36 protein-coding genes and 1 pseudogene are annotated in these 48,900 nt (G+C 59.7%); 23 read left to right on the top strand and 14 right to left on the bottom strand.

All coding sequences use genetic code 11. The features are described from left to right. The first annotated feature begins 215 nt into the window (after positions 1–215). Positions 216–1,181 carry a M29 family metallopeptidase gene (locus tag V5E99_RS27645; RefSeq protein ID WP_499805508.1) on the top strand — a complete coding sequence of 322 codons (966 nt, stop codon included), beginning with the start codon at positions 216–218 and terminating at the stop codon, positions 1,179–1,181. Positions 1,182–1,384: 203 nt separating this feature from the next. On the opposite strand, the gene rluB is transcribed toward V5E99_RS27645, so the two are convergent. The 6 genes from rluB to V5E99_RS27615 form a co-directional block, all read right to left on the bottom strand. Further along, positions 1,385–2,677 (bottom strand): 23S rRNA pseudouridine(2605) synthase RluB, encoded by a 1,293-nt coding sequence (rluB, locus tag V5E99_RS27640; protein ID WP_499805506.1) that lies wholly within the window; start codon positions 2,675–2,677, stop codon positions 1,385–1,387. A 155-nt stretch (positions 2,678–2,832) separates the two neighbouring features. Beyond that, complete coding sequence (locus V5E99_RS27635) at positions 2,833–3,024, bottom strand: DUF1289 domain-containing protein (RefSeq protein ID WP_499805505.1); 192 nt, start codon at positions 3,022–3,024, stop codon at positions 2,833–2,835. A gap of 103 nt (positions 3,025–3,127) precedes the next feature. Further along, a complete protein-coding gene (scpB, locus tag V5E99_RS27630; RefSeq protein WP_499805504.1) occupies positions 3,128–4,108 on the bottom strand; it encodes an SMC-Scp complex subunit ScpB in 981 nt (326 codons plus the stop codon). An 11-nt stretch (positions 4,109–4,119) separates the two neighbouring features. Then, positions 4,120–4,938, bottom strand: a complete 819-nt coding sequence (locus V5E99_RS27625; RefSeq protein WP_499805503.1) for a segregation and condensation protein A — start codon at positions 4,936–4,938, stop codon at positions 4,120–4,122. Continuing rightward, complete coding sequence (locus tag V5E99_RS27620; RefSeq protein ID WP_499805502.1) at positions 4,939–5,568, bottom strand: L-threonylcarbamoyladenylate synthase; 630 nt, start codon at positions 5,566–5,568, stop codon at positions 4,939–4,941. A 13-nt stretch (positions 5,569–5,581) separates the two neighbouring features. Beyond that, positions 5,582–6,445, bottom strand: a complete 864-nt coding sequence (locus tag V5E99_RS27615) for a PHP domain-containing protein (RefSeq protein ID WP_499805501.1) — start codon at positions 6,443–6,445, stop codon at positions 5,582–5,584. Positions 6,446–6,532: 87 nt separating this feature from the next. Here V5E99_RS27615 and V5E99_RS27610 point away from each other — a divergent pair, with 87 nt between their 5' ends. The 6 genes from V5E99_RS27610 to V5E99_RS27585 all read left to right on the top strand — a co-directional run bounded on the left by V5E99_RS27610 (position 6,533) and on the right by V5E99_RS27585 (position 10,862). After that, a complete protein-coding gene (locus V5E99_RS27610; protein ID WP_123509093.1) occupies positions 6,533–7,129 on the top strand; it encodes a septation protein A in 597 nt (198 codons plus the stop codon). A gap of 1 nt (position 7,130) precedes the next feature. After that, the gene (locus tag V5E99_RS27605) at positions 7,131–7,430 is read left to right on the top strand and encodes a YciI family protein (RefSeq protein ID WP_499805500.1); all 300 of its coding nucleotides are present in this window, start codon (positions 7,131–7,133) and stop codon (positions 7,428–7,430) included. Between the two features lie 110 nt (positions 7,431–7,540). Next, positions 7,541–7,954, top strand: coding sequence for an SH3 domain-containing protein (locus V5E99_RS27600; protein WP_499805499.1), 414 nt, complete (start codon positions 7,541–7,543; stop codon positions 7,952–7,954). 7 nt (positions 7,955–7,961) lie between these two features. After that, complete coding sequence (locus V5E99_RS27595) at positions 7,962–8,639, top strand: response regulator transcription factor (RefSeq protein ID WP_123509090.1); 678 nt, start codon at positions 7,962–7,964, stop codon at positions 8,637–8,639. Between the two features lie 222 nt (positions 8,640–8,861). Next, positions 8,862–9,311, top strand: coding sequence for a Spy/CpxP family protein refolding chaperone (locus V5E99_RS27590; protein WP_499805498.1), 450 nt, complete (start codon positions 8,862–8,864; stop codon positions 9,309–9,311). A 210-nt stretch (positions 9,312–9,521) separates the two neighbouring features. Next, entirely contained in the window at positions 9,522–10,862 is a 1,341-nt protein-coding gene (locus tag V5E99_RS27585; RefSeq protein ID WP_499805497.1) for a sensor histidine kinase, read from the top strand. A 112-nt stretch (positions 10,863–10,974) separates the two neighbouring features. Here the strand turns inward: V5E99_RS27585 and V5E99_RS27580 are convergent, their stop codons facing one another. Beyond that, entirely contained in the window at positions 10,975–11,541 is a 567-nt protein-coding gene (locus V5E99_RS27580) for a nitroreductase family protein (protein ID WP_499805495.1), read from the bottom strand. Between the two features lie 121 nt (positions 11,542–11,662). On the opposite strand from V5E99_RS27580, the gene V5E99_RS27575 reads away from it, so the two are divergent. Beyond that, positions 11,663–13,117 carry a TrkH family potassium uptake protein gene (locus tag V5E99_RS27575; RefSeq protein WP_499805493.1) on the top strand — a complete coding sequence of 485 codons (1,455 nt, stop codon included), beginning with the start codon at positions 11,663–11,665 and terminating at the stop codon, positions 13,115–13,117. Here the strand turns inward: V5E99_RS27575 and V5E99_RS27570 are convergent. Further along, positions 13,074–14,135 carry an AraC family transcriptional regulator gene (locus tag V5E99_RS27570; protein WP_499805492.1) on the bottom strand — a complete coding sequence of 354 codons (1,062 nt, stop codon included), beginning with the start codon at positions 14,133–14,135 and terminating at the stop codon, positions 13,074–13,076. The two genes, V5E99_RS27575 and V5E99_RS27570, sit on opposite strands and share 44 nt — an antisense overlap. Positions 14,136–14,286: 151 nt before the next feature. Between V5E99_RS27570 and V5E99_RS27565 the strand changes: the two genes are divergently transcribed. Continuing rightward, a complete protein-coding gene (locus tag V5E99_RS27565; protein WP_499805509.1) occupies positions 14,287–14,607 on the top strand; it encodes an Mpo1-like protein in 321 nt (106 codons plus the stop codon). Positions 14,608–14,705: 98 nt separating this feature from the next. Continuing rightward, positions 14,706–15,296: an HD domain-containing protein gene (locus V5E99_RS27560; RefSeq protein WP_499805491.1), complete on the top strand. Its 591-nt coding sequence runs from the start codon at positions 14,706–14,708 to the stop codon at positions 15,294–15,296. A gap of 91 nt (positions 15,297–15,387) precedes the next feature. Here the strand turns inward: V5E99_RS27560 and V5E99_RS27555 are convergent, their stop codons facing one another. After that, positions 15,388–16,203, bottom strand: a complete 816-nt coding sequence (locus V5E99_RS27555; RefSeq protein ID WP_499805490.1) for a UDP-2,3-diacylglucosamine diphosphatase — start codon at positions 16,201–16,203, stop codon at positions 15,388–15,390. 127 nt (positions 16,204–16,330) lie between these two features. Between V5E99_RS27555 and V5E99_RS27550 the strand changes: the two genes are divergently transcribed. Beyond that, positions 16,331–17,095: a helix-turn-helix transcriptional regulator gene (locus V5E99_RS27550; protein ID WP_499805489.1), complete on the top strand. Its 765-nt coding sequence runs from the start codon at positions 16,331–16,333 to the stop codon at positions 17,093–17,095. Positions 17,096–17,269: 174 nt separating this feature from the next. Beyond that, positions 17,270–18,163 (top strand): DMT family transporter, encoded by an 894-nt coding sequence (locus tag V5E99_RS27545; RefSeq protein ID WP_499805488.1) that lies wholly within the window; start codon positions 17,270–17,272, stop codon positions 18,161–18,163. Here the strand turns inward: V5E99_RS27545 and V5E99_RS27540 are convergent. Continuing rightward, the gene (locus tag V5E99_RS27540; RefSeq protein WP_201195112.1) at positions 18,157–18,444 is read right to left on the bottom strand and encodes an Rdx family protein; all 288 of its coding nucleotides are present in this window, start codon (positions 18,442–18,444) and stop codon (positions 18,157–18,159) included. The genes V5E99_RS27545 and V5E99_RS27540 overlap by 7 nt on opposite strands. A gap of 72 nt (positions 18,445–18,516) precedes the next feature. On the opposite strand from V5E99_RS27540, the gene V5E99_RS27535 reads away from it, so the two are divergent. Beyond that, complete coding sequence (locus tag V5E99_RS27535; RefSeq protein WP_499805486.1) at positions 18,517–20,706, top strand: patatin-like phospholipase family protein; 2,190 nt, start codon at positions 18,517–18,519, stop codon at positions 20,704–20,706. Between the two features lie 84 nt (positions 20,707–20,790). Here the strand turns inward: V5E99_RS27535 and V5E99_RS27530 are convergent, their stop codons facing one another. The 3 genes and pseudogenes from V5E99_RS27530 to recQ all read right to left on the bottom strand — a co-directional run. Next, the gene (locus V5E99_RS27530) at positions 20,791–22,563 is read right to left on the bottom strand and encodes a motility hub landmark protein FimV (RefSeq protein ID WP_499805485.1); all 1,773 of its coding nucleotides are present in this window, start codon (positions 22,561–22,563) and stop codon (positions 20,791–20,793) included. 128 nt (positions 22,564–22,691) lie between these two features. Beyond that, positions 22,692–23,126: a MarR family transcriptional regulator gene (locus V5E99_RS27525; protein ID WP_499805483.1), complete on the bottom strand. Its 435-nt coding sequence runs from the start codon at positions 23,124–23,126 to the stop codon at positions 22,692–22,694. A gap of 461 nt (positions 23,127–23,587) precedes the next feature. After that, positions 23,588–25,372: pseudogene (gene recQ, locus V5E99_RS27520) on the bottom strand (DNA helicase RecQ); the annotation flags it as partial. Positions 25,373–25,767: 395 nt separating this feature from the next. On the opposite strand from recQ, the gene V5E99_RS27515 reads away from it, so the two are divergent. From V5E99_RS27515 to V5E99_RS27470, 10 genes are all read left to right on the top strand, one after another. After that, complete coding sequence (locus V5E99_RS27515) at positions 25,768–26,355, top strand: UPF0149 family protein (RefSeq protein ID WP_030130067.1); 588 nt, start codon at positions 25,768–25,770, stop codon at positions 26,353–26,355. Between the two features lie 10 nt (positions 26,356–26,365). Then, positions 26,366–26,761 (top strand): YbaN family protein, encoded by a 396-nt coding sequence (locus V5E99_RS27510; RefSeq protein WP_499805481.1) that lies wholly within the window; start codon positions 26,366–26,368, stop codon positions 26,759–26,761. A 144-nt stretch (positions 26,762–26,905) separates the two neighbouring features. Next, on the top strand, positions 26,906–30,904 hold the full coding sequence (locus tag V5E99_RS27505; RefSeq protein WP_499805480.1) for a hypothetical protein: 3,999 nt from the start codon (positions 26,906–26,908) through the stop codon (positions 30,902–30,904). 77 nt (positions 30,905–30,981) lie between these two features. After that, positions 30,982–31,890, top strand: a complete 909-nt coding sequence (locus V5E99_RS27500) for an immunoglobulin-like domain-containing protein (protein ID WP_499805479.1) — start codon at positions 30,982–30,984, stop codon at positions 31,888–31,890. Between the two features lie 31 nt (positions 31,891–31,921). Continuing rightward, positions 31,922–33,541 carry a hypothetical protein gene (locus V5E99_RS27495; protein WP_499805477.1) on the top strand — a complete coding sequence of 540 codons (1,620 nt, stop codon included), beginning with the start codon at positions 31,922–31,924 and terminating at the stop codon, positions 33,539–33,541. A 166-nt stretch (positions 33,542–33,707) separates the two neighbouring features. Further along, positions 33,708–36,086 carry a hypothetical protein gene (locus tag V5E99_RS27490; protein WP_499805475.1) on the top strand — a complete coding sequence of 793 codons (2,379 nt, stop codon included), beginning with the start codon at positions 33,708–33,710 and terminating at the stop codon, positions 36,084–36,086. A gap of 83 nt (positions 36,087–36,169) precedes the next feature. After that, on the top strand, positions 36,170–38,230 hold the full coding sequence (locus tag V5E99_RS27485; protein ID WP_499805474.1) for an immunoglobulin-like domain-containing protein: 2,061 nt from the start codon (positions 36,170–36,172) through the stop codon (positions 38,228–38,230). A 102-nt stretch (positions 38,231–38,332) separates the two neighbouring features. Beyond that, positions 38,333–40,216 carry a hypothetical protein gene (locus V5E99_RS27480; RefSeq protein WP_499805472.1) on the top strand — a complete coding sequence of 628 codons (1,884 nt, stop codon included), beginning with the start codon at positions 38,333–38,335 and terminating at the stop codon, positions 40,214–40,216. A 15-nt stretch (positions 40,217–40,231) separates the two neighbouring features. Beyond that, positions 40,232–42,547 carry a hypothetical protein gene (locus tag V5E99_RS27475; protein WP_499805471.1) on the top strand — a complete coding sequence of 772 codons (2,316 nt, stop codon included), beginning with the start codon at positions 40,232–40,234 and terminating at the stop codon, positions 42,545–42,547. Positions 42,548–42,763: 216 nt separating this feature from the next. Continuing rightward, positions 42,764–46,450 carry a hypothetical protein gene (locus V5E99_RS27470; protein ID WP_499805469.1) on the top strand — a complete coding sequence of 1,229 codons (3,687 nt, stop codon included), beginning with the start codon at positions 42,764–42,766 and terminating at the stop codon, positions 46,448–46,450. Between the two features lie 51 nt (positions 46,451–46,501). Here the strand turns inward: V5E99_RS27470 and V5E99_RS27465 are convergent, their stop codons facing one another. Continuing rightward, positions 46,502–48,541 (bottom strand): autotransporter outer membrane beta-barrel domain-containing protein, encoded by a 2,040-nt coding sequence (locus tag V5E99_RS27465; RefSeq protein ID WP_499805467.1) that lies wholly within the window; start codon positions 48,539–48,541, stop codon positions 46,502–46,504. Between the last annotated feature and the right edge of the window lie 359 nt (positions 48,542–48,900).

Below are 48,900 nucleotides of genomic sequence, written 5' to 3'. Positions count from 1 at the left end.
GATTCACAATGCAAGCACTTGAAAAAGACTTGGAAACTGAACTGCAACTGGACGATTGGTTTGCAGCACCCACCCATGAAGCCGCCGTAGAAATGATGCAAGCCGACGCGGTTGTACCGTTCGGCACGGCGATGTGGCCTCTGTAAGACATCCCGGCAGGGACGATCCGGCCGGTCGTGCCTGCCACTTTTTCTCGGTTTGTCAGGGAGGACTACATGGATAAGCAACGCGCCATCTCGCATTTCCTTTACTACCTCGAACAGCATCCCGCCCTTGTCGGCATCAACCCGGCGAAGGTCCTGCTCGGCCACACGGCGGATTACGAGGCGCTGACCGGCGCCATCGCCGAGAAGGCCGGAAACAATCACCCCTTCAGCTTCAGCGCCATGCGCCTGGACCTGGAACCCACGGATTTACTGGCCCAGGCGATTGCCGACAGCGATCTGTACATTTTCTTCTACGACTCATCCACCCTGCCCAACCCCCGCCCCGACGGCCCGGAATTTGTCCGCGCGCTGCAAGGGGTGATGGCGCAAAACTGGAAAAAATCGCTGCTGTTCAAGGATTACGGCGATTACTTCTACGACACGTTCAGTGTCACCCCGCAGCGCATTGCCGGGTTGAATAGCCATTTGATTCAGCGCATGTCCCACGCGACCACTCTGAGTTTCAAAGATGATCACGGCTCATGGTTTGAAACACCGTTAAGCAGTATCAAGAAGTGGACGGACATCAACGGCGTCGGCAACTTTGACCTAGCGCCCGGCGAGATAGCGACTCACAGCGAAGCGATTAACGGCCAGGTGAAATTCATGGGGACGTTCCTCAGCACTATTCCGTTTGCGCGCAAGTACGGGGTATTGGAGTCGCCGCTGGAGTTGTGGATCGAGAACTCGACCATCAGCAAAATCGCCACGGATGTGCCGGGGCTGGAGCATGATTTCAATAAATACCTGGATGCCAATCCGTCCAACCGGCGCATTGAGGAACTGGGCATCGGCACCAACGAAGGCGTGAAGGCGCTCTATGCGCGCAACGCCGGGTTCGAGGAGCGCCATTGCGGCTTGCACCTGGGGTTGGGCGGTGGGGCCAAGGGCAGCCATCACCTGGACCTGATCTTTTCCGGTGGCGTGTTGGCGCTGGATGATGAGCCGCTGTTTGATGGGCGGTTTGTGTTTTAGGCGTTAACCCGGTGGTGATGCGGCCGACGCCTTCGCGGGCAAGCCTCGCTCTTACAAGGGCGATGCAATACCAGTAGGAGCGAGGCTTGCCCGCGAAGAGGCCCGAAACTTCACCCTGTCACTAAAGCCAGGCCAAAAAAAAACGCCAACCCTAGGGTTGGCGTTTTTTACTTGCAGCTTGCAGCTTGAAACCTAGCGCTGCTTCACTCCGGCTTACGACGACCAAAGCCTGGACGCTGACCCGAACCGGCCGGCGCACCACGGCGTTTGCCCGATGGCGCGTCTTTGTTGACCAGCACGATGCCCGGGCGTTTCTTCGCCGGTGCCTTGGCCGGGCGCTTGGTGTCGGCCGGGCGATCCGCCACTGGCGTACCGCGACTCGCATCACCACGAGCCTCACCACGGGGAGCACCGCGATCGCTACGACCACCGCTTGGCGCACCACGGCCTTCGCCGCGCTCGGTGCGACCGTTGGCCGGACGTGGCGTGCGTGGACCGCGCTCGCCATCAGCGCGTGGCGCTACAGGTTTGCGGGCAGGACGTTCGCCTTCGATATGCGGTTCACGGGTATCACGCGGCGTAGCAGCGGTCTGGTTACCGATGGCTGGACGCAACGAACGCACGCGCTCGGTCTTGCCCATCGGACGCGACGATTTACGCTGCATGCGATCGAGCTTGTCTTTGCTCTTGGCGTTCATCTGCGGCATGGCCACAGGGGTCAGGCCCACTTCAGCACTCAGAATGTCAACTTCGTACTGGCTCATTTCGCGCCAGCGACCCATCGGCAGGTCGGAGTTGAGGAACACCGGACCGAAACGCACGCGCTTCAGACGGCTGACCACCAGGCCCTGGGATTCCCACAGACGACGAACTTCGCGGTTGCGACCTTCCATCACCACGCAGTGGTACCAGTGGTTGAAACCTTCGCCACCTGGGGCTTGCTTGATGTCGGTGAACTTCGCCGGGCCGTCTTCGAGGACGACGCCTGCTTTCAAGCGCTCGATCATCTCGTCATCAACTTCGCCACGTACACGTACCGCGTATTCACGATCCATTTCGTAGGAAGGGTGCATCAGGCGGTTGGCCAGTTCACCGTCGGTGGTGAACATCAGCAGACCGGTGGTGTTGATGTCCAGACGACCGATGTTGATCCAGCGACCTTCTTTTGGTTTCGGCATCTTGTCGAAAACGGTCGGACGACCTTCCGGATCAAGGCGGGTGCAGATTTCGCCGTCGGGCTTGTTGTACATGATCACGCGGCGTACCGACTCGGCGGCTTCTTCGCGCTTGATCACGCGGCCATCAATGGTGATGGCGTCGTGCATGTCGACGCGTTGACCGAGGGTCGCGTCTTTGCCATTGACCTTGATGCGGCCGTGGCTGATCCAGGCTTCTACGTCACGGCGCGAGCCGACGCCGATACGGGCGAGGACTTTCTGTAGTTTTTCGCCTGCTGGGCCGATTTCCTGGTCGTCTTTCTGGTCGTTGATACTCATCTGGGCACCTCCCGGTGTGGTCTGTTCAGGCAGCTCTGAAGCGAGGGGCCTGAAGCGTTGAAAGCAGGGTCTCGGGCGAAGGGATCGCCGGAGGGTCGCGAATCATACGCTCATGAAGGCGTTCGCGCATCAGAGACTAGCTGATGAATGCCGACTTACTTGGTTTTCCGCCGACCGGTGGCACCGAGCTTGATCAAACGCAGGGCCGCTTCGGCGAGCACTGCGCGTTTGTCGGACTTGTCGAGTTTCTTCCAGGCCTTGATCTCGCGCTTGCTGCGGCCACAGCCGAGGCAAATGTCGTCGGTGAACTTGCAGACGCTGATGCAGGGGTCTTTGGTTGAGCTCAATTGTTGCCTCCAGGATCAAAAGATCGCAGCCTTCGGCAGCTCCTACATGGGAAAGGAGTGCGCCCGTAGGAGCTGCCGAAGGCTGCGATCTTTTAACGGCCCCTCAGTCGTCGAATTCCCGGCGTTCTGCTTCGATCGCTTCAGCCAGGGCACAGGCTTCAGCTTCTTCGTCGCTGAGTTCGGGCTCGGGTTTGTGTTGCTCCAGGGCGGCGACGGCGGCCAGGAGTTTTTCACGGGCTTCAGCCACACCGAGCACATCGTCTTCCGGCTCTTCTTCGATTGTGGCTTCGGGCTCGACGTGAAGTTCAACTTCGATTTCCGGCTCAGGCGCTGGCAGATCAAGGCCTTCCTGGGTTTCAGTCACCGCCCCGTCGCGCAACAAATCGTCGAAATCGGTCTTGAGCCCCTGTTCCATGTCATCCAGTTCCAGCAACAGCGTATGGAAACTGGTTTCTTCCTTGGGTTCTTCCGGTTCTGCGCTGGCGTCGGCCAATTCCTGCAACCCGGCCGGGACTGGCGCGTCGTCGAAGTCGAGCACCGGGTCAGGCTCCATCTCGCGCAGCTCGGCCAACGGCGGCAGGTCGTCTAGATTTTTCAGGTTGAAGTGATCGAGAAACACCTTGGTGGTGGCGAACATCGCCGGTTTGCCCGGCACATCGCGGTAACCGACGATGCGAATCCACTCGCGCTCCAGCAAGGTCTTGACGATGTGGCTGTTGACCGCCACGCCGCGCACGTCTTCAATTTCGCCCCGAGTGATCGGCTGGCGATAGGCAATCAACGCCATGGTTTCGAGCATGGCCCGGGAGTAGCGTTGCGGACGTTCTTCCCACAAACGGCCAACCCACGGCGAAAACTTCTCGCGGATCTGCAAGCGATAGCCGGACGCGACTTCCTTCAGTTCGAAGGCCCGGCCATCGCAGGACTTGGCCAGAATCGTCAGGGCTTTCTTGAAGACCGGCGGCTCCGGGCGCTCGCCTTCTTCGAAGAGTTCGAAAAGGCGTTCAAGGGATTGCGGTTTTCCCGAGGCCAACAGAAAAGCTTCAAGCAGCGGCGCCAGATCGCGGGGTTCAGTCAGGTTCATGATTCAACTCGTTATTCGGCTCGGGCCCGCACATGGATCGGCGCGAACGGCTCATTCTGCACCAGCTCGACCAAGGATTCCTTGACCAGTTCAAGGATCGCCATAAAGGTCACGACCACGCCCAGCCGCCCTTCTTCGGCGGTGAACAGCTCGACAAACGGCACGAAACCGCCGCCCTTGAGCCGTTCCAGCACGTCACTCATGCGTTCGCGGGTGGACAGCGCCTCGCGGCTGACCTGGTGGCTTTCAAACATGTCGCCCCGGCGCATCACCTCCGCCATGGACATCAGCAACTCTTCCAGGCTCACGTCCGGCACCAGTTTGCGCGCCCTGGCTTCGGGGGCGTCGAGCTTGGGCACTACCACGTCGCGACCGACCCGGCTCAAACCGTCGATGCCTTCGGCGGCAGCCTTGAAGCGTTCGTATTCCTGCAAGCGGCGGATCAGTTCGGCGCGGGGATCGTCTTCCTCGGCCTCGATAGTTTCCGCACGCGGCAGCAGCATCCGCGACTTGATCTCGGCCAGCATCGCGGCCATTACCAGGTACTCGGCGGCCAGTTCCAGGCGCACCGACTGCATCAACTCGACATAGCCCATGTATTGACGGGTGATTTCCGCCACCGGGATGTCGAGGATGTTGATGTTCTGTTTGCGGATCAGGTACAGCAACAGGTCGAGCGGGCCTTCGAATGCCTCGAGGAAGACTTCAAGGGCATCCGGCGGGATGTACAGGTCCAGCGGCATTTCCATGACCGCCTGGCCATAGACCATGGCGAAGGGCAGCTCTTGCTGGGCGCCGGCCTGACTGTCGACGGGTTCAACTGCGGACATCTACGCCTCGGCCATGAACGGCGTGGGGTCGCCGCAACCGACGCGGATCACTTCGGGTTCGCCGTCGGCCAGGTTGATCACCGTGGACGCCTTGATCCCGCCGAAGCCGCCGTCGATGATCAGGTCGACCTGATGCTCGAGCAACTGACGCATTTCGTAGGGGTCGCTCAACGGATCGGTGTCGCCGGGCATGATCAGCGTCACGCTCATCAGCGGCTCACCCAGTTCTTCCAGCAGCGCCAAGGCAATCGGATGGCTCGGCACCCGCAGGCCGATGGTGCGCTTTTTGGGGTGCAGCAACAGGCGCGGCACTTCCCGGGTGGCGTTGAGGATAAAGGTGTAAGGCCCAGGTAAATGGGCCTTGAGGATACGGAAGGTGCCGGTGTCGATCTTGGCGAAAATGCCCAGTTGCGACAGGTCGCTGCAAATCAGCGCGAAGTTGTGTTTGTCATCGAGTTGACGCAAGCGACGCACGCGGTCCACGGCGTTTTTGTCGCCGATCTGGCAACCAATGGCGTAGGACGAGTCTGTGGGATAAACCACCACCCCGCCGTTGCGGATGATCTCGACGGCCTGTTTGATCAGGCGCGCTTGCGGGTTTTCCGGATGAATCTGGAAAAATTGACTCACATTCTCTACCTGTTCAGACGGCGGCAATAATTGGGTCATGTTTGAATCGACACCAAAGTGGTGGCAGATCCTCCGGAACCGGGCGGTATTCACCGATTTCCGACCAGCCTCCAGGGCCATGAAAATCACTGCCGGCGCTGACCAGCAGACCGAACTCGCGAGCAAGAATGGCCAGGCTGCCGACCTGTTCGGCGGGCTGATGGCCATTGACCACTTCGATAGCGTGGCCCCCTGCTTGAATATAGTCAGAAATCAGGCGACGGCGCTTGCTGCGGGTGAAATCGTAATGCCACGGATGTGCCAGGCTGACCCAGGCACCGGCGGCGCGCAGGGTCGCGACGGTGTCTTCCAGGGTCGGCCAGTGTTGCTTGACGTCCCCCAGCTTGCCGGCGCCCAGCCATTTGCGGAACGCCTCGGCGCGATCCTTGACGAAACCTTCGCGCACCATCCAGTCGGCAAAGTGCGGACGGGCCGGCGCGTTGCCGCTGTCGCCCAACGCCTGCTGCATCTCCCGGGCCCCTTCCATCGCTCCGGGCATGCCCTTGAGCGCCAATTTGCGGCTTATTTCTTCGGACCGTAGCCAGCGGCCATCGTGCAATTTGGCAATCGCCTCGACCAACGGTACGGCATTCACGTCGAAACCGTAGCCCAGCACGTGAATGGTTGCGCCGCCCCACGTGCAGGACAACTCGACACCGTTGACCAGTTGCATCCCCAGCGCCGTCGCGGCGCTGCGGGCCTCATCGAGGCCCTCAAGGGTGTCGTGATCGGTCAAGGCCAGGACTCGCACGCCTTTCTCGAACGCACGCGCAACCAGTACCGCAGGCGCCAGGGCGCCATCGGAGGCCGTGCTATGGCAGTGCAAATCAACATTCACAGGGCTTTGTAACCTCAACTCAGCTGGCGCTATCGCGCGCCAATATGTTTGTTATTATGCCGACACATCCTGCTTCTGGCTGCCACTGTGAAACAATTCATCGACTTCATCCCGCTCCTGCTGTTTTTCATCGTCTTCAAAATCGATCCACGGGTCGTCGACATTGCCGGTCATGAGGTCACTGTAGGCGGTATTTACAGCGCCACCGCGATGTTGATCATCAGTTCCCTGGTGGTGTACGGCACCCTCTTCATCAAACAGCGCAAGCTGGAGAAGAGCCAGTGGCTGACCCTCATCGCCTGCCTGGTCTTCGGTAGCCTGACCTTGGCGTTCCACAGCGAAACTTTCCTGAAATGGAAAGCCCCGGTGGTCAACTGGCTGTTCGCCCTGGCGTTCATTGGCAGCCACTTCATCGGCGACCAACTGCTGATCAAACGCATCATGGGCCACGCGCTGACCCTGCCGGATGCGGTCTGGACCCGACTGAACATCGCCTGGATCGGATTTTTCCTGTTCTGCGGCGCCGCCAACCTGTTCGTCGCGTTCACCTTCCAGAACTACTGGGTCGACTTCAAGGTGTTTGGCAGCCTGGGCATGACGTTGCTGTTCCTGGTCGCCCAGGGTATCTACCTGTCCCGCCACCTGCATGACGCCGACACCACCACGCCAAAAACCGAGGACTGACATGCTTTACGCCATCGTTGCCACAGACGTCGCCAACTCCCTGGAAGCCCGCCTGGACGCACGGCCCGCGCACCTTGAGCGCCTGCAAGCGCTGAAAAGCGAAGGCCGCATCGTACTGGCCGGCCCGAACCCGGCCGTGGACAGCAATGACCCGGGCGCCGCAGGTTTCACCGGCAGCCTGATCGTTGCCGAATTCGATTCCCTGAGCGCCGCGCAAGCCTGGGCCGATGCCGACCCGTACATCGCCGCAGGCGTCTACGCCAACGTTTCCGTGAAGCCGTTCAAGCAAGTCCTGCCGTAAATTGTCCCCCCGCGATGAACCTTGTCGGTTCATCGCGCTCTCAATCGCTCATTATTCTCGTTTGCCTGCCGACAACTTGCCCAATAACTCGATTGGAATCAGGAGTCGTGATGCGCAAGGGTCCGTTGTGTCTGATGTTGGTGACGTTGTCGATCGTGGCCCCCGCGCACGGTGAAGAAGCTGCCGCCGGCAGTAATTCCACACCGCTGTCGTTGAGCGCTGGCAGCCAGATCAGTGAGTTGCAGCAGCGCTTGAAAGCGAGCGAGCAGCAACGAGAAGAACTGAACAAACAACTGCAAAGCACCAACGGTGAGCGTGAAAGCGCCCAGTTGAGCGGGTTGCGCCAAGAGAACCAGCGCTTGAAGCTGCAACTCAAGGAAGCCCTGGCCAGCGGTCCGCTGCCGCGCCTGTTGACCGATCAGCAACAATGGTTCGTCATCGGCGCCGGAGTAGCGCTATTGGCCCTGCTCTGCGGTATCTTTGCCAGTGGAGCAAGTCGAAAACGTCGGCAATGGCTAAATTGAGTGAGTCATGAGCGAGCTGTTACTTATTGATGATGACCAGGAGCTGTGTGAGCTCCTGAGCAGTTGGTTGAGTCAGGAAGGTTTTGTGGTCCGTGCCTGTCACGATGGCCAGAGTGCCCGCCGTGCGCTGGCCGAAACCTCCCCGGCCGCCGTGGTGCTGGACGTGATGCTGCCCGATGGCAGCGGCCTGGAATTGCTCAAGCAACTGCGCAGCGATCACCCGGACTTGCCGGTGCTGATGCTCTCGGCCCGGGGCGAACCGCTGGACCGCATCCTCGGCCTGGAACTGGGCGCCGACGATTATCTGGCCAAGCCCTGCGACCCACGGGAACTGACAGCCCGGTTGCGCGCGGTATTACGCCGCAGTCATCCGGCGGCCGTGTCGAGCCAGCTCGAACTCGGCGACTTGTGCTTCAGCCCGGTGCGCGGCGTGGTCAGCATCGATGAACAGGAATTCACCCTCACCGTCTCCGAAAGCCGTTTGCTCGAAGCCCTGATCAAGCAACCCGGCGAGCCCCTGGATAAACAGGAACTGGCGCAGATCGCCCTCGGTCGCAAGCTGACCCTGTACGACCGCAGTCTGGACATGCACGTCAGCAACCTGCGCAAAAAGATCGGCCCGCACCCTGACGGCCGCCCGCGCATCGTGGCCCTGCGGAGTCGCGGCTACTACTACAGCCTCTGAATCTGCGCCCATTCCCCTCGTAGGAGCTGCCGAAGGCTGCTCCTACGCGGACCGCGTCAAATCGGCGCGCGTTGCGTAATGGTCAGCAAAAGTGCTGGATTTGTCAGGACGACACAAAATCGTCTTTACCCAAGCTTTACGCTCCACTGACCGCCGCTGACCTTGATCTCCGTAATCTGAACTCATCCGGAACGTACCGGGAACGAGACAAGGAGATTCACCATGCGCAAGACTCTTATCGCTCTGATGTTCGCCGCCGCCCTGCCGACCGTTGCCATGGCCATGCCTGAAGGTGCCGGCCCGATGGGTGGCCCGATGGACGGCCCGCGCCACGGCGGTCAGATGCATGACATGCACGGCAAAGGCCCGTACAGCCAGTTGGACCTGAGCCGCGAACAGCGTGATCAGATCCGCAAAATCATGGGCGAGCAGATGCACGATCGTAAGCAACTGGTCGAAAAATACCTGGAGAAACTCTCCCCAGCCGACCAGAAAGCCATGAAAGACGAAATGACCGCCAAACATCAGAAAGCCGAAGCCGATGTGCGTGCGGTGCTGAAACCGGATCAACAGAAGAAATTCGACGAGATCCAGAAAAAACAGGCTGAGCGTCGCGCCGAATGGGCCGAGTTCAAGGCCTGGAAAGCGCAACAGCCGCAAAAAGCGCAATAATGCGTTAACCCCGGACCCAACGGTTTACACCGTTGGGTCTTTTGCCATTCTGTTCAATGTGGAAGCGGCCCCCTGTAGGAGCGAGGCGTGCCCGCGAAGGCAATTTCATAATCAACAGAGATGTTGAATATTAAATTGCCTTCGCGGGCAAGCCTCGCTCCTACAAGGGTTCGCTCCCACATGGGATGTGTGTTTGCTTGAGGATTTTCTGTGCGCTCATTGTTCTGGCGTATTCTGGCCAGCTTCTGGCTGGCCATCGCTCTGGTTGCAGGGCTTTCCATTCTGCTGGGGCACATGCTCAACCAGGACGCGTGGATTCTCAGCCGCCACCCGGGCCTCAACACCCTGGCCGAAGAGTGGACGCAAACCTACGAAGCCCAGGGCGAAGAGGCCGCCCAGGACATTCTCGAACAGCGCAAACGCCAATATCACATCGACGTTCAGGTCCTCAACGAGAGTGGCGACCCGGTGGTGCGTGGCACGTTCCCGCGTCGGGCCGCCGCGTTCGAAGCGCGGCAGAACGACGATGATCGCCGCTTGCCATGGCGGCGCCTGACCGCCGAGTACACCAGCGAAAAAACCGGCAACACCTACCTGCTGATCTACCGCATCCCGCACCCGGAGCTCGACTCCTGGCATCGCGAAAGTTTGCTCTGGCCGTTGAGTGCACTGGGTATCGCGCTGGTGGTGCTGACCCTGTTCAGCCTGTTGGTGACGCTGTCGATCACCCGTCCGCTCAGCCGTTTGCGCGGCGCGGTGCATGATCTGGGGCAAACCACTTATCAGCAGAACAGCCTGGTCAAACTGGCCAACCGACGCGATGAATTCGGTGTACTGGCCAACGATTTCAACCGCATGGGCGCCCGCCTGCAAAGCCTGATCGGCAGCCAGCGCCAGTTGCTGCGGGATGTGTCCCACGAACTGCGCTCACCACTGGCCCGCTTGCGTATCGCGCTGGCGCTGGCCGAGCGCGCCAGCCCTGAAGAGCGGGAAAAACTCTGGCCGCGCCTGACCCGCGAGTGTGATCGGCTGGAAGCGTTGATCAGCGAAATCCTGGTGCTGGCGCGGGTCGATGCGGACAACGCCAGTGCCGAAGAGGTCGACCTCAACAGCTTGTTACAGACCCTGCAAAAGGACGCGCAACTGGGTTTCCCGGAGCAGACCGTGCGCCTGGACGCCGAACCGCAGCTGAACCTCAAGGGCTGGCCGACCATGATCGAGCGCGCCGTGGACAATCTGCTGCGCAATGCCCAGCGTTTTAATCCGGTGGGCCAGCCGATTGAAATGCAGGCTTCGCGTCAGGGCGAGCGGATGGTGGTCAGCGTGCGCGACCATGGCCCAGGGGTAAACGCCGAGCATTTGAACCTGCTGGGCGAACCGTTCTACCGCGCGCCGGGGCAGACGGCGGCCGGACATGGCCTGGGGCTGGCGATAGCGCGGCGTGCAGCGGAACGGCATGGCGGCAGTCTGGTGCTGGCCAATCATCCCGATGGCGGGTTTGTGGCCAGCCTGGAATTGCCGTTGGTGCCGGGGGCTGTTGTTCAGCCGTAATGGGGGGGTGATGCTTAAAGATCGCAGCCTCGTTTTACTCGACAGCTCCTACGGGGCGATGTGTAAGCCCGTAGGAGCTGTCGAGTAAAACGAGGCTGCGATCTCTTGACCTTTAAGCCTTACCAGACCAGCCGCTGACAAATTCAGCGAGGTCAACTTTCTCGGCAACCCGAGGCTCTTTCTGCGGCGTCCCGAGGTAAAGAAACGCAATCACCTCTTCCCCATCCGCCAGCCCCAGCCCTTTGGCCACATGCGCCGAGTACGCCAGCTCACCAGTGCGCCACACCGCGCCAATCCCTTGCGCATACGCCGCCAACAAGATCCCGTGGGCCGCACAGCCTGCCGCCAGCAGTTGCTCGGACTTCGGATATTTGACGTGATCCTGCAACCGCGCGATCACCACGACCACCAACGGCGCCCGCAGCGGACCGTTGCGCGCCTTGTCCAGCGCTGCTTCGGACACTTCGCTGTCCTGCAACTTCGCCGCTTCGGCCAGCAACTCGCCCATTTGCTCGCGCGCCGCGCCTTCGACGGTCAGGAAGCGCCACGGCTGCAAATGGCCGTGGTCCGGCGCACGCATCGCGGCGGAGAACAGCACCTCGCGCTGCTCGGCGGTCGGCGCAGGGTCCAGCAGTCGTGGAACGGAAACACGGTTGAGCAAAGCGTCGAGAGCCTGCATCGGCCACCTCCTGTAAAAAATGTTTGGCTATTCTAGCCAGAAGCGCTCCGGGCTGCCGGTTTACATGGCAGGCCTCGCAGGTAGAATGGCGCCCTCCTCACTTTCAGCCCGAGCGGACTTCATGGCGTTGCCGACCTTACGGATCATTGGTTTTATCATCGGCATCTTCCTGATCACTCTGGCCATCGCCATGGTCGTGCCCATGGCCACCCTGGTGATGTTCGACCGCACCAGCGACCTGCCTTCGTTCCTCTGGGCCAGCATGATCACCTTCGTCGCCGGCCTGGCGCTGGTCATCCCGGGGCGCCCCGAACACGTGCACCTGCGCCCACGGGACATGTACCTGCTGACCGTCAGCAGTTGGCTGGTGGTGTGTATCTTCGCCGCACTGCCGTTTCTGCTGACCCAGCACATCAGCTACACCGATTCGTTCTTCGAAAGCATGTCCGGCATCACCGCCACCGGTTCTACCGTACTCAGTGGCCTCGACACCATGTCCCCCGGCATTCTGATGTGGCGCTCGCTGCTGCACTGGCTTGGCGGCATCGGCTTCATCGGCATGGCGGTGGCGATTCTGCCGCTGCTGCGCATCGGTGGCATGCGCCTGTTCCAGACCGAATCCTCGGACCGCTCGGAAAAGGTCATGCCCCGTTCGCACATGGTGGCGCGCTTGATCGTCGCGGCGTACGTCGGCATCACCATCGTCGGCAGCCTGGCGTTCTGGTGGGCCGGGATGAATCTGTTCGATGCGATCAACCACGCGATGTCGGCGATTTCCACCGGCGGGTTCTCCACCTCCGACGAATCCCTGGCCCACTGGAAACAACCGGCGGTGCACTGGGTCGCGGTGGTGATCATGATTCTCGGCAGCCTGCCGTTCACCCTGTACGTGGCGACGTTGCGCGGCAACCGCAAAGCCCTGATCAGGGATCAACAGGTCCAGGGTTTGCTCGGCATGTTGCTGGTGACTTGGCTGGTGCTTGGCACCTGGTACTGGTGGACCACCAACCTGCATTGGCTGGACGCGCTGCGGCATGTGGCGCTGAACGTGACCTCAGTGGTCACCACCACCGGTTTTGCGCTGGGGGACTACAGCCTCTGGGGCAATTTCTCGCTGATGCTGTTCTTTTATCTGGGTTTTGTCGGTGGCTGTTCGGGCTCGACGGCGGGCGGGATCAAGATTTTCCGTTTCCAGGTCGCCTACATCCTGCTCAAGGCCAACCTTAACCAGTTGATCCACCCGCGCGCGGTGATCAAGCAGAAGTACAACGGTCACCGGCTCGACGAAGAAATCGTGCGCTCCATCCTGACCTTTTCGTTCTTCTTCGCCATCACCATTTGCGTGATCGCGCTGCTGCTGTCGCTGCTGGGTGTGGACTGGATGACCGCGCTGACCGGCGCGGCGAGCACCGTGTCCGGTGTCGGCCCGGGGCTGGGCGAGACCATTGGCCCGGCGGGCAACTTCGCCACCCTGCCGGATGCGGCGAAGTGGATTCTCTCGTTCGGCATGCTGTTGGGCCGACTGGAGATCATTACGGTGTTTGTACTGTGCATTCCGGCGTTCTGGCGTCACTGACCTTGTTCGGCGCTTCCAGTAACCGCACCCGGTATTCGCCGGGGGTGGCGTCGAACCAGCGGCGGAAGGCGCGGAAAAAATTGCTCGGATCGGCAAACCCCAAAAGGTAGGCAATTTCCAGCAGGGTCATGCTCGGCTGCGCCAGGTATTGCTCGGCCAATTCGCGCCGGGTGTCATCGAGCAACGCCTGAAAACTCGTGCCTTCTTCCTGTAAACGCCGCTGCAAGGTGCGTTGCGACAGGTGCAACGTCTGCGCGACGGTATCGCGCTTGGGTTCGCCCTGGGGCAGCAAACGGCAGAGCACCTGCCGGGCCATGTGCGTCACCCGGTTTTCCGAGAATCGCGCCAGGTATTCACCGGCAAACCGGTCGTGCAGCAACGCCATGGCTTCGTTGGCGGTGGGCAGCGGTGCTTCCATGTCGGCACGCTCGAAGATCAGCGCGTCGTAAGGCGCGTTGAACATCAGCGGCGCATGGAAGGCTTGTTTATAGGGTTCGAGATCGGCGGGCTCATCCCCTTGCACCAGCACTTTGCGCGGTTGCAGGGTACGCCCGGTGAGCCAGCCGCACAGGGCCAATGCGCAGGCCAATGACGCCTCGGCGCTTTGTCGGGTTGGCGGCAGGTGGTCGCCATGCACGGTCAGAATCAGCGCATAACCTTCATCCAGCAAACGGAAACTCAGGTCAGCGCTTTCGGCAATGATCCGTTGGTAACGCACCAGGCGCTGAAAGCCTTCGGCCAGGGTCTGACTGGACATCAACGCGTAACCGGCCACATGAAAGGACGCTGGTCGCACCACTTTGCCCATGTTCAGGCCGATCGCCGGGTTGCCCGACAGTTCGACCGCGCGCTGCCACAGCCGCGTCATGGAGTCTTGCGGGAACCGCGCATCCGGGTCATCCAGCGATGCGTAGTCGAGCCCCAGTTGCTTGAACAGAACCCGGCAATCCAGGCCGTCCATTTCCAGTGCTTTGACAATCCCCATCGCCCAGCTTGCAGAAGTCGTTCGTTCGCTCATGGCGTTTACTGTCGTGGTGAGCCGTCTACCGCGGCTGATTTGCGAAGGATACTAAAGTGGCGCCTATTGTCACTGGCTGATGCCATTGATCACTCTAGACTCAAATAAGCTACCCGCAGAACAACTTGCCATCAGAACAATAACCACAGAGATCGCAGTCGTGGAAAACCTCAAGCGTTTCAATAGCTTCGCTGAGTTCTACCCGTATTACCTCAGCGAACACAGCAACAGTACTTGCCGACGATTGCACTTTGTCGGCACCTCACTGGTTATTTTTATTCTGGCGCTGACCGTCGGTCGAGGTGCGTGGGGGCTGTTGATCGCCCTGCCGCTGGCCGGCTACAGCTTTGCCTGGGTCGGGCATTTCTTCTTCGAGAAGAATCGTCCTGCAACCTTTCAGCATCCGCTTTACAGCCTGCTCGGCGATTTCGTCATGTACCGCGACATGATTCTGGGCCGCGTACCGTTCTAGGCTTCACCGGCCAGCAATGCGTCCCGCGCAGCCAGTGCGCCCGTGAAACCAGGTTCTACACTCAACCCGTCACTTCGCCAAAAACAAGAAGATCGCCGATGAACGCCAACGCCCGTTTCACCCATATGCAGGACGGCACGCAGGAAGACTGGGCGATCATCGCCGCCGATTTCAGTGCCTACGCCCGACAATTGCCGACACGGATTGTGGCGCACCTGAAATTGCTGGAGGGTGATTTTGGCGGCTTCCCGGTGGATCGCCTGACCCACTCCCTGCAAACCGCCACCCGCGCGTTTCGCGATGGTCGCGACGAGGAATATGTGATCTGCGCCCTGCTCCACGATATCGGCGACACCCTCGGTTCCTACAATCACCCGGACATCGCCGCCGCGATCCTCAAGCCCTTCGTCAGCGCCGAGAATTTGTGGATGGTGGAAAAACACGGGATTTTCCAGGGCTACTACTTCTTTCATCACCTGGGCATGGATCGGCATCTGCGCGAGCAATTCAGTGAGCATCCGCAGTATCAGACGACCATTGAGTTCTGCGCCAAGTACGATGCGGCGGCGTTTGATCCGGGGTATGAGAATTTACCGCTGAGCTTCTTCGAACCGATGATGGAGCGCTTGTTTGCTCATCCGAAGAACTCGATTTACACAGCGGCAATGCAAGAGTACGCGCCGGCCTAAGATCAAAAGATCGCAGCCTTCGGCAGCTCCTACAGGAGATCGCATTCCCCTGTAGGAGCTGCCGAAGGCTGCGATCTTTTGATGTTGCTTTTTAAGCCGGTTCGCCAACTTTCACCGCTTTCAACTCCGCCTCCCGCGCCTGGGCCTCCGCCAGTCGATACAACTCGATCGACCCGTCCCAATGCTCGATCAGCGCCGTGCACGATTCCACCCAATCCCCGCAATTGAGGTAATCCACCCCGCCGACCTTGCGGATTTCGGCATGGTGAATGTGCCCGCACACCACCCCGTGCAACTCACGTTTAACGCACTCGTGGGCGATGGCCTCTTCGAAGTCGCTGATGAAACTGACCGCGGTTTTCACCTTGTGCTTGAGGTACGCCGACAGCGACCAGTAACCGTAGCCATACCGGGCACGCCAATGGTTGAGCCAGCGGTTGAGGGTCAGGGTGAATTCGTAGGCCGAGTCGCCGAGAAAGGCCAGCCAACGGTGATAGCGGGTGATCACGTCGAACTGGTCGCCGTGAATCACCAGCAAATGACGGCCGTCGGCGGTCACGTGCACCGCTTCGTCCACCAACTGGATGTTGCCCAGGATCAGCTTCGAATAACGACGCAGGAATTCGTCGTGGTTGCCGGTGACGTAGATCACTTCGGTGCCGCGCTTGCTCATGGTCAGCAAACGGCGGATCACGTTGGTGTGGGCCTGGGGCCAATACATGCCGCCGCGCAGTTTCCAGCCGTCGATGATGTCGCCGACCAGGTAAATCTTGTCGGCGTGGTAGCCCTTGAGAAACTGCGACAGGTGTTCGGCCTGGCAATCCCGGGTGCCCAAATGCACATCGGAAATCCATAGCGTGCGCACACGTTGTTTACGGCTGGGTTTGGCGAGCTCGGCGCTGGTCATGGGCAACCCTCTGCGATGTTTTTACAAGCTTGCGCCGGTCGGGTTAATTGCCCATGACAGTGCCGAGTCAATCCTGTGACAGTGCCCGGCCGGTGTAGACTGGCCGCACCTTGCCCGGAGACCTGCGATGAGACCGATCCTCACGCTGCGCCAGTACACCGAAGACCTGATCATCCACAGCCACGACCACGCGCAACTGGTGTTCGGGCTCTCGGGTGCGCTGGATTTTGAGGTCGGCGGGCACGGTAGCCAGGTAATCCAGCAGAGTTTCGTGGTGGTGCCGTCCGGCATGCATCACGCGTGTGGCAGCAGCAACGGCAGTCGTTGCCTGGTGCTGGATGTGCCGAGTGATCAGTGGGTTTCGCAATCGTTAGGGGAACACGCCGAAGCCAGCCGCCGCTTGCTCGACAACGCCGGGCGGCTGCCGCTGGATGCCGGGCAAAGCCAATTGGTCAGTTGGTTGGCGGGCAGTCCGGTGAGCGATCCGCTGATTGCCCAGCAAGGCGCGGTGCTGTTGCTGGCCAGCCTCAACCACGCCAAACCCGAGGTGATCGGCGGGCGGCGCCTGCCCTATGCGGCGTTGAATGCGCACATCGATCAGCATGCGGCCTATCCGCTGCAAGTGGCCGATCTGGCGTGCATCGCCGACCTCTCCAGCGCCCGGCTGCACGCGCGGTTCGTGGCGGAATGCGGGCAAACGCCGATGGACTACATTCGCAGTCGACGCCTGCACATGGCGGTGGGGTTGTTGCGGGATTCACCGTTGCCGATTGGCGAGATTGCCAATCGGGTGGGCTATAGCTCCCAGAGTGCGTTTGCGGCGGCAGTGTTGCGCGAGTTCGGAGCTTCGCCGGGCAAATTGCGGCGCGAGGCTGGCGACAAAAGTCGATAGTTTGCCGACAGACAATCCTGGCCTTACACGCTTCAATGTAGGAGCTGCCGAAGGCTGCGATCTTTTGATCTTGATCTTTTTGGGATCACAGAAAAACAAGATCAAAAGATCGCAGCCTTCGGCAGCTCCTACAGGGGGCCGTCGTCGCCTGTTGAATATTTATCAAGGACTGCAATGACTCCCCGTACCGCCCTCGGCGCCCTGCATATCGGCGCATTGATGTTTGGCCTGACCGGCGTGTTCGGCAAACTCGCGGCCGCCACGCCTGCCGTTATCGTTTTCGGTCGCGCGGCGTTCGCGGTGTTGGCCCTGGCGTTTTTTGCGCGGTTCGCCAGCAACACCCGCTGGCAAAAACTCGAAGCCGTGGACTGGCGCCGGCTGCTGCTCAGCGGCTTGCTGCTGGCCGGGCACTGGGTGAGCTTTTTCATTGCGGTGAAAGTTGCCGGGGTGGCGATTGCGACCCTGGGCTTTGCCAGTTTTCCAGCCTTTACCGTGATCCTCGAAGGACTGATTTTCCGCGAGCGCATCCGCGCCAATGAAATCCTGCTGGTAGTGCTGGTCAGCATCGGGCTGGTGCTGGTCACGCCGGACTTCGACCTGGGCAGCGGCGCTACGGTCGGCCTGCTCTGGGCGGTGGGCTCCGGGTTGCTGTTCTCGCTGCTGTCACTGACCAACCGTGCCAGTTCCGGGCGCATCCCGGCGGTGCAAGCGGCGCTGTGCCAGAACGTGGTGGTCGCCTTGTGCCTGCTACCGGTGGCGGCGCCGCAGTTGAGCGACGTGCGCGCCCTCGACTGGGTGTGGATCGGGCTGCTTGGGGTGTTCTGCACCGGCGTCGCCCACAGCCTGTTCGTCGCCAGCCTGGCGGTGATCAAGGCCCGGACCGCCGCCGTGGTGTTTGCCCTGGAACCGGTTTACGGCATCACCGTGGCCTGGCTGCTATTCGATGAAAACCCGACCCTGCGCATGCTGATCGGCGGCGCGTTGATCATCGTCGCGATTGTGGTGTCCAGTCGCTTATCCGGCGGCTCCAGCAAAAAAGCCGTGGCCGCCGAAGCCGCCTCTCACTGAGTGCGATCGTTGTGGCCCAAATCGCGGTCCGGGTCGATCTGATCCCGGACCCGCTGCTTGAGCACTTTGGCTTCCGGAAAACCACCGTCAGCCTTGCGCTCCCAGATCTGCACCTCGTTACAAAAAATATGAAACACCCCGCCGGTGCCTGGCACCAGGGACACTTTGCCCAAGTCGTCGCCAAAGGTGCTGAGCAGCTCCTGGGCCAGCCAGGCAGCGCGCAACAACCACTGGCATTGGGTGCAATAGGTGATGACGATTTCCGGTTTCTGTACGGTCATGCTGGTTGAAACTCCTGAGCCAGAGGGGCGCCGCTATAATAGCCGCCTTTATCGCTTGCCCCGAGATCCACGATGCGCCGTTTGTTCTGTTGCCTGCTGCTTTGTCTCCTCCCTTTGATCGTCCACGCCGCCGACGCTCCCCGACCGAAAATCGGCCTGGTACTGTCCGGCGGCGCCGCCCGTGGCCTGGCGCACATCGGCGTGCTCAAGGCCCTGGAAGAACAGGGCATCAAGATCGATGCGATTGCCGGCACCAGCATGGGCGCGGTGATCGGCGGGCTATACGCCTCGGGTTACAAGATCGATGAGCTGGAAAAACTCGCGCTGAACATCGACTGGCAGCAAGCCCTGTCCGATGCCCCGCCGCGCGAAGACGTGCCGTTCCGGCGCAAACAGGATGACCGGGACTTCCTGGTTAAACAGAAACTCAGCTTTCGCGACGACGGCAGCCTCGGCCTGCCGCTGGGGGTGATTCAGGGCCAGAACCTGGCGTTGCTGCTGGAAAGCCTGCTGGCCCACGCCAGTGACACCCGCGACTTCGACAAACTGCCGATCCCGTTCCGCGCCGTGGCCACCGACATCGCCAGCGGTGAAAAAGTGGTGTTCCGCAAAGGCCACTTACCCCAGGTGATCCGCGCCAGCATGTCGATCCCGGCGGTGTTTGCCCCGGTTGAACTGGACGGCCGGCTGCTGGTGGACGGCGGCATGACCGACAACATCCCGCTGGACGTGGCGCGGCAGATGGGCGTCGACATCGCCATCGTGGTCGACATCGGCACCCCGCTGCGCAACCGCAAGCAACTGACCACCGTGGTCGATGTGCTGAACCAGTCGATCACCCTGATGACCCGGCGCAACTCCGAAGAGCAACTGGCCGCCCTGCACCAGGACGACGTGCTGATCCAGCCGTCCCTGGCGAGTTTCGGCGTGACCGACTTCGGCCGCGCCCAGGACATGATCGACGCCGGTTACCGCGCCACCAAAATTCTCGAAGCGCGCCTGGCACGGCTCAAACCCGTGCAACCTCTGGACGCCGAACTGACCGCCGCCCGCACACCGAGCCAGCGCACGCCGATCATTACCGCGATCAAGGTTGAAAACGATTCGAAAGTCGGCGACGACGTAATCCGTTACTACATTCGGCAAAACGTCGGCGAACCGCTGGACATCGGCCGGCTGCAAACCGACATGGGCACCCTGTACGGCCTCGATTACTTCGAACAAGTGCAATACCGCGTGGTGCACAAGGGCAAGGATCACACCCTGGTGATCAGCGCCCGAGGAAAGCACAGCGGCACCGATTATCTGCGCGTGGGCTTGAACCTGTCGGACGATATGCGTGGCGACAGCGCGTTCAACCTCGGCGCCAGTTACCGGGTCAACGGCATCAACCGCCTCGGCGCCGAATGGCTGACCCGGGCGCAGCTCGGCGACAAACAGGAACTCTACAGCGAGTTTTACCAGCCGCTGGACGTCGGTTCGCGCTACTTCATCGCGCCCTATGCCGCGTTTGAGGCGCAGAACGTCGAGTCGATTCTGGACAACGATCCGGTCGCCCAGTACCGCGTCGAACGCTACGGTTTTGGCCTCAATGTCGGCCGGCAAATCGGCAACAGCGGCGAGATCCGTTTTGGCGTTGGCGAGGCCTGGGGCAAGGCTGACGTGCGCATTGGCGATCAGAACCTGCCGAGTGAAAGCTTCAACGAGGGGTTCTATCAGCTCAAATATTCGTTCGACTCGTTCGACAACGTGTACTTCCCCCATGAAGGCAAAGACATTGGCCTGACTTTCCGCCAATTCGAGCCGGGGCTGGGCTCGGACCAACGTTACCGGCAATGGGAGTTCAAACTGGACAAGGCCATGAGCAGCGGCCCGGACACCTTTATTCTCGGCGGGCGCTACGGCCGGACCCTGGACGACGCCAACGTGGTCACCTCAAGCTACCTGCTGGGCGGCGCGCGGCAATTGTCGGGCTTTCGCGAAGACGCTATTTCCGGGCAGAACATCAGCCTGATGCGTGGCGTTTACTACCGACGCCTGACACCGCGTTCCTACCTGCCGCTGGACTTCCCGCTGTACATCGGCGGCTCGCTGGAACGCGGCCGGGCGTGGAATAACGACAATGAATTCGACAGCGGTTACATCAACGCCGCCAGCGTGTTCATCGGTTTCGACACACCGCTGGGGCCGCTGAACTTCAGCTATGGCTTCAACGATGCGGATGAGCAGGCGGTTTATCTGAATTTGGGGCAGACGTTTTAAAGCAAAAGATCGCAGCCTGCGGCAGCTCCTACGGGTGTACGGATATCCCAGTAGGAGCTGCCGAAGGCTGCGATCTTTTGATCTTCAGCGAATACCAGCCAACAACGTCCGGGCAGTCTGCTTAAGCGGCTCGTCACCCTCCTTCAGCAATTCGTTGAGCAACTCGATGGCGCTGTCCAGATCGCCGTCATCGATGCAGTTCTGCGCTTGCTCCAGTTTGCCGGCGTGCCCAGCCACCGACACGGGCAGTGGCTCAAGTTCCAGCGATTGACCGGGCTCGTTGAACGCATCGAGAAAGTCGTCGTCCAGCGACGGATCGTCGGGTTCGACGTCCCACTCCAGCTCGGTTTCCGGCTCTCCCTGCGCCGGTTCGTCGGGCATTTCGAAGACGTGGGGCATGACGTGCAGGTTTGAAGTGAACGCGGGCTCGTCCGGCAATGGCGGCAGACTCGTCGGTTTAGCCGCCGACGCTGGATCGTCAAACGGGCTAACCAGATCCCAACTGGAATCCATGGACAGATCGTCCAGATTCAACTGGAACTCATCGCCGGGCGGCGCTGCGGGCAACGGTGCCGCCGCGACAGAGGCGATGATCGCGACCGGCGTGCTACTGGCCAGTTTCGGGAAGCGGGCGCGAATATCCGCCAGTTGCTGTGGATCAAACCCGGCGTCACGCAGGTTGTTTTCCTGGGCGTCGTAGGCTTGCACATCACCCTGCTTGCCCAGTACTTCCAGCAGTTGCAACGCCAGATCGGTGCGCTGCGGTTCCTTGACCAACGCTTCACGCAACAGGCCGACGGCTTCAGAGAATCGACCGTAGGCCAGGTAAATACCGACACCTTCCAGTACATCACCAGCGGGGTGCTCTTCGCGGTGAACGGAGATTGGCGCAACACGGGCGGGTTGAGGTGCTGCCTGTTGATCAAGCACGGGCTCATCGCGCTGCGGCGCCTTCGACAGCGGCTCGATCAATGTTCGCTGGCGCTGACGACGAACGAACAAACCCAGCAGCACCAGCAGTGCCAGCGCCACCAATCCGCCGATCAACAACCAGGAACTTGTCTCAGGCTCTTCAACCACGATGGAGGCTGGCGCCACGGTGACCGGTGCAGCCACAGGCTTTTGCGCGACCTCGGACAAACGCGTCTGCAAGTCGCTGACCTGCTTTCTCTCATCGGCGATTTGCTCGTCTTGAGTCTTGAGCCTGGCATTCAACTCATCGATGGTTTTTTGCAGTTGCTGGTTTTGCAGGACGCTGGCGGCCAGTTGTTCGGCAGTGACGTCATCGACTGGCGCAACAGCCGGTTGATCAACGACTGGCGGTATAACCGCACGCTTGCCTTGAGGCGCGGGAGGTGGTGCAACACTCGGTTCGACGGCAGGGAACCCGGAAGTCGGGGCCTTGGCTGTCGGTTCGTCCGTCGCCGGAACAATCCCCGGTGAACCCGGTGGATCGATCAGTACCGTGTACTCGCGCAGCAAACGCCCGTTGGGCTGATTGAGCTGCACCAGAAAATTCAGAAACGGTTCATTGACCGGTTTACTGGAGGTCACCCGGATCAGCGTGCGGTTGCCCCGCAGGATCGGGGTGAATTTCAGGTTATTGAGGAAGAACACCCGCTCGACGCCCGCGCGGCCGAACTCGTCGGCCGTCGCCAGGCTGACCGACAGATCGCTTTCTGCCAGGCCGGTGGCGTCCACCAGAGCGATATCGGCGCTGAACGGTTGATTCAGCGCCGAATGCAGGGTGATGTCACCCAACCCCAGGGCCGGAGCCAATGCCGAGTAAGTGACCGCACCACCGACCAGAAGCAGACGAGTGCAATACCGCAAAACCACGTGCCAACTCTCGAGCATGAGCATCCCTTAGATTAAGCAGAACCACCTGTGCGCATTCGCACATCCGGTACGAACACGATATTGCCTAGTAGTTCTTTATAGTCTGCCCAACGGGGTATCTCAAAAATACGCTGTGCGGTTGTGCCTCAAGATTTTTCGAGGTTGCCCAGGATGTGACCGTGAACCCGCATGCAGACCTTCAAATCCGCCTCATCCACGCCTTGGAACAGTTCGTGGCGCAGTTGGGTGGCAATGGTTTCAATTTGTTCGATCAACGGCAGGGCCGGGGCACAAAGGACGATTTTTTTCGCCCGGCGGTCTTCCAGCACCGATTGGCGTTGCACCAGGCCTTGGGATTCCAGACTGTCGAGCAGCCGGGCCAGGGTCGGCCCTTCTACGCCGACGCTTTGCGCCAGTTCGCGCTGGGTCGGTGCGTCTTCGAAACGGGCCAGGTGCAGCAGCACCAGCCAGCGCGCCTGGGACAGCCCCAGGCCCGCCAGGCGGCGGTCCAGTTCGGCACGCCAGCCGCGAGACATCTGGGCCAGTTGCATGCCAAAACGGTGTTGATCGGTTAACGGCATAAAAAACTCATGGTTAGACTGAAATAGAGAAAAGCTAATTATTAGTCAGCTAAGCATGGCCTCTGGCGATAGGCAAGGCTTGGTCTGTAGTGAATCGTTACATCACTGCGGTCAGTCACTTAAATCTCGAATTCGGATTGCAGCGCCGCTCGCACACAGTACAACACCCCTTCCGGCACGCGACCGGCGAACAACGCGGCAATCTCCGCCACCGGCGGCAATTCGCCTTCGCCGTCGAGGAACGCATCCTGAATTTCGCCCATCAGCTCTTCCGGCAGATCCAGTGCCTGTTCCAGCGACAACTGCTGTTTGCCGATGGCCTCGGCGAGCATGGTGTAGACATTCTTTTCCGAGCATTGCAACTGACCGGCGATTTGCAGCGGCGTCATGCCGGCCCGGGCCAGGGTGATCAGTTCGTGGCGCACATCGGCCACCACCTTCGGCGCCTCGACCTGGCCGCCGAGCACTTCGAGGAAGGCCTCGCCGTAGCGTTCGAGCTTGCGCGCGCCGACGCCGCTGACCGTGGCCATTTCCGCCAGGGAAGTCGGCTGGCTGCGGAGCATCTCCAGCAACGTCGAGTCGGGGAAGATGACGTAAGGCGGCACGCCGTGTTCTTCGGCGAGTTTGCGGCGCAAGGCACGCAGCGCTTCCCACTGTTCGCGCTCTTCGCCACGGACCAGTTGGCTCGCCTGGCTCTTGCTGCTTTTGGCGGTGGTTTGCGGCTTGAGGTCGCGGCGCAGCTCCAGGGTCACTTCGCCCTTGAGCAGCGGCCGGCAGGTGTCGCTCAGGCGCAGACCGCCATAGCCTTCCAGGTCGATGTCGGCCAGCCCACGGGCCACCAGTTGGCGGAACAGCGAGCGCCATTCGCTCTCCCCCAACGCCTTGCCCACGCCATACACCGACAGATGCTGATGACCAAAGCTGCGGATTTTTTCGTTGTCCTTGCCCAGCAACACGTCCACCAGATGCCCGACGCCGTAGCGCTGGCCGGTGCGGTAGATCGCCGAAAGCGCCTGACGGGCCGGCTCGGTGGCGTCCCAGGTCTGCACACCGTCGACGCAGTTGTCGCAATGGCCGCAGGGCTCGGGCATGTCTTCGTCGAAGTAGGCCAACAGCGTCTGGCGCCGGCAGCGGGTTTCTTCGCAGAGCGAGAGCATCGCGTCGAGTTTGTGTTGCTCCAGACGCTTGTGGCGCTCGTCGCCTTCGGAGTTTTGCAACATCTGCTTGAGCATCACCACGTCTTGCAGGCCGTAGGCCATCCAGGCGTCCGCCGGCAAGCCATCACGACCGCCGCGACCGGTTTCCTGGTAATACGCCTCAAGGGATTTCGGCAGATCAAGGTGAGCGACAAAACGCACGTTGGGTTTGTCGATGCCCATGCCGAACGCCACGGTGGCGACCATGATCAGGCCTTCCTCGTTGAGGAAGCGCTTCTGGTGATGGGATCGCGTCTCGTTGGGCAGGCCGGCGTGGTACGGCAGCGCCGGGAAGCCTTGTTCACTGAGGAACACCGCCACCTCGTCGACTTTCTTGCGCGACAGGCAATAAACGATGCCGGCATCGCTGCGGCGCTCGGCGAGGAACGCGAGCAATTGCTTGCGCGGCTGTTCCTTGGGGACGATGCGGTAAAAAATGTTCGGCCGGTCGAAACTCGAGAGGAAGCGCTCGGCATCCTGCAAATGCAGGCGATCGACGATTTCTTCCCGGGTGCGCTTGTCAGCGGTGGCAGTCAGGGCGATGCGCGGGACGTTGGGAAACAGTTCCGCCAACTGGCCCAGTTGCAGGTATTCGCGGCGGAAGTCGTGACCCCATTGCGACACGCAGTGCGCTTCGTCGATGGCGAACAGGGCAATTTCCAGGCTTTGCAGGAAGGCCAGCATGCGCGGCTGGACCAGGCGCTCGGGGGCGAGGTAGAGCATTTTCACTTCGCCGCGTTTGATCCGGGCCGCCAGGTCGCGCTGTTGCTCGGCGCTGAGGGTCGAGTTCAACGCGGCGGCAGCGACACCCAGTTCTTCAAGGGTCGCAACCTGATCGTCCATCAACGCGATCAGCGGCGATACCACCACCGCCAAGCCTTCGCGCAGCAGCGCCGGGACCTGGAAGCACAGGGACTTGCCACCACCGGTAGGCATCAGCACCAGGGCGTCGCCGCCACTGGCCACGCGCTCAATGATTGCACCCTGACGGCCACGGAAACTGTCGTAGCCGAAGATGTCCTTGAGGACGCGTTGAGCCTGTTCGAGCATAAAAACTCCAAAAATCACCGAAACATCCCTGCAAGGCTGGTTCAGAACCAACAAGGCTGCACTGACAAATCGTAAGTGCGCATTGCATGACGCTTCACATCTCAGCCGCGACGCCAGCAGGGCATCACAAAACGCGGGAGTATACCCGAGCCCTCCGCCGCAAAGGGTGCCGCTGATAAGACACATCAGGACAAACACCGATCCCCCGTAGGAGCTGCCGAAGGCTGCGATCTTTTGATTTTGCTTTTTAAAGACAAGATCAAAAGATCGCAGCCTTCGGCAGCTCCTACGGGGGGAAGGTCAGTGGATGGGGGCAAATATGCCGCGCGGCTGGCCTGAGTGCTCAAGAAGGCCTAGAATTCGCGCATCTGTTTAATTCCCCAAGGTAGCTTTTAATGTCCTTCGCTGAGCAACTAACCCGCCTGCAAGTCTTCCTCGACGCTGATGAACTGCATGACGAGGCGCTGGACTACGTGGCCGCCCACGGCTACCTCACCGCGCTGTCGATCTGTTCCGAAAGCGTTCCCGACCGTGAATGGATCGACGCCCTCTTCGCCGAAGAGCCGCATTACGCCGACGACACCGAGCGTGAAGCGATCGAATCCACTCTGCTGGCCCTCAAGGCTCACATCGCGCGCCAATTGGCGTCCGACGAAGAGTTCGAGCTGCCGTGCGACCTGGACCTGGGCGAAGAGCCGGATGACTCCGACCTGCGCGGCTGGTGCATCGGTTTCATGGAAGGCGTGTTCCTGCGCGAAGCGGCCTGGTTCGAAACCGCCGAAGACGAAGTCAGCGAAATGCTGCTGCCGATCATGGTCGGTTCCGGTCTGTTCGACGAACAGCCTGAGTTCGAAGACATCGCCAAGGATGCCAACCTGATGGACGACATGATCGTGCAAATCCCGGAAGCCCTGACCGCGCTCTACTTGCTGTGCCAGGCACCCGACGAAAAACCGGCGATCCTCAAGCCACGTCACCACTAAGGTCTTGCCTATGGACCATCCCATAGGCAACCGCTCCCTGGTGTTGCGCTACGTGCTGCTGGCCGTCGGCTGGCTAAGCGTAGCGCTGGGGGTGATCGGGATTTTCCTGCCGGTATTGCCCACCACGCCCTTCCTGCTGCTGGCGGCCGCGTGCTTCGCCCGCAGTTCGCCGCGTTTCTATCAGTGGCTGGTCGAGCACCCACGGCTTGGGCCGTGGATTCGCGATTACCTCGATGGCAACGGCATCCCGCTCAAGGGCAAGGTCTACGCCATCGGTTTGATGTGGGCGAGCATTCTGTTCTCCTGCTACCTGGTGCCACTGCCGTGGGCACGGGGGTTTATGTTGACCAGTGCGGTGCTGGTGACGATCTACATTCTGCGACAAAAAACCCTGCACAAACCCTGAACGCCCTGGGCGATTCTTCCTGCCGTCTAATGACAACCACTCGTCCGATTCAGGCCTCACCCTGTAAGTTCTGACAGTAGCCAACAAGCCCTTGGAGCTCTTAAATCACTCTTGTCGCCCTCCCCAACGACAGGAGTCTTGACCATGCTCACCCAACGCCCAAAACGCCTTCCGACGTTGAAACTTGCTGAACTGGAAATTCCTGGAAAGTCCCGCGAACCACTGCCCAGCGGCGAGTGGGGCATCAACATTGCAGCGGCTCAAAGCAACTTTCCCGACCATGGATTGCAGGTTTACTGCCCGCCATGGAACGAGATGAACGCAGGGGACAGATGTCTGTTGCTGCTCAACGACAACCAGGTCAGTCAGACGGCTCTCGATGGTGACGATGTCGACAAGCGCGTAACGCTGTTTGTGGAGTCGAGACACTTGCGCACCGGCTCCTACACCCTGAGTTATCGCGTTGAACGGCGTTTCGGCAATTCCGAAACCATGACGCCGCCGATCAGAATCTACGTCAAGCTCGAAGCTCCCGGTGGCAAGGACCAGGATGGCGATGTTCCGGGTCACTCCGAGCTGCACATGACCATCGACCCGAAGATCATTCAGGGCGGTGTGGACAGCGAGACCGCCGCAGAAGGCGTGGATATCGCGATCACGGCCAAGTCCGGCAATCCTGACGACGCTCCCTATCCCAACATCGCCGAAGGCGATCGCGTCACTCTGAGCTGGGGCGGGGTACTGCTGACATCCACGCCCGTCACCGCCGCACAGATCAGCGATCCCGGCTCCAATCCCATCACCATCCATGTCGACGAGCAAACCATTCTGGACGCCAAGGACTCGGGGCCGGACGGTTTGGCCGTGACCTTTATGATCCGGGATATCGTCAACAATCGATCTGAAGACTGGTGTGCCGAAACACGCATTGTGGTCGACACCGGCAACTCGCGGCTGGAGGCGCCCATCGTCGATCGGGCGGTTGGCAATACGCTTGACCTGGCCAGTCTCGGTGATGAACCGGTGTTACTGAAAGTCTGGGCGACCCCACCCGACTTTGAGCTCGACGACGTGGTCATCATGAATATTCGCGGCGTCACGCTGACGGGTGAAGTCGTCAACAGCAGCGTGCGCAAAACCATCGAGAAACAACCGCCCCTGGTGGAAGAGGTGCAATTGCCCAACGCCGCCGCCCGCGAACTGGCCAAGACCCAAGCGGTGTTTTCTTACCAGCTTGAGCGCAACGGCGAGGAAATCCAGCGTTCCAAGGGCCGTTTCGTCAATATCGTCGGCGACCCCATCCGCTTGCGCGCCCCAACAGTCGAGGGCGTCGACGGCGGCGCACTGGACCCCGATCTGCCCGGCACCCGAGTCATTGTGCCGTTTGACGAGATCATGGCCGAAGGTCAGGTCATTGAAATCAAATGGTTCGGCGTACTGCCGGACAACGCCCCCTATGACCCGGAAATTGCTTGGTATGTCCTGACCCACGACGACATCGAGGCAAAAACAGATATTCCGATCCAGATCGACGCGGCACATATCAAGAAGCTTGAGGGCGGCAAGCTGGATGTGTACTACAACCTGCTTAGTGAAGAAAACAATGTAATTGTCACCCGTGAGTCCTTTCACCACGCACCGTTGAACATTGGCGAACCCCAGTTCGAGCTGGTCAAGCCGATCGTACTGGGTGAAAACAACGGCTCGCTCGAGCCGGATGAACTCCCCAATGGCACCGGCAGACTGACCGTTCCCCGCCCTGTGACGAACGTTTCCAAGGCCGGTGACATTGTGACCTACACATGGACAGGGTCAGAGTCGGGCGTCAAATCGGATTCAATCACGCTCACCAGCCTCACCGCCAACCGGGATGTGCCTTTCACCCTCAACTCCGCGTTCGTCGCCGCACACATCGAACCCAATCGTGGCGGCACGGTAACAGCCACTTACAAGATCTGGCGCGCCGCCGAAAACAAATTCAGCTATTCGAATCCGTTGATCATGACCATCGGCGAAGCGCCAGGAGCACTGCTGCCACCGGCAAAAGTATTGCAGGCACAGGACGGCATTCTCGACCCGGCCGACACGCCCAATGGTGCCACCGTCCAGATTGACGCCAACCGTGCGGAGAATGCCGGCGACCATTTCTATATGAGGTGGCAGTCTTCCGATGGCTCGGTCAATCACGTGCAGGACAAGCCTGTGACCAGCAACAACAAGGGCAAGCCCGTCGAGTTCACGGTGCCCTTGTCGACTGTACTGAACAGTCGGAACAAGACCATCACCGTCAGCTACCGGGTGGAGCTGTTTGAAGGGGGTGAAGAACTCGGCAAGGATTACCAACTGCGCGTGGAACAGGAAGACGTGAACCTGCCCGTGCCGTCGATCAGGGAAGCCAAGGGCGCGCAGAACGACCAGTTGAACCCCGACGATGTGTATCCCGCCGGCGCCACGGTGGTAATCGGGGCCTCGGCCCAACTGAAAACCGATGACGAAGTGATTGTGCAATGGGTGGGCAAGACCACCCTGCCCTACTCCCACACCGTGTTGCCGAATCAGGCAGACAAGGAACTGGCTGTCATCAAAATCCCGTATGCCGTGGTCAATGCCAACGACGGCGAATCGGTCGTGCTGATGTACACCATCAAACGCAAAACCGGAGCAACAGACGGCCCGTCAGCGCCTGCCGTTTACGATGTGCGCAAAGTCATTGGTTCGGGGCAATTGAAGGTTATGGGCGCGCGCTTCAATCGCAGCACCTATCGTGCTTCCGGCACATCGCGGGTGCTGAGTGCGTTCAATGCCGTCACCGGTCAACCGCTGCAAGCCGAGTGGCAATATCAGGGTGACGACGGCTGGCAGACGGCCGCCGCCTGGCGCGACACCGCGCCGCATAAACCGCTGCGGGTGCGCACCGCCGATGATCTGGTGACGCTCAATCCGGCGAATATATTTGGTAATGGCGTCGATACTACCGTCACCGGCCTCGCCGCATTTGTCGCTCATCGTGATGAAGGCGATGTAGTGGGTTGGGGCAATGGCGATCATGGGGCCACGATCCCCCCCACCATCATCACCATGGACGACATCGTTGAAGTGAGTTGCACCCGCAGCGCCTACGCGGCAAGACGCGTCAACGGTGCAGTGGTGGCCTGGGGCACGAAAACTGAAGGCGCCGACATGACCGGCGTGGAACAGATGAACTTCGTCCAGGTAGTCGGTAATTCAACAGCCTTTGCAGGCCTCAAAAATCCCGGTCGAATGGTGGCGTGGGGCGTGGAAAATGATGGAGGAGATTTACCTGACAACCTCCGCGGATTGACCGATGTGACTCAAATAGCCGGGGCCGGACAAGCGTTTGCCGCGGTACGTGCCAACGGGACAGTAGTGGCATGGGGACATCCCGACAACGGGGGAACGATAACGAGCGACATTGAGGGGCTAAACGACATCGAGCATGTCATCGGCAGTTTCGGTGCCTTTGCAGCACATCGAGGCAATGGCCGACTCGTAGGTTGGGGTCATGAGACTTACGGTTCAGTGGTACCGCCTGACATCGCTGAGATGACCAACATCATCGAGCTGAGTTGCGCCACTGCCCAGGCGTTCGCAGCCAGGCGCACCACGGGGCAAGTCGTTGCCTGGGGCACTGCGGCATACGGAGGAGAAGTCGACCCATTGATTGAAGGCCTGACAGATATTGTCGAAGTCAGCTCCACTTGGCGCGCTTTTGCCGCCCGCCGTGGCAATGGTCATGTTGTCGCATGGGGAACGAAGGATGAGGGCGGCAATGTGCCCGAAGATATCTCCGCAATTGACAACATTGTTCAGGTCATCGGCTCATCCATGGCTTTCGCTGCCTTGCGCAAAGACGGCACCGTCGTCGCCTGGGGTAACGCAACCGTGGGCGGCGATACCTCGACAGTGGTCACCCAACTGACCAACGTTCGCGCCATTTACGCCAACACCCATGGTTTTACCGCACTGACGTCCGATGGTCGCGTCGTCACCTGGGGCATGCCTGCCGGTGGTGGCGACAGCAGTGCCGTGCAAGAACGATTGGCGGGCAAGGTGCCTTACCTCGCCACGCCCGCCTCCCGAGGCCGGGCGCTGCTGGCCAGTCGTTGGTTGATGGAACACTGACGCCACCCAACCCGTCGCCTCCCCGGCTCGTCGTCCGCCACCGACGGTGAGCCCGGGAGCGGCTCCGAGGTAATGCCATGCGCACTGCAACGCTCGACCTTCAAGCGCCGTCCATCGATGAAGCACCAGAAGGTGTACTCGACCCTTCGACCTTGCCGCCGCAAGGCGCCAAGGTGCGGATCAAGCCCTATGACGACATGGCATACAGGGATCGTGTCTATCTCTATGTCGGCGGGGACTACACAGATGACATTCCGATTGCCTTGAGTGCCGTCGGCCAAGAGGTGGAGTTCACCGTTGAGGCCAGGGCGTTCATTGCCAGCCACGACAACATCGTGCCGGTTCGTTATGAGGTGCAGTTTTATCAGGGCGAACGCAAATCCTCGCAAACTCTGGCGCTGTCACTCGGCGAGCCATTCGAGCTGGAGGCCAGTCTGGACCTGAGTCGCGAGAATTACGTGATTGCGGTCGACAAAGCGCCGGTGCAAATACCCGACTACGCCCGCATGACGAGAACCGCCGACTGGGGGGTCGCCCCTTACACCTACGCCAGCAGCGATTCGAACATTGCCAGGGTTGACCTGCATGCCGGGGTAGTCACCGCCCTGCGCAACGGCACCATCACCATCACCGCCACCGACAGCCAAGGCAAGCCGCGCAGTTACGCACTCACGATCAAGGGCATTCAGGCAGTGCATTTCTTGAGCACCGGGGCAGACTGGACCGGCATGAACGCCTTGTGCAGCGCGGCCAAGGTGCAGCCCGTAACGGTCTCCCAGATCAGACGCCTGTGGACGCTGTACTTTCCGAGCAGTGGACCGGTGGCCGATTACCTCAACTGGTTGAACTACCCGGTATGGACCGGGGACGTCCTCGGCGCTGGCACAGCCATGGCCTACGAATTGAACGGCGCGTCGGTGAACGACAACGCCAGCGCCCACGATGTAGCGACGTTCCTGCAGGTCGTTGGGCTTTCCTCTGATTGAATCGTGTCACAAGGACCGGGGAGTCGATGCCATGCGTATCACCCTATCGCTGTACTGCCTGTTGCTGATCTGCACCGCCTCTTTTGCCGCCACAGGCCCGGAAGTCGCGCAATTGCTCAATCGCCGCTACCAAAGCACCGTGGCCAAATGTGCGGGAGATCAGCCGGCGTTTTTTTGCAGCGGCGTGCTATTGCGCGACAGTGCGCCCTCGGGTGAGTTCTGGAAGCACGGCACCGTATCCACGCAACTGGGGGCGGACAGTTTTACCTATGTGCGGTCCGACTTGAGCATTCGGCGCCTGACTCAAAAAAACGGCGCGGTGTTTGCCGATCAGTTCACGGCCATCGGCTGGGGCAAAGCGCTAGAGGTGCTGTGCGCCTATCCGTTCAATATCCCGGCCATGGGCGGCCAGCGCCCGTTTTTTGGCTGCCGCGCCCCGAACACATTGGCCATGGCTGACGAAGACCTCAGCAATTGCGAATCTTTGGGCGTCGATACGGCACCCGCCTGGGTGGCGCACTTTGAGCCACAGTCGGCCCAGCCAGGCAAGCAATGCTCGTTGAGCAGCCGCGAAGCGCGCACGTTTCTGATCAGCCTGCAGGCTCACGAACTCATGGGTGCTGCCTGGTCGAGCCAACCCAATCAGTTGATGATCCGCAACTGGGACGCCGACCGGCCGGCACAACTGCCGTTGCAAGGATTGTTTTACGACGTCACCCAAACCAGCGCCCTGCTGGGAGCGCAGAAAGACCAGCGGGATTACTTCAACGCCACCGGCGACTGGTTGCCGATCCTGCGCATGGACCTCCATCAGGGGCCGGACAAGGTCTTCGGCTTCAATCAGCAGGATCAGTTGTATATCGGTTATCAGGTGGCGTCGAAACTCAATGCACGCTATGCCGATACGGACGTTTCCTGTCGAGGTAATACGGCGGCGTTCTATTGCAATGGCGTGTTGATCCGCGCCACTGACGTCTCCACGGCGTTTCACTCCTGGAACCCCAGCCCGCAATCGGTCAACGGTAATGGTGTGTCATTCACTTACGTCAGGGCGGATACGCGAATTACCAAAGTCTACAAACCCCAGGGTTTTATCATTCGCGAATCCGCCGCGCCGACTGGCAAGCCGCTGACGGTACGTTGTCTTTATCCTTTTGATGCCGGGACTGCTGGCTCGGCGGACATTTGCAGAACACACGGAGGGCTGTGTTCCGAGTTGGGCATCACAACGAAAGAAGCCTGGGTGGCACGCTATCGAACGACACCAACCAGAAGCTGTGCCTTTGACACCGATGTCGATCACTTCCAACTGGCGACAACCGTGCGTCCGGACGCCACCGACCCGCTGGGCTGGAACGAACTGATCACGGCTGCCTGGACTGAGGAGCGTCCCGAACAGCTGCCTCTGGAAGCCATCACTATCAACACGCCTGTCCATCAGACAGGCGATGGCGTGGCTGGGGCCCGATACATTCAGCGCGATTACTTCCAGGTCACCGGTCGTTTTGTTCCGATTGTCAGGGTGCGCCTGAACGCCACGACCGAACCGATTTTCAGCTATGACCCACAAGACCAGACGACGCAGGACAGTACGATGGCGACCCTCAGCAACGCCATTCCCGACCTGCCGAGTGACTTGCGTGATGATTGATCTTTAGTAGGCCGTGTATTGGCTCGTCGGCAGCGCTGTTGCCCGCATCCGCCGGATTGCACACCAACCACTCATCGCCACTGTCAGATCTAACAGGTGTTTTGTCTCTGCGATTCAGCGCCAAATAAATCGACCCTTTTATTTGAATCGGCGAGGAGCTAATAGCATGACCGCGCACAGCTTGTTTCTACTGCCCCGCTTCGACACCGCATTTTCCCCGCTGCGCATGCCTCCACTGCGGATCAGCAGCATGACCAGTCCCGTCGAGGGTGGCGACGGCGGGATCAACATCGCCGCGGTAGAGGGCGACCCCGCTGGCGTGTTCTGCTCCATCAACGCGTACCAGAGCATGCAGGCAGGCGACCGGATCGACGTTCATTGGGGCGTCGATCACAAATACCTGATCGAGGTCCAACCCGATCAAGTCGACGAGCCGCTGTTTTTCTACTTGCCCAGGGCGTTCATCGTTCGCGGCTGGGTTGAGGTCTGGTATCAGTTGAACCGCATGGGCGAAAGCGTACCGGACGATCCGTCGATCTCATTGCGACTGCTGGTCAAACTGGACAGACCCGGTGGCCGCGATACGCGACCACACGACCCCATCGGGCATTCGGAACTTAAATTCGTGCAGTTTCCGCCCGAGCTTGATCTGGTCGATGCCGAATGGGCAATAAACGGAGTACCCATGGGCATCCAGACCTATCCGTTCATTGCTGCACACGACAGCATAACGGTGCAGTGGGGACGCATTTTTTTGCCGCCTCATTTGGTGACGCAAGAACAGGCCGAAGGTCGCGAGCCGATCATCATCACCGCAGACCAGGCCACGATCCTCGCCGCTGGTGACAGCAACGCCCTGCGTGTTCACTACGACGTGCATGACGAGGTGTGGAACTACGCCGAAAGATACTCGCAATACACCACAGTCGCCGTCGACGCCGGGACCTCGCGGCTGGAAGCGCCAATCATCAAAGAGTCGAACAACGGCATCATCGATCTGGAACAACTGGGTAAAAAAGACGTCACGGTCCAGATCCATATCACCACCACTGACTTCGAGATCGATGACAGCCTGATCATGACGTTCATCGGCACGCCCAATACCGGCAGGCCGTTGGTCCATACGCAACAGGCCACCCTGACCAACATTCCGAGCATCCTTGAACTGCCGGTGCCTTACGCGTTCATGCGGGCGATCGCCATGGGCTCGGCAGACGCCTTCTACGTGCTGAACAAAAAAAATAATGGCCCGTCGTTGCCGTCCAAACATGCCTTCGCCTCGGTCATCGGCCAGATCACGTTATTGCCCGAACCCGTGATCCGTGAGGCGCTCGGCAATACGCTGGAACCCGTCGAGCCGATGGCCACAGTCGACATCAGCTACCTTGGCATGGTCAGTGGTGACTACATCAACTTGATCTGGCTCGGCACCCGGGCCAGCGGCCAACCCTACTTGCATGAAGCACAACACACCGTCACCGCCAATGAAGCGAAGGAAAAGCTTGTGACGATGTATGTCGGCGGCGAACACATCCGGACTCTCGAAAACGGCACGCTGGACTTGTCTTATCGGGTAGCGAATGACGATACCGACGTCTATGGCATAAGCCATTCCGAACATGCGCTGGTGCGAGTCGAGTCCATTCGTGCCGAGCTGCCGGTGCCCATCGTTCTCGAGGCCGACCCGCCGAACATCCTAGACCCGTCGAAAGTACATAACTTTGTCACAGTACTGGTCGATTACCGAGGCATGGCCAAGGATGACATGCTCACCTGCGACTGGGTCGGCGCAGGCCCCGGCGGCAGCTACCGTGATTCGGTGCCTATTACGGCACCGACGGTCGGCCAGCCCATTCGTTTTCGTGTGGACGCGCAGGTTGTCATTGCCAACATCGGCCTATACGTCAAGGTGCGCTATGCCCTCTGGCGCGCGGCAACCAACCGTTACAGCTACTCGACCACGCTAAACCTGCTGATCGGCGAATTAGTGGGCGAACTGCCCCCGCCCGAGGTGATCCAGGCCCCGGGCGGTAATCTGGACCCCGCTGCAGGCCTTGGGCGGCGTGGACGTCAAAGCCGGCTACGAAAGCATGAAGCCCGCACTGGACACCATTGCCTTGCGATGGTCCGGCACACCAGGCCCCGGCAGCTCCAACGACCAGGAACTGCCGGCGCACGAGAACGGCAGCGTGCAATTCCACCTGCCCGCCACCGTGGTCGGCGCCAATATTGGTCGCTCGGTGTTGGTCGACTACGACGTGGTGCGCTATGGCGTCCGAACCCCCTCACAACCTCGGGACATCAAGGTACTGACCTTTCAAGACCCGGAAACCGAACTGCCCCGCCCCCAAGTGCCGGAGGCCAGCGACGATGTTCTCGACCTGATGGAGATCCCGGCCAACGCCTCGATCACCGTCGCCGTCTGGCCCTTCGCCGCCGCCCGGCAAAAGGTCTGGCTCGCGGTCCATGGCACACTGCCCACCGAAACTTCATATGTCATCGAAGTACTCAACGGTCAGGAAATATCCGCCGGCCAAGCCAGTAACGGCCTGCGCGAAACCCTACTGCGCAGCGAACTGCTGAAACTGGCTCACAGCTCACAGCTCACCGGCGACGGTGGTGTGCAAAGTGGCCTTCGATGCCAGCCTGGAAGAGCGCGATGCCATTGAATTCCCGTCCTTGTTACTGACCATCAGAACCCGCTATGACTATTTAACGCCGGTGATTACCGGCGTATCGGACTCTCGCCGCGAGATCGAGGAAGGAGGGACAACCTTTGATGATGCGGTGACGTTCAAGGGCACCGCCACCCGGGGCGAACGTGTCGAGCTCTTCGACGCCACCTCTCAATCGATGGGAACCGCTGACGTCAACGCGGCAAGTGCGTGGGAATGTGAACTCAAAAACCTGACCGAACGCCTCTATCGCATCAACGCCAAGGCGTTGTATGACGCAGTCCCCGTCAGCAGTGAGCCCCGAACCTTTACCGTCAACTTCGCCATGACCCCAACCATCGACTCAGTTACCGATTCCAAAGGGCAGGTAGCACCCGGCGGTTCGACCTACGATAACGTCGTGACCCTGACCGGCTCCGCCAACCCGGATCAAAAGGTGGAAATTCTGGACGATGCGGTCTCCAAAGGCACACTGGATGTCGACGCCAGAGGCAAATGGGAACTTCACCTCACGGTGCTGGCCGTCGCCGCGCACAACATTACCGCCAAGGCGCTGTACGACGTTGACCCGATTTCAAGCCCGGTTAGAAGTTTCCGTGTTCTGCAAACCATCACGCCGACCATATCCTCGGTGACCGATATCAGGGGAGCCGTCAACAATGGCGGCACGACGTACTACACGGCGGCAGCCCTGAGCGGAAAAGCCAGCCCCAACGAACAAATCCAGTTGCTCGATAACAATGTGCCGATAGGAAACCCGATCAATGTCACCGCCGCCGGCACCTGGACCTATGAGCTGAAAAATCTCACGCTCAACAAGACCTATCGCCTGACCGCCAAAGCCCTCTACAGCAACGAACCGGTGTCCACTCCACCATGGAATTTCACAGTGGCGGCAATGATTGCGCCCACGATCACCTCAGTCACCGACAGCGCTGGCGGTCTGGTTCAAAACAACGCCACCACATACTTCAGCTCGCTGATCATGCAAGGCCGCGCCACCCCACGGGAAAGACTGACCCTGCTAGACAGCGGCGCATCCCCAAGAACGGTCAACATCGATGCTGGCGGCAACTGGCGGTATGACTTCAACAGCCTGACAGCCAAGCGCTACAGCATCACGGCTCGCGCCGAATACACCGTTAATCCCGGAACCAGCCCGGAACGTGTCTTCACCGTTGCCTCGCACGTTGCACCGACGATCACTTCAGTCAGGGACTCCCGGGGAGAACTGCAGGACGGCTTCACCACCATCGATAGCTCCGTAAGCGTGTCCGGGCGTGTCACGCCATCGCATCAGGTGCAGATTTACGACAACAACGTTCCAGGGTCGACGCTATCGGCTAACGCCTCGGGAGAATGGTCGGCCACCAACATTTACGTTCAGATCGGTGGCCATAGCATCAACGCAAAAGCCTTGGCCACAGGACAAACATCCAACACCCGCCGCTTCACAGTACAGTCACCCATCCCGCCACTGAACTTCAACGAAAGCACCGTCACACTGGCAGGCAAGGTGTATATGGCCGTCGGTGGCGTCTTGCCGAGCTTTGGTGCTGGCACGTCGGTTCAACATGTCGCCTCTGGCGGCAGACCCGGTTACACCTATGCGTCCAGCAACTCGGCGGTGGCTGTCGTCGAATCCAACGGACGGGTGACCGTGCGCAGCAAAGGTTCAGCCTATATCTCGGCGACGGATACAGTCGGTCAATCCAAACGTTATCTGGTGAATGTCACGGGCGCCATTCAGTGCATCGACCTGAGCGCTGGCACCTATGGGCAAATAGTCAACGCCGCAAGCGCAGCAGGCGCACGCGTGCCATCGATTGGCGAATTGCGGGAAATCTACTCGGTATACGCCGGTCGGTGGCCCACTAACCCCTGGTACTACTGGAGCAATTCTGTTCACAGCCAATTCATCATCCGCAAAATGTGGACCAAACAGCTAAATGGCGGAGGTGAGTCCCCTCAACCTGACAGCACCGTCCACGCTCGAGGGTTGGGCTTGCGGTAGTCCTCGACCACTCGTCGCAACTGTCAGATCTGACAGTAGCCCGTTCCCGTGGTTAAACCCTTAAATCACTCTGTCCCCGTTCCGTTGACAGGAGTGCCGAACATGCTCGTTCAACCGCCAAAAAACCTCGCTCCGCAATTATTGCTCGCACCGATAGTTCCTGACCGCACGGAGCCGCCACTGCCTTCCGGTGAATGGGGCATCAACCTTGCTGCCGCACAAGGCAACTATCCCGAGAAGGGGCTAAAAGTATGGATACCCGTCTGGGCGCAACAGGGCCTGGGTGACAATGTTGATCTTTTGAGGAATGGCACAATCGTTGACCACCACGTCATTAGCGAACCCGTCGAAATAGAGGAACGCACGACGTTATGGGTCGCACCGGAGGATCTCGAGTCAGGCTCACAAACGTTGTCCTACAGGGTCACACGGCGCAATCAAGGGGCCGAGACGTTCGAGCCGCCGCTGCAGTTCTACGTAAAACTGGATGTGCCCGGAGGCGAGGATCTGGACCCGGTGGAAGGTCAGCACTCCGGGTTATACATGAACATCGACCCCGAAATCCTGCGCGATGGCGTGAACGCCGATAACGTCGGCGATGGCGTGGATATCACGATCAAGGCCAAGCCAGGAGCCGGTACCTCGGCCCCCTACCCCAACGCAGCCCTGGGCGATGTATGTATCGTAAATTGGGGCGGGATGTACGTTTATTCAGACCCCGTCACTCAGGATCAAATCGACGATCCGCAAAACAATCCTCTGGTTATTAACATCAGCAAAGCCAAGATCCTGGAAGCCAAGGACACGGGCCCGGAAGGCCTGTCCGTCACGTTCAGGGTCACGGATCGGGTGAACAACGTTTCAACCGACTGGTGCACCCCTGCACCTATCAAGGTCAAGCTGCGCCACTCGTCTCTGCCGGCCCCCATCATCAGCAACACCGACGGCAATAACCTGCACCTGGACGCGCTGAATGGCGAGGCGTTGGTGGTACAGATCTGGGCCGAGTCGGTCGAGGACTTCAAGCAAAACGACTGGGTCATCCTGAACTTCATGGGCACCACTGCGGAGGGTGAAGCGGTCAACACCCAGGTACGTCAACAAATCGAAAGCCTGCCCCCCTTGCTGATGACTGTGCGCGTTCCCAACGTTGCCGCCCGTGCACTGGCCAAGACTCAAATAATGTGTTTTTACGATCTGGAACGCGGGGGCTCGCCCGTTCAATCGTCCAACTGCCGCTTTGTCAATATCATCGGGGAGATAGAACAACTGGCGGCCCCGCTGGTGGAAGACGAACAAGAAGACACCCTGGACCCGGACCTGCCCGGTGTTGAAGTCAACATTCCCTACGACGAGCGCATCCTCGTAGACCACGCCATAGAACTCAACTGGTTTGGCCTACGCGCCAACGGGACCACCTACAACCCGGAACTGGACTGGTATTTACCGAATGAAGATGAGGTCGAGGCCGAAGCAGGCTTCTTCATCCCCGTTGACGGCAAGCACCTCAAGACCCTCGAAGGCGGCACGCTGGTGCTGTCGTACAACCATTTGCGGGCGGATGACAACGACGACATCATCAGCCGCCGCTCCTTGAACACAGAGCCACTGAATGTGGGCGAGCGCCAATACGAATTGGTCAAACCCATCGTTCAGGGTGAGCAGGACGGCGTGCTGGAGCCCGAAGACCTGCCCGGTGGCGTCACCAAACTGATTGCCCCTAACCCAATCAGCAACCCTACGGAAAGCGGCGACATCCTGACGTTCACCTGGATTGGCGAGCAAAGTGGCGAAACAGAACAGGTTAGAAACATCACCGCGCTCAATAAGGGCAAAGACATCGAGTTCGCACTAAACGCCGCATTCGTTGCTGAACACATCGAAGCGAACCGGGGCAAAACGGTGACGGTAACGTACCGGATCTGGCGCAAGGCAACGGGTAAAACCAGCCTCTCGAACCCACTGGTGTTCCGTGTCGGTAGCTAAACAGGAGTGATCGTCATGCTTGTTCAACCCCCTAGACAGCTTGCTACCGACTACCTGCTAGAGCCGGAAATTCCCGGCCGCACCGAGCCGCAATTGCCTTCCGGCGAGTGGGGCATCAACCTCGCCGCCGCCAAAGGCAACTTCCCCGACAAGGGCTTGAAGGTTCACATCCCGATCTGGTCCACGAAGGGATTGGGTGACAAGGTCGAACTGTTGCTCGCCAACAATCCGGTTGACCAACACACCATCAGCGATCCCACAGAGGTGGACGAACCGACGATTTTGTGGATCGGGCCAGGGCGTCTGCAAACCGGCGCCTATCAGATGACCTACCGGGTGACCCGACGGTCTCAGGCGCCCGAAACGTACACGCCGCAGGTCAAGCTCTACGTCAAACTTGAACTGCCCGGCGGCCAGGACCTGGACCCGGTCGAGGGTCAACACTCGGCGTTTTACATGTACATCGACCCGCAGATTGTCCTGGATGGCGTCGACAAGGACATCGCCAGGGCCGGCGTAAAAATCACTGTCCAGGCCAAGCCCGACAGCGGCACCGCAAGGCCTTACCCGAACATCGCCGTGGGCGATGTCTGCACGCTGAGCTGGGGCGGCAAGTATGTGTTTTCGGCGCCCGTCACCCAGGAACAAATCAACGACCCTGTCGGCCATCCCATCGTCATTACGGTGGATGAACAAACCATTCTCGATGCCCACGACACTGGCCCTGACGGCCTGGCCGTGACTTTCATGGTCCGGGACCTGGTGGACAACCAGTCTGAAGACTGGTGCAAGGAAACGCGCATCGTGGTCGATACCGGCAACTCACGGTTGCGTGCCCCGATCATTGCCGGAACCAACGGCAACAATCTGGATCTGGAGGCCTTGGGCGATGAGGATGTCGTTGCTCAGGTGTGGGCCGAATCCATTGATGATTTCGCGCAGAACGACACCATCATCATGAACCTGCGGGGCACTTCCCTTGAGGGTGAGCCCGTGGACATCGAGGTCAGACGCGTCATTTCGAGTCAGCCGCCGACGGTGGTTTTCGTTTCCCTTCCCAACGCCAGCGCCCGATCACTGGCGAAAACCCAAGGAGTGTTTTCCTACAAACTGGAACGCGGCGGTTCAACCATCCAGCGTTCCAAGGGTCGTTTTATCAATATGATCGGCGAACCACGACGCCTCGCCGCGCCCATTGCTGAAGATGAACAGCAAGGGGCGATCAACCCTGACCTGCTGCAGGTGCTTATCAGGATTCCCTTTGATGACGCTATCAAACCGGACATGGCGATCGAGCTGATATGGACCGGCACCCTGGCCGGTAACGGCACCTACGAGCCAGAGTTGGCGTGGTACTTTCCGACGCCTGAGGAAATCGAAGCCAGGCAAGACTTCTTCATCACGGTTGACGGTCGACACCTGAAAATACTCGAAGGCGGGACGCTGGCCTTGTCTTACAACCTGCTCAGAGGCGAAGGCGACCTGATCATTCGGCGCGGGTCCCGTCCGGCGGCATTGCTGATAGTCGGTCAAGCCCGGCCCGAACTGGCAAAACCCATTGTGCTCGGTGTGGAAAATAACGCACTGGAACCTGATGACCTACCCAACGGCGTGAGTCAACTGACCGTGCCACGGCCCGTCGAAACGACCCAACCCGGGGACGTTGTGACGTTCACCTGGGTCGGTTCGGTGACCGGCAAGGTGCGCGACAGCATCAACATCACCTCTCACAACGCTGACCAGGACGTGCTCTTCACACTTAATACCCGGTTTGTGGCCGAGCACATCGAGGCGAATCGGGATGGCATCGTCACGGTCTGGTATGACATTGCCCGGGTCGGCCCGCCCGCCAGGAGCAGCTACTCGCAGGCGTTGGTGTTCGATGTCGGCGAGGCCACCCTGACTGAAGATATTACGGATTTTGAAGATGAAAAATGGGGAGGCTGGGAGCGTGGGCCCGGGCTCGACCCGCGAGACTGGGAGATCAGGTTCGACCCGAGCGGCAAGCACTTGTTCAACAATACATTCACTGATCAATCCGACGGCATCGTTCTCCAAAAAACCATTGCAAACTTGAAGGTTGGGCAGCGCTATGAGTTTTCAATCATGGCCATCAGGATCGGTGTTGGACGCGCCACCCCTTCGCTTTCATTACGCACTTCATATGGTGCACTGACCGAGCCCACCGAACTGACAACCACATGGACAAGACTGGCTGGAACATTCACGCCAACAGCGCCAGCCGTCGTACTGATGATCAACAGCCATGAGGCGAGCGGCGTCGGCAACGATTACGCCGTGGATGATTTAACAATAAAGCGCGCGCCTTGAACCGCCAGCCATGGACGCTGGATGCCCCCAGCACTTGGCGACCTGTGGGAATCAACCTGCTCTCTCCCACAGGCTGCCATGGCTTGCTTAAAACACCCCAACCACTCGTCGTCACTGTCAGATCTGACAGTAGCCCTCCCCATCGATTAGTCGCCAAATGAAACGACCCGATTCATTTGACGCCTGATACGTCGCGATCGACAAGGAGCCAGTGACATGACTGCTTACAGCCTGTTTCTCTTCCCGCGCGTAGAAACCGCAATATCCCCACTGGCGCTACTCCCCCTGCGGATTGCCGGAATGGTTCACCCCCTTATCGATGAGAATGCCGATGGCGGGATCAACATCGCTGTCGTCTCTGACCATCCTGCTGGCGTATACAGCTTCATTCCCGCCTATCTCGGAATGCAGGCGAGGGATCGACATGACATCTATTGGAACGATGTAAAGATCTTCACCCGAGAGGTTGAGCTCACCGATATCGACGAGCCGCTGTTCTTTTACCTGCCCACCGCGCCCATCACTCCCGACTGGGGAGAGTGCTATTACGTGTTGACCCGCCAAGGTCAGACCGTGCCCGACGATCCATCGGTGGCACTGCGGCTGCGGGTCAAACTGGACCGGCCGGGAGGTTATGACAGGTTTCCGCACCTGCCTGGCCATTCAGAGCTGGGCATTGTGCAATTGCCGGCGGATGTCATCAGAAACGGCGTCGATGCCGAATGGGCCGCAAGAGGCGTTCCCGTGACGATCCCCACCTACCCGTACATTGCGCTGCGTGACACCATCCAAGTGGCATGGGGCAGCGTGTTGTTGCCACCCCATCTCGTGACCGAAGATCAGGCCTCGGGCACCGCGCCCATCGTCATAACGGCCGACCAGGAGGCGATCCTGGCCGGTGGTGACAGCAACGCGCTGCTGCTGCAGTACGACGTCTTCGATGAAGTGCTCAATTACGCGGAAAAATGGTCGCTACCCACAACGGTAGCGGTCGACGCCGGCGCCTGGCGGCTGGGAGCGCCGATCATCAAGCAAGCCTCCGGCGGCGTGATCGATCTGGAAACCCTGGGGTACGACGATGTCGTGGTGCAGATACTGGTTGAGGGCCGTGATTTCGAAGTTAACGACACCATCGAGATGAAATGCGTCGGCCTGACCTCGGCGGGCCAGACATTGACCCACATCGTACCGGCGCAAATCCTCAGCGAGCCGCCGATGATTCTGGATATTGCGGCGCCTAATGCGTTTTTTAGAGCGATTGCCAGCGGCTCGGTGGAAGCGTCCTACTTGCTGATCAAGCAAAACGGCAGTCCACCGCTATCTTCCAAACGCGCCTTTGCCAATATCGTCGGTACGTTCATGGATTTACCGGCACCGACCGTTCGTGAAGCTCAGGGCGACACGCTGGAACCCGAAGTCAACGTCGGCACCGTGGACATCCGCTACCCCGACATGAAAAATGGCGACTTGATCAATACGATCGGGGCGGGCAGCCAATTCAATGGCCAATCTTATGTCTTTGAATATCCCCATACCGTCAGTGAAGGCGACGCAGCGGAAAAAATCATTACCCTGCACATCGAAAACGAACACCTCACGGCCCTGAAAAACGGCAGCTTCGAACTGTTTTACCGGGTCTACCGGATGGCCAGGGAAGACCTGCACCTGTATGGCGTCTATGAGTCAGAACACCTGTACCTCAAGATCGCAGCCATTCCTGGCGAGTTCCCGGCGCCCACCGTCCTGGAAGCGCCTGACGGCTTTCTCGATCCGACCACCGTTCCCCACAGCGCCACCGTGCGCGTGGACAACCCGACAACCGTTATCGGCGATGAAGTGACCTGCTACTGGAAAGGCCCGAGCACCAGTGGCAGCACTCGTGCCTCGGTCCCCATCACCAATGTCACTGTCGGCAAACCGATTAATTTCCGAATCGATGCCCGGTTCATCACGCCCAACATCAGTGAACTCGTCGCAGTGCGCTACGGTATCCAGCGCGGCAAACCTGCGCAGTATTATTTTTCCGAGACGCTGACACTTGAGGTAGGCCGGGCCATCGAGCCTGAGATTGTGTCGGTAACGGACTCCAAAGGCCCGATTGCCCCCAACGGCATTACGTTCGACGACCGCGTAAGAATTGAGGGCAAGGCTCACCCGGGTAGAAAAATCCAACTCTTCGACGCCACCACGTCACTTGATGTGCTCGACGTGAGCGCCGACGGCGACTGGGATTACTGGCTGAACGAGATGCCGCTAAAAACCTATCGCCTGACCGCCAACGCCCTCTATGGCACTCGGCCGGAATCCGCACCCCAGGTGTTCACTGCCGTGGAAACCATCACACCGACCATCCTCTCGCTCACCGACTCCAAGGGCGAAATTCCCCAGGACGGCATCACCTTCGACAAGACCTTTACCCTTGAGGGCGAAGCCAGCCCGAATCAACGGGTCAGGATTCTGGACGGCATCAATGTGCTTGCAGAAAGGAACGTGGAGCTCAACAACAGGTGGACCTACACTCACACGACATCGGCAGTCAAAGCGTTCAGCCTGGTCGCCAAGGGACTTTACGGCGTCGAACCGGAGTCGAGCCCTCCCCGCAACTTTACAGTCGCACAAGCCCTTGTCCCGGTGATCAGCACCGTGACCGACGCCTATGGCTCAGTCGCCCCGGGCGGCATCACCTTCCTCAAAAGCGTGACCCTCACAGGTACCGCCAGCCCCAACCAGAGCGTGCGGATACTCGACGGCACCACCCCATTGGGAGAACCGAAAACGGATGGCCAAGGTGGCTGGACTCACACGATCAGCGGTCTGACCCTCAAACTCTACAGCCTCACCGCCCTCGCCCTGTATGGCGATGGGCCCGTGTCAACGCCGCCACGCACCTTCAAAGTGGAAAACGCCGTCAGGCCGACCATTGCCAGCGTGACCGATTCCAGAGGCACCGTCGCTGAGGGTGCCGTCACCTACGACAAATCGGTGACCGTCAGTGGCAAGGCCAGCCCCAATCAAAATATCCGCCTGCGCGACGGCGCCAACTCACTGGGCGACGCCAGGGCCAATAACTCTGGCGACTGGAGCAAAGTGACCGGGTCCCTGAGTGTCAAAACCTACTCCCTCACAGCGCTGGCCTTGTATGCCGAAGGCGCTGTCTCTACGCCAGCGCGAACCTTCAGGGTGGAGAATGCCGTCACGCCATCCATTACCTCAGTCATTGACGCCGCCGGCAACAGTATTGGTCCGGGCGGCAGCACCTATCAAACTTCGGTGGCCATCTCGGGCAGCGCCCCCGGCAATACTCAGGTGGACCTCTATGACTCGGGAACTCTGTTGCAACGGGTAACTGTATCGAACAACACCTGGAGCCTGCCCCAACGGTCATTCACTGGCGGCACTCATACCATTACGGCTCGCAGTACCAATGGCAGCGGCCTGAACTCACCAGCACGAAGTTTCACCATAGAAACCACGCTCTACAGGGACTTTACGGATTTCAACAACCAGTCCTGGAACGGCTGGCAGATTGGGTCCTCCGCCGCACGTGATCTCTACCTGCGCAATGCCTTTGGAGACTGGCGACTTAACAACTACACCCACAACGATGAAGCGCTGGGCGTGATCATTCAAAAGACGCTGACCAACTTGCGCGCCCAACAACGCTATCGTTTCTCTATAAAGATCGCTCGATATGATGGAAGGTATGCTCTCCCACAAATATCAATTAGAGCCGACCGCGCCGCAGTAGCGGGCCCTATCAATATCACGTCGATGGGCTTCATCACCCTGTCAGGCAACTTCACAGCTAGCACGGCACGAGTCACCCTCGATGTATACAGTCATGTAAAAACCGGCATTGGGAATGACTATGAAATCGACGACATCGAGATAATCGCGGTGTAACCCATCATAAAAAACCCCGCAAAAATGCGGGGTTTCCCTTTCCATCAATCCCTACCAGGCATACCTCACCCCAACATTCGCCCCCCACGGCTGCTCGATATGCTCACCCTTGCCGTAATCGAAATCGGCGTGCAGTTGCAGCTTTTCGGACAACGACGCCGCCACGCCGACACCGAATTCCGCACGGGAGCCGGAGAGGTCGTTGTTGAACGTATTGTTGTTGACCTGCACTTCATTGTTTTTCGCGAACTCGTGGACCATCGCCGCTCGCACGTAAGGCTGCAAGGTGTTGCCATTGCTGAGCGCGATGTTACGGCCGGCCGTGGCCCCGAGTTTGCCAAGCAACGAACGCGTGCGATCGCCGTCGGCCTCCATGCCGTTGTCCAGATCGTAGTGGCGGCCCTGGATCACCACCGCCGAGAGCTGGGTGAACGGCTCGACGAAGTAACCGTCATCCAGTTTGATATGTCGGCCAAACTCCGCCGAAGCACCGACGCCCATGTTGTCGTAATCGCCCTTGGTGCGGGTGCCGTCGCTCAGGCTGACTTTCGAGTCGTTGCGAAAGCGGTTGAACTTGAGCACGCCGTCGAAGTAGTAACCCGTGTCGGCGTCCAGCCAGGTGATGTAAGGCCCCAGGTAGTAACTCTTGATCGTGCCGGAGGTGCCGCGCGTGACGTCCAGGTCCGACTGGCTGTACCCCGCCAGCACGCCGATCAGCCATTGACTGTCACCCAACCGCGCGTCGGCGCCGAGGGAAAAGCCTTGTTGCGTCTGCTGATAGCCCACGCCCGAACCTTCGGCCACGTCGTACTTGTTGCCGTAGGTGCGAGCCCAGGCGCCGGGCTGGCCACCATTGAAACGCAACTCGCCCATGCGGCTGCGCAACGAGGTCAATTCGCCGTACCACACGGTAGGCGCCGCGTTGAACAGCGCCATGACCGATCGCGCGCCGGGGCTGATGGTTTTGGTCGTGGGGTCGAGGAACCAGTCGGTTTCGCCGGCACCGTTGGTGATACTCGAAAGCTCATAGGAAAACGCCCCCAGGTCCACCGGGCCGCCGACCAGCGAGAAGCGTGCATCGCCAGCGCCGGTATGCACCACATTCAGTTGTTGACGCGACGTTGCGTCAACGCCTGAAGCACGAATGGCCAGGCCGAAATCGCCGGTGGCCACACCGCTGACGTTCAGGAAATCGCGATCGCCGGTGGCAAAGTCACCCTTCATCGCAAAGGTACCGTTGCCTGCCAGGGCGCCAACATTCAATTGGTAGAACGTGGTGGCATCGGCGGCACCGAAACTGACAGTGCCGCCATTCATGGCGAGGGCGCCGATAGAGTCGTTGCCGGTCAGGGTCCAGTTGGATTGGCTGTTGATCGTCACGCCGTTGACGTTATCCAGACGGCCGGTGAATTGGGATTGGTTGTTCAGGGTGACGTTGGCGGTGCTGCCGCTTTCTACCAGCACATCGCCGGTCATGCGGCCCTGGTCGAAGGTGAGGTTGGCGGTGCTGTTGCCGCTGACTTGGATATTACCCTCCAACAGGCTGTTGCCCACGTTCACCGACGCTGTCGAAGCCTCCTGGATATCGACCAAGGTGTTATTACCGGCTCTCAATACCGAGTTGTTCAACACTTCAATATTTGCGCTGATCCCCCTTTGTATGAGAATCGCAGAACCGCTGACGCCCTCCACGCTCGAACCATCCAGAGCAAGGGAATTGGCTCCCACTCTGAGAGGGTCATTGGCCATAACCACACCGTTGACAGCCCCGATGATTCGGCTGTCGGCACTGGCGCGTACATCGCCACCGAGAATACTCATGCCGACACCGTTGCCAGTCGTTGCCGTCACTTGCGTGTTGACCAGGCTAAGGGTGCTCAGCCCGGTAACCTGAGCACCAAAACGTCCGCCACTGATCTGACTGTTCGAGACTGAAACGGTTGAGCCGGTGGTGGCAGAGTTCGGTCGGTTGACAGCCAGGCCGATGGTGTCGCTGGTGACGACGGCCCTGTCGATCACCGCGCGACTGTTATTGACCATGATGCCCTGCGCGCCCGGATTGCCAGCAATGGTGGCTCCGTTAATATTCAACGTCGATCCGGATTGAACCGTAACGCTGTTGGTGGTTGCTCCAGTCATGTTCAACACGCTGTTGTTGCGCACCAGGTAATCGATAATCGGGGTCGTCGCGTCAATATCAAGGGTTGCCCCGTTATCGATGATCGTTGCCGCTAACAGTGGGGGGCTCAGCAAAAAAAAAACGGCGTTGCCACCAGTTTTCTCAAAAAGCCCGCCGAGGCAACAAAGTAAACATTCGAATTATTAACATTCATGTGATTCTATCCTCTTATTTTCATCATCAACTTCCATAATGCGCGAACCAGTTGAGACCACTATTAAAGCGCGCACAATACCGCTGTAATTCATAAAAAAATGTAGGACAAATCCTT

The organism is Janthinobacterium sp. LPB2021202312-11-4 (genome assembly GCF_037049705.1).
Classification (GTDB): Bacteria; Pseudomonadota; Gammaproteobacteria; order Pseudomonadales; family Pseudomonadaceae; genus Aquipseudomonas.
This window is presented reverse-complemented; position numbering and strand designations above follow the sequence as displayed.

Coding starts and splice junctions, on each gene's coding strand:
- V5E99_RS27645 (WP_499805508.1), top strand. CDS start 216: ATGGATAAGCAACGCGCCATCTCGCATTTCCTTTACTACCTCGAACAG.
- scpB (WP_499805504.1), bottom strand. CDS start 4,108: ATGAACCTGACTGAACCCCGCGATCTGGCGCCGCTGCTTGAAGCTTTT.
- V5E99_RS27470 (WP_499805469.1), top strand. CDS start 42,764: ATGACTGCTTACAGCCTGTTTCTCTTCCCGCGCGTAGAAACCGCAATA.
- rluB (WP_499805506.1), bottom strand. CDS start 2,677: ATGAGTATCAACGACCAGAAAGACGACCAGGAAATCGGCCCAGCAGGC.
- V5E99_RS27555 (WP_499805490.1), bottom strand. CDS start 16,203: ATGACCAGCGCCGAGCTCGCCAAACCCAGCCGTAAACAACGTGTGCGC.
- V5E99_RS27500 (WP_499805479.1), top strand. CDS start 30,982: ATGCGCACTGCAACGCTCGACCTTCAAGCGCCGTCCATCGATGAAGCA.
- V5E99_RS27530 (WP_499805485.1), bottom strand. CDS start 22,563: ATGCTCGAGAGTTGGCACGTGGTTTTGCGGTATTGCACTCGTCTGCTT.
- V5E99_RS27570 (WP_499805492.1), bottom strand. CDS start 14,135: ATGAGCGAACGAACGACTTCTGCAAGCTGGGCGATGGGGATTGTCAAA.
- V5E99_RS27545 (WP_499805488.1), top strand. CDS start 17,270: ATGACTCCCCGTACCGCCCTCGGCGCCCTGCATATCGGCGCATTGATG.
- V5E99_RS27580 (WP_499805495.1), bottom strand. CDS start 11,541: ATGCAGGCTCTCGACGCTTTGCTCAACCGTGTTTCCGTTCCACGACTG.
- V5E99_RS27625 (WP_499805503.1), bottom strand. CDS start 4,938: ATGTCCGCAGTTGAACCCGTCGACAGTCAGGCCGGCGCCCAGCAAGAG.
- V5E99_RS27540 (WP_201195112.1), bottom strand. CDS start 18,444: ATGACCGTACAGAAACCGGAAATCGTCATCACCTATTGCACCCAATGC.
- V5E99_RS27605 (WP_499805500.1), top strand. CDS start 7,131: ATGCTTTACGCCATCGTTGCCACAGACGTCGCCAACTCCCTGGAAGCC.
- V5E99_RS27525 (WP_499805483.1), bottom strand. CDS start 23,126: ATGCCGTTAACCGATCAACACCGTTTTGGCATGCAACTGGCCCAGATG.
- V5E99_RS27595 (WP_123509090.1), top strand. CDS start 7,962: ATGAGCGAGCTGTTACTTATTGATGATGACCAGGAGCTGTGTGAGCTC.
- V5E99_RS27575 (WP_499805493.1), top strand. CDS start 11,663: ATGGCGTTGCCGACCTTACGGATCATTGGTTTTATCATCGGCATCTTC.
- V5E99_RS27480 (WP_499805472.1), top strand. CDS start 38,333: ATGCTCGTTCAACCGCCAAAAAACCTCGCTCCGCAATTATTGCTCGCA.
- V5E99_RS27550 (WP_499805489.1), top strand. CDS start 16,331: ATGAGACCGATCCTCACGCTGCGCCAGTACACCGAAGACCTGATCATC.
- V5E99_RS27505 (WP_499805480.1), top strand. CDS start 26,906: ATGCTCACCCAACGCCCAAAACGCCTTCCGACGTTGAAACTTGCTGAA.
- V5E99_RS27535 (WP_499805486.1), top strand. CDS start 18,517: ATGCGCCGTTTGTTCTGTTGCCTGCTGCTTTGTCTCCTCCCTTTGATC.
- V5E99_RS27515 (WP_030130067.1), top strand. CDS start 25,768: ATGTCCTTCGCTGAGCAACTAACCCGCCTGCAAGTCTTCCTCGACGCT.
- V5E99_RS27590 (WP_499805498.1), top strand. CDS start 8,862: ATGCGCAAGACTCTTATCGCTCTGATGTTCGCCGCCGCCCTGCCGACC.
- V5E99_RS27560 (WP_499805491.1), top strand. CDS start 14,706: ATGAACGCCAACGCCCGTTTCACCCATATGCAGGACGGCACGCAGGAA.
- V5E99_RS27495 (WP_499805477.1), top strand. CDS start 31,922: ATGCGTATCACCCTATCGCTGTACTGCCTGTTGCTGATCTGCACCGCC.
- V5E99_RS27490 (WP_499805475.1), top strand. CDS start 33,708: ATGACCGCGCACAGCTTGTTTCTACTGCCCCGCTTCGACACCGCATTT.
- V5E99_RS27600 (WP_499805499.1), top strand. CDS start 7,541: ATGCGCAAGGGTCCGTTGTGTCTGATGTTGGTGACGTTGTCGATCGTG.
- V5E99_RS27510 (WP_499805481.1), top strand. CDS start 26,366: ATGGACCATCCCATAGGCAACCGCTCCCTGGTGTTGCGCTACGTGCTG.
- V5E99_RS27475 (WP_499805471.1), top strand. CDS start 40,232: ATGCTTGTTCAACCCCCTAGACAGCTTGCTACCGACTACCTGCTAGAG.